The organism is Streptomyces sp. NPDC005761, from assembly GCF_040630635.1.
GTDB lineage: Bacteria > Actinomycetota > Actinomycetes > Streptomycetales > Streptomycetaceae > Streptomyces.
On record NZ_JBEXXX010000012.1, the window covers coordinates 70,441 to 127,051 of the forward strand.

At 72.0% G+C, this 56,611-nt stretch carries 51 protein-coding genes and 1 riboswitch (2 of these 52 running past the window's edge); of the genes, 22 read left to right on the forward strand and 29 right to left on the reverse strand.

Annotated elements, in window-relative coordinates:
- Nucleotides 1-1,775 carry the 5' end (the start) of a cobaltochelatase subunit CobN gene (cobN, locus tag ABZ434_RS14415; RefSeq protein WP_359135410.1) on the reverse strand. Its footprint begins 1,825 nt before the window's first position, so 1,775 of the gene's 3,600 nt are visible here — the first part of the coding sequence; its start codon is at nucleotides 1,773-1,775; its stop codon lies off the left edge, out of view.
- Nucleotides 1,776-1,845: 70 nt separating this feature from the next.
- Nucleotides 1,846-1,998, reverse strand: a riboswitch (cobalamin riboswitch).
- A gap of 46 nt (nucleotides 1,999-2,044) precedes the next feature.
- Here cobN and cobG point away from each other — a divergent pair.
- The 3 genes from cobG to ABZ434_RS14430 all read left to right on the forward strand — a co-directional run bounded on the left by cobG (nucleotide 2,045) and on the right by ABZ434_RS14430 (nucleotide 5,561).
- Nucleotides 2,045-3,364: a precorrin-3B synthase gene (gene cobG, locus ABZ434_RS14420; protein WP_359135412.1), complete on the forward strand. Its 1,320-nt coding sequence runs from the start codon at nucleotides 2,045-2,047 to the stop codon at nucleotides 3,362-3,364.
- A gap of 62 nt (nucleotides 3,365-3,426) precedes the next feature.
- A complete protein-coding gene (locus ABZ434_RS14425) occupies nucleotides 3,427-4,053 on the forward strand; it encodes a precorrin-8X methylmutase (protein WP_359135414.1) in 627 nt (208 codons plus the stop codon).
- Between the two features lie 2 nt (nucleotides 4,054-4,055).
- A complete protein-coding gene (locus ABZ434_RS14430) occupies nucleotides 4,056-5,561 on the forward strand; it encodes a precorrin-2 C(20)-methyltransferase (RefSeq protein ID WP_359135416.1) in 1,506 nt (501 codons plus the stop codon).
- Here ABZ434_RS14430 and ABZ434_RS14435 read toward each other — a convergent pair.
- Nucleotides 5,546-6,322, reverse strand: a complete 777-nt coding sequence (locus tag ABZ434_RS14435) for a cobalt-precorrin-6A reductase (protein WP_359135418.1) — start codon at nucleotides 6,320-6,322, stop codon at nucleotides 5,546-5,548. The genes ABZ434_RS14430 and ABZ434_RS14435 overlap by 16 nt on opposite strands.
- A gap of 11 nt (nucleotides 6,323-6,333) precedes the next feature.
- Here ABZ434_RS14435 and ABZ434_RS14440 point away from each other — a divergent pair, with 11 nt between their 5' ends.
- Nucleotides 6,334-7,470, forward strand: coding sequence for a cobalt-precorrin-5B (C(1))-methyltransferase (locus tag ABZ434_RS14440; protein ID WP_359135420.1), 1,137 nt, complete (start codon nucleotides 6,334-6,336; stop codon nucleotides 7,468-7,470).
- A gap of 6 nt (nucleotides 7,471-7,476) precedes the next feature.
- Here the strand turns inward: ABZ434_RS14440 and cobM are convergent, their stop codons facing one another.
- Together cobM and cbiE are read right to left on the reverse strand one after the other, a co-directional pair.
- Complete coding sequence (gene cobM / locus ABZ434_RS14445) at nucleotides 7,477-8,226, reverse strand: precorrin-4 C(11)-methyltransferase (protein ID WP_359135422.1); 750 nt, start codon at nucleotides 8,224-8,226, stop codon at nucleotides 7,477-7,479.
- Complete coding sequence (gene cbiE / locus ABZ434_RS14450) at nucleotides 8,223-9,524, reverse strand: precorrin-6y C5,15-methyltransferase (decarboxylating) subunit CbiE (protein WP_359135424.1); 1,302 nt, start codon at nucleotides 9,522-9,524, stop codon at nucleotides 8,223-8,225. The genes cobM and cbiE overlap by 4 nt, the downstream gene beginning before the upstream one ends.
- Before the next feature lie 255 nt (nucleotides 9,525-9,779).
- On the opposite strand from cbiE, the gene ABZ434_RS14455 reads away from it, so the two are divergent.
- On the forward strand, nucleotides 9,780-10,289 hold the full coding sequence (locus ABZ434_RS14455; protein ID WP_359135426.1) for a SigE family RNA polymerase sigma factor: 510 nt from the start codon (nucleotides 9,780-9,782) through the stop codon (nucleotides 10,287-10,289).
- 62 nt (nucleotides 10,290-10,351) lie between these two features.
- On the forward strand, nucleotides 10,352-11,623 hold the full coding sequence (locus ABZ434_RS14460) for a hypothetical protein (RefSeq protein ID WP_359135428.1): 1,272 nt from the start codon (nucleotides 10,352-10,354) through the stop codon (nucleotides 11,621-11,623).
- 210 nt (nucleotides 11,624-11,833) lie between these two features.
- Here ABZ434_RS14460 and ABZ434_RS14465 read toward each other — a convergent pair whose 3' ends face one another.
- Nucleotides 11,834-12,256: a MarR family transcriptional regulator gene (locus tag ABZ434_RS14465; protein WP_359135430.1), complete on the reverse strand. Its 423-nt coding sequence runs from the start codon at nucleotides 12,254-12,256 to the stop codon at nucleotides 11,834-11,836.
- A gap of 162 nt (nucleotides 12,257-12,418) precedes the next feature.
- Here ABZ434_RS14465 and eno point away from each other — a divergent pair, with 162 nt between their 5' ends.
- Both eno and ABZ434_RS14475 read left to right on the forward strand, forming a co-directional pair.
- On the forward strand, nucleotides 12,419-13,726 hold the full coding sequence (eno, locus tag ABZ434_RS14470) for a phosphopyruvate hydratase (protein ID WP_359135432.1): 1,308 nt from the start codon (nucleotides 12,419-12,421) through the stop codon (nucleotides 13,724-13,726).
- Nucleotides 13,727-13,880: 154 nt separating this feature from the next.
- Nucleotides 13,881-14,192, forward strand: a complete 312-nt coding sequence (locus ABZ434_RS14475) for a helix-turn-helix transcriptional regulator (RefSeq protein WP_359135434.1) — start codon at nucleotides 13,881-13,883, stop codon at nucleotides 14,190-14,192.
- 11 nt (nucleotides 14,193-14,203) lie between these two features.
- Here ABZ434_RS14475 and ABZ434_RS14480 read toward each other — a convergent pair whose 3' ends face one another.
- The 3 genes from ABZ434_RS14480 to ABZ434_RS14490 form a co-directional block, all read right to left on the reverse strand.
- Nucleotides 14,204-14,980 (reverse strand): polysaccharide deacetylase family protein, encoded by a 777-nt coding sequence (locus ABZ434_RS14480; protein WP_359135436.1) that lies wholly within the window; start codon nucleotides 14,978-14,980, stop codon nucleotides 14,204-14,206.
- A 538-nt stretch (nucleotides 14,981-15,518) separates the two neighbouring features.
- Entirely contained in the window at nucleotides 15,519-16,805 is a 1,287-nt protein-coding gene (locus tag ABZ434_RS14485) for a peptidase (RefSeq protein ID WP_359135438.1), read from the reverse strand.
- A gap of 477 nt (nucleotides 16,806-17,282) precedes the next feature.
- The gene (locus ABZ434_RS14490; RefSeq protein ID WP_359135440.1) at nucleotides 17,283-18,239 is read right to left on the reverse strand and encodes an SMP-30/gluconolactonase/LRE family protein; all 957 of its coding nucleotides are present in this window, start codon (nucleotides 18,237-18,239) and stop codon (nucleotides 17,283-17,285) included.
- Nucleotides 18,240-18,340: 101 nt separating this feature from the next.
- On the opposite strand from ABZ434_RS14490, the gene ABZ434_RS14495 reads away from it, so the two are divergent.
- The 3 genes from ABZ434_RS14495 (at nucleotide 18,341) to ABZ434_RS14505 (ending at nucleotide 20,871) form a co-directional block, all read left to right on the forward strand.
- Complete coding sequence (locus ABZ434_RS14495) at nucleotides 18,341-18,796, forward strand: Lrp/AsnC family transcriptional regulator (RefSeq protein WP_359135442.1); 456 nt, start codon at nucleotides 18,341-18,343, stop codon at nucleotides 18,794-18,796.
- 414 nt (nucleotides 18,797-19,210) lie between these two features.
- Entirely contained in the window at nucleotides 19,211-20,536 is a 1,326-nt protein-coding gene (locus ABZ434_RS14500; protein ID WP_359135444.1) for an ammonium transporter, read from the forward strand.
- Entirely contained in the window at nucleotides 20,533-20,871 is a 339-nt protein-coding gene (locus ABZ434_RS14505) for a P-II family nitrogen regulator (protein ID WP_359135446.1), read from the forward strand. The genes ABZ434_RS14500 and ABZ434_RS14505 overlap by 4 nt, the downstream gene beginning before the upstream one ends.
- Before the next feature lie 29 nt (nucleotides 20,872-20,900).
- On the opposite strand, the gene ABZ434_RS14510 is transcribed toward ABZ434_RS14505, so the two are convergent.
- Together ABZ434_RS14510 and ABZ434_RS14515 are read right to left on the reverse strand one after the other, a co-directional pair.
- Nucleotides 20,901-22,244, reverse strand: coding sequence for an SGNH/GDSL hydrolase family protein (locus ABZ434_RS14510; RefSeq protein ID WP_359135447.1), 1,344 nt, complete (start codon nucleotides 22,242-22,244; stop codon nucleotides 20,901-20,903).
- Nucleotides 22,245-22,283: 39 nt separating this feature from the next.
- On the reverse strand, nucleotides 22,284-23,045 hold the full coding sequence (locus tag ABZ434_RS14515; RefSeq protein ID WP_359135449.1) for a polysaccharide deacetylase family protein: 762 nt from the start codon (nucleotides 23,043-23,045) through the stop codon (nucleotides 22,284-22,286).
- 357 nt (nucleotides 23,046-23,402) lie between these two features.
- Between ABZ434_RS14515 and ABZ434_RS14520 the strand changes: the two genes are divergently transcribed.
- Nucleotides 23,403-24,371 (forward strand): alpha/beta hydrolase, encoded by a 969-nt coding sequence (locus ABZ434_RS14520; protein WP_359135451.1) that lies wholly within the window; start codon nucleotides 23,403-23,405, stop codon nucleotides 24,369-24,371.
- Between the two features lie 96 nt (nucleotides 24,372-24,467).
- Here the strand turns inward: ABZ434_RS14520 and ABZ434_RS14525 are convergent, their stop codons facing one another.
- Entirely contained in the window at nucleotides 24,468-25,634 is a 1,167-nt protein-coding gene (locus ABZ434_RS14525) for a helix-turn-helix domain-containing protein (RefSeq protein ID WP_359135453.1), read from the reverse strand.
- A gap of 27 nt (nucleotides 25,635-25,661) precedes the next feature.
- Here ABZ434_RS14525 and ABZ434_RS14530 point away from each other — a divergent pair, with 27 nt between their 5' ends.
- Entirely contained in the window at nucleotides 25,662-27,014 is a 1,353-nt protein-coding gene (locus ABZ434_RS14530) for a PHB depolymerase family esterase (protein ID WP_359135455.1), read from the forward strand.
- Between the two features lie 57 nt (nucleotides 27,015-27,071).
- On the opposite strand, the gene ABZ434_RS14535 is transcribed toward ABZ434_RS14530, so the two are convergent.
- From ABZ434_RS14535 to ABZ434_RS14565, 7 genes are all read right to left on the reverse strand, one after another.
- A complete protein-coding gene (locus ABZ434_RS14535; RefSeq protein ID WP_359135457.1) occupies nucleotides 27,072-27,806 on the reverse strand; it encodes a dienelactone hydrolase family protein in 735 nt (244 codons plus the stop codon).
- A gap of 286 nt (nucleotides 27,807-28,092) precedes the next feature.
- Nucleotides 28,093-28,743 (reverse strand): response regulator transcription factor, encoded by a 651-nt coding sequence (locus ABZ434_RS14540; RefSeq protein ID WP_359135459.1) that lies wholly within the window; start codon nucleotides 28,741-28,743, stop codon nucleotides 28,093-28,095.
- 1 nt (nucleotide 28,744) lies between these two features.
- Nucleotides 28,745-29,932 carry a sensor histidine kinase gene (locus ABZ434_RS14545; protein WP_359135461.1) on the reverse strand — a complete coding sequence of 396 codons (1,188 nt, stop codon included), beginning with the start codon at nucleotides 29,930-29,932 and terminating at the stop codon, nucleotides 28,745-28,747.
- 5 nt (nucleotides 29,933-29,937) lie between these two features.
- Nucleotides 29,938-32,157, reverse strand: coding sequence for an MMPL family transporter (locus tag ABZ434_RS14550; RefSeq protein ID WP_359135462.1), 2,220 nt, complete (start codon nucleotides 32,155-32,157; stop codon nucleotides 29,938-29,940).
- Nucleotides 32,158-32,278: 121 nt separating this feature from the next.
- Nucleotides 32,279-32,872 carry a GNAT family protein gene (locus tag ABZ434_RS14555; protein ID WP_359135464.1) on the reverse strand — a complete coding sequence of 198 codons (594 nt, stop codon included), beginning with the start codon at nucleotides 32,870-32,872 and terminating at the stop codon, nucleotides 32,279-32,281.
- Between the two features lie 46 nt (nucleotides 32,873-32,918).
- Nucleotides 32,919-33,695 carry a peptidoglycan recognition protein gene (locus tag ABZ434_RS14560; RefSeq protein ID WP_359135466.1) on the reverse strand — a complete coding sequence of 259 codons (777 nt, stop codon included), beginning with the start codon at nucleotides 33,693-33,695 and terminating at the stop codon, nucleotides 32,919-32,921.
- Nucleotides 33,696-33,820: 125 nt separating this feature from the next.
- Entirely contained in the window at nucleotides 33,821-35,368 is a 1,548-nt protein-coding gene (locus ABZ434_RS14565; RefSeq protein WP_359135589.1) for a hypothetical protein, read from the reverse strand.
- Between the two features lie 307 nt (nucleotides 35,369-35,675).
- Here ABZ434_RS14565 and crcB (ABZ434_RS14570) point away from each other — a divergent pair, with 307 nt between their 5' ends.
- The 3 genes from crcB (ABZ434_RS14570) to crcB (ABZ434_RS14580) are packed head-to-tail and all read left to right on the forward strand — an operon-like array spanning nucleotide 35,676 to nucleotide 36,813.
- Entirely contained in the window at nucleotides 35,676-36,092 is a 417-nt protein-coding gene (gene crcB / locus ABZ434_RS14570) for a fluoride efflux transporter CrcB (RefSeq protein ID WP_359135468.1), read from the forward strand.
- Nucleotides 36,089-36,442 (forward strand): DUF190 domain-containing protein, encoded by a 354-nt coding sequence (locus ABZ434_RS14575; protein WP_359135469.1) that lies wholly within the window; start codon nucleotides 36,089-36,091, stop codon nucleotides 36,440-36,442. Before crcB (ABZ434_RS14570) ends, ABZ434_RS14575 begins: the two co-directional genes overlap by 4 nt.
- Entirely contained in the window at nucleotides 36,439-36,813 is a 375-nt protein-coding gene (gene crcB, locus ABZ434_RS14580; RefSeq protein ID WP_359135471.1) for a fluoride efflux transporter CrcB, read from the forward strand. The genes ABZ434_RS14575 and crcB (ABZ434_RS14580) overlap by 4 nt, the downstream gene beginning before the upstream one ends.
- A gap of 64 nt (nucleotides 36,814-36,877) precedes the next feature.
- Here crcB (ABZ434_RS14580) and ABZ434_RS14585 read toward each other — a convergent pair whose 3' ends face one another.
- From ABZ434_RS14585 to ABZ434_RS14625, 9 genes are all read right to left on the reverse strand, one after another.
- Nucleotides 36,878-37,189 carry an SCO5918 family protein gene (locus tag ABZ434_RS14585; protein ID WP_359135473.1) on the reverse strand — a complete coding sequence of 104 codons (312 nt, stop codon included), beginning with the start codon at nucleotides 37,187-37,189 and terminating at the stop codon, nucleotides 36,878-36,880.
- A gap of 51 nt (nucleotides 37,190-37,240) precedes the next feature.
- Nucleotides 37,241-38,824 carry a DEAD/DEAH box helicase gene (locus ABZ434_RS14590; RefSeq protein WP_359135475.1) on the reverse strand — a complete coding sequence of 528 codons (1,584 nt, stop codon included), beginning with the start codon at nucleotides 38,822-38,824 and terminating at the stop codon, nucleotides 37,241-37,243.
- A gap of 423 nt (nucleotides 38,825-39,247) precedes the next feature.
- Complete coding sequence (locus ABZ434_RS14595) at nucleotides 39,248-39,451, reverse strand: cold-shock protein (protein ID WP_015609674.1); 204 nt, start codon at nucleotides 39,449-39,451, stop codon at nucleotides 39,248-39,250.
- A gap of 351 nt (nucleotides 39,452-39,802) precedes the next feature.
- Nucleotides 39,803-42,832, reverse strand: coding sequence for a glycoside hydrolase family 38 C-terminal domain-containing protein (locus ABZ434_RS14600; protein ID WP_359135477.1), 3,030 nt, complete (start codon nucleotides 42,830-42,832; stop codon nucleotides 39,803-39,805).
- Nucleotides 42,833-42,873: 41 nt separating this feature from the next.
- Nucleotides 42,874-44,943 carry an endo-beta-N-acetylglucosaminidase gene (locus tag ABZ434_RS14605; protein ID WP_359135479.1) on the reverse strand — a complete coding sequence of 690 codons (2,070 nt, stop codon included), beginning with the start codon at nucleotides 44,941-44,943 and terminating at the stop codon, nucleotides 42,874-42,876.
- 67 nt (nucleotides 44,944-45,010) lie between these two features.
- The gene (locus ABZ434_RS14610) at nucleotides 45,011-46,264 is read right to left on the reverse strand and encodes a glycosyl hydrolase (RefSeq protein WP_359135481.1); all 1,254 of its coding nucleotides are present in this window, start codon (nucleotides 46,262-46,264) and stop codon (nucleotides 45,011-45,013) included.
- A gap of 47 nt (nucleotides 46,265-46,311) precedes the next feature.
- On the reverse strand, nucleotides 46,312-47,172 hold the full coding sequence (locus ABZ434_RS14615) for a carbohydrate ABC transporter permease (protein ID WP_359135483.1): 861 nt from the start codon (nucleotides 47,170-47,172) through the stop codon (nucleotides 46,312-46,314).
- On the reverse strand, nucleotides 47,169-48,038 hold the full coding sequence (locus ABZ434_RS14620; RefSeq protein WP_359135591.1) for a sugar ABC transporter permease: 870 nt from the start codon (nucleotides 48,036-48,038) through the stop codon (nucleotides 47,169-47,171). The genes ABZ434_RS14615 and ABZ434_RS14620 overlap by 4 nt, the downstream gene beginning before the upstream one ends.
- Nucleotides 48,039-48,381: 343 nt before the next feature.
- A complete protein-coding gene (locus tag ABZ434_RS14625; protein ID WP_359135485.1) occupies nucleotides 48,382-49,668 on the reverse strand; it encodes a sugar ABC transporter substrate-binding protein in 1,287 nt (428 codons plus the stop codon).
- Between the two features lie 411 nt (nucleotides 49,669-50,079).
- On the opposite strand from ABZ434_RS14625, the gene ABZ434_RS14630 reads away from it, so the two are divergent.
- Complete coding sequence (locus tag ABZ434_RS14630; RefSeq protein WP_359135487.1) at nucleotides 50,080-51,102, forward strand: LacI family DNA-binding transcriptional regulator; 1,023 nt, start codon at nucleotides 50,080-50,082, stop codon at nucleotides 51,100-51,102.
- A gap of 243 nt (nucleotides 51,103-51,345) precedes the next feature.
- Here ABZ434_RS14630 and ABZ434_RS14635 read toward each other — a convergent pair whose 3' ends face one another.
- Nucleotides 51,346-51,684 (reverse strand): MerR family transcriptional regulator, encoded by a 339-nt coding sequence (locus ABZ434_RS14635; RefSeq protein WP_328894983.1) that lies wholly within the window; start codon nucleotides 51,682-51,684, stop codon nucleotides 51,346-51,348.
- A 615-nt stretch (nucleotides 51,685-52,299) separates the two neighbouring features.
- Between ABZ434_RS14635 and ABZ434_RS14640 the strand changes: the two genes are divergently transcribed.
- The 5 genes from ABZ434_RS14640 to ABZ434_RS14660 are packed head-to-tail and all read left to right on the forward strand — an operon-like array spanning nucleotide 52,300 to nucleotide 56,127.
- Nucleotides 52,300-52,746 (forward strand): hypothetical protein, encoded by a 447-nt coding sequence (locus ABZ434_RS14640; RefSeq protein WP_359135491.1) that lies wholly within the window; start codon nucleotides 52,300-52,302, stop codon nucleotides 52,744-52,746.
- Nucleotides 52,747-52,750: 4 nt separating this feature from the next.
- Nucleotides 52,751-53,311, forward strand: coding sequence for a toxin (locus ABZ434_RS14645; RefSeq protein WP_359135493.1), 561 nt, complete (start codon nucleotides 52,751-52,753; stop codon nucleotides 53,309-53,311).
- 49 nt (nucleotides 53,312-53,360) lie between these two features.
- Nucleotides 53,361-54,635: an MAB_1171c family putative transporter gene (locus ABZ434_RS14650; RefSeq protein WP_359135495.1), complete on the forward strand. Its 1,275-nt coding sequence runs from the start codon at nucleotides 53,361-53,363 to the stop codon at nucleotides 54,633-54,635.
- Nucleotides 54,632-55,225: a hypothetical protein gene (locus ABZ434_RS14655; protein WP_359135497.1), complete on the forward strand. Its 594-nt coding sequence runs from the start codon at nucleotides 54,632-54,634 to the stop codon at nucleotides 55,223-55,225. The genes ABZ434_RS14650 and ABZ434_RS14655 overlap by 4 nt, the downstream gene beginning before the upstream one ends.
- A 53-nt stretch (nucleotides 55,226-55,278) precedes the next feature.
- Complete coding sequence (locus tag ABZ434_RS14660; protein WP_359135499.1) at nucleotides 55,279-56,127, forward strand: GNAT family N-acetyltransferase; 849 nt, start codon at nucleotides 55,279-55,281, stop codon at nucleotides 56,125-56,127.
- 20 nt (nucleotides 56,128-56,147) lie between these two features.
- On the opposite strand, the gene ABZ434_RS14665 is transcribed toward ABZ434_RS14660, so the two are convergent.
- Nucleotides 56,148-56,611, reverse strand: the 3' portion of a protein-coding gene (locus ABZ434_RS14665; protein ID WP_359135501.1) for a SpoIIE family protein phosphatase. It continues 1,255 nt past the right edge of the window; the window shows 464 of its 1,719 coding nt (coding positions 1,256-1,719); the start codon falls outside the window, past its right edge; the stop codon is at nucleotides 56,148-56,150.

The following is a 56,611-nucleotide window of genomic DNA, read 5'->3' on the forward strand; positions in this document are numbered from 1 at the left end:
ATGTCGCCGTAGCTGTCGGCGCGGGCCATCGGCGGGACGAGGTGGTCCACCAGTGTGGCGTGCACGCGGCGCTTGGCCTGGGTCCCCTCCCCCGGGTCGTTGACCAGGAACGGGTAGACGAGGGGGAGGTCTCCGAGCGCCGCGTCGGGACCGCAGGCGGCCGACAGGCCGGCGTTCTTGCCGGGCAGCCACTCCAGGTTGCCGTGCTTGCCCAGGTGGATCATCGCGTCGGCGCCGAAGCCGCCGTCCTCCGCGGCGGCGGCGATCCAGCGGTAGGCGGCCAGGTAGTGGTGCGAGGGCGGCAGATCGGGGTCGTGGTAGATCGCGATCGGGTTCTCGCCGAAGCCGCGCGGCGGCTGGATGAGGATGAGCAGGTTGCCGCGGCGCAGGGCCGCGAGGACGATGTCGCCCTCCGGGTTGCGCGAGCGGTCCAGGAACATCTCGCCGGGAGCGGGCCCCCAGTGCCGCTCGACGGCCTCGCGGAGTGCGGCCGGCAGCGTCGCGTACCAGCGCCGGTAGTCGGCCGCCGGGATACGGACCGGATTGCGGGCCAGCTGCTCCTCGGTGAGCCACTCCTGGTCGTGGCCGCCCGCCTCGATCAGCGCGTAGATCAGCTCGTCGCCGTCGCCGGAGGCCAGGCCGGGCACCTCCTCCGTACCGAAGTCGTACCCCTCGGACCGGAGTCGGCGCAGCAGGGCCACGGCGCTCGCCGGGGTGTCGAGTCCGACCGCGTTGCCGATCCGGGAGTGCTTGGTCGGGTAGGCGGACAGGACGAGCGCGAGGCGCTTGTTCTGGTTCGGGATGTGGCGGAGCCGGGCGTGCCGTACGGCGATTCCGGCGACGCGGGCCGCCCTCTCGGTGTCGGCGACATACGCCGGGAGGCCGTCCTCGTCGATCTCCTTGAAGGAGAACGGGACGGTGATCAGGCGGCCGTCGAACTCGGGCACGGCGATCTGGCTCGCCGCGTCCAGGGGTGAGACGCCCTCGTCGTTGCCCTCCCAGTCGGTGTGGGAGCTGGTGAGGCAGAGCGCCTGAAGGACCGGTACGTCGAGGCCGGTGAGGGCGCCGGCGTCCCAGGACTCGTCGTCGCCGCCTGCCGACGCCTCGGCGGGCCGGGTGCCGCCCGCCGCCAGGACGGTCGTCACGATCGAGTCGGCGGCCCGCAGTGCGTCGATGAGTTCGGGCTCGGGGGTGCGCAGGGAGGCGACGTACAGCGGCAGGACGCGGGCCCCCTCGGCCTCCACGGCCCGGCACAGGGTCTCGATGAACGCGGTGTTGCCGCTCATGTGGTGCGCGCGGTAGTAGAGCACCGCGACGGTGGGCCCGCCCTCCGCGTCGCGGGGCGTGCGCTCCAGCGGGCCCCAGGAGGGTGCGGGCGCGGGCGGTTCGAAGCCGTGACCGGTGAGCAGGACGGTGTCGGACAGGAACCGGGCGAGCTGCTCCAGGTTGGCCGGGCCGCCGTGGGCCAGGTAGGCGTGGGCCTCGGCGGCGATCCCGATGGGGACGGTGGAGGCGGCCATCAGCTGGGCGTCGGGAGCCTGCTCACCGGTGAGGACCACGACCGGCCGCCCGGTGGCGAGGACTTGGTCGAGACCGTCCTGCCAGGCGCGGACGCCGCCGAGAAGCCGTACGACGACCAGGTCGGCACCGTCCAGGAGCTGCGGAAGGTCCTGGAGCGGGAGCCGGGAGGGGTTTGCGTAGCGGTAGGCGACCGGGCCGTCGGAGGCGCGGGCGCTGAGCAGGTCGGTGTCGGACGTCGACAGGAGCAGGATCATGCGGCGTCTGGCCTTCCTCGGGGTGTCCACGCCCCGGGCGGTGTCGTAACGGATCCCCCTGCTCGACCGGCGCCGAGAGTGCGGGGAAGGGAGTTCCTGACTCGCCCGGCCGGTGGGACCAAGCTCACAGTGGCGGGACCGCGCCGGAATCTCACCGGGCTTCCTCCCTTGTCGCCGTGTGGGGCGACGACGTGCCGGATGGCCCGTCACTAGGCATAGTAAGGGTCCCTTGCCAACTGTGGGTCATACGGACTGAAGAGATGGTCGGTATGCTCGCCGCCATGCCCCGACCAGCCACTACGCCTGCGCCGCCCGGAGACGCGTCAGCCCGGGCCCGTGGCGACGCCTGCCCCGGGACGTTGCGCCTCCACCGGGCGGATGACGGGGCTCTGGCGCGCATCCGCGTCCCGGGGGGTGTACTGACCGCGGACCAGGCGGATGTGCTGCGGGAGTTGGCCGGCCGGCTGGGCGACGGTGAGCTGCATCTCACCTCCCGCGGCAATGTGCAGCTACGCGGTCTGGGACAGGAGCACGGGGGCGAACTCGCCTACCGGCTCAGGGAGTCGGGGCTGCTGCCCTCCGAACGGCACGAGCGGATCCGTAACGTCGTCGCCTCGCCGCTGTCCGGGCTCGACGGCCGCGGGGAGCGGGACGTCCGCCCGTGGCTGTCCGCGCTGGACACGTTGTTGTGCGCGAGTGACGCGGCGGCCGGTCTGTCCGGCAGGTTCCTGTTCGCGCTCGACGACGGACGCGGTGACGTGGACGCGCTCGGCGCTGACGTGACCCTCCGGGCACGGAGCGAGGGGAACGCGCTTCTGCGTATCGGCGCGGAGGAGACCGTGCTGCGGATTCCGGGCGCCGGGGCGCCGCAGGCCGCACTCGTCGCGGCCGAGGCCTTCCTGGACGCCTCGCCCGCTTCCGGTGCCTGGCGGGTGGCTGATCTGCCGACGGGTGCCGGCCCCCTGGTCGACGAGGTCGAACGGCGGTTGCGGGCGGCCGGAGTGCGTACCACGCGCACCGTCGCCCCGGTGGCGCCACAGGGTTCCACGGCTCCGGCCACCGGCGCGGTGAGCGGCCCCCGGGACGTGGTCGCGCTGTCGGCCGGCCTGCCGCTCGGGCGCATCGGCGCAGAGCCGTGGCAGATGCTGACGGACATCGCCCGGCACTGCGGTGACGGCGAACTGCGGCTGACCCCGTGGCGCGGCATCGTCGTTCCGGGGGCGGAGCGGGAGCGGGCCACGGAGCTGCTGGACTCGCTGGGTGAGGCCGGCCTGATCGTCGGGCCCCACTCCCCGTGGACCGGCGTGGGGGCGTGCATCGGGCGCCCCGGCTGCGCGAAGTCCCTGGCCGATGTGCGGTCCCAGGCGGCGGCCGCCCTGGGGCCGGTGGGAGCACTGCCGGTGTACTGGTCGGGGTGCGAACGCCGGTGCGGTCATCCGCAGGGCGAGTGGATCGACGTCGTCGCCACCCCGGACGGCCACGAGGTCGCCCACGTACGGGACGGCCGCAAGGACGCCCCGGTGCGCATCACCGACAGCCCGCCCGCTCTCGCCGCCGCGGTATCGGCGGCCCGCCGCGGTATCGGCTGAAAACCCCTGCCCACCCCACGACACCTGACCGTTCCACGCCCGATGAAGAGAGCGAAAGCACTGTGCACCAGTACGAGAAGGACGGACCGGCCATCTATCGCCAGTCCTTCGCCACCATCCGCGCGGAAGCGGATCTGGCCGGCCTCCCCGCGGACGTGAGCCAGGTCGCCGTCCGGATGATCCACGCGTGCGGCATGGTCGACCTCGTACGCGATCTCGCCTTCACCCCGGACGTGGTGGCCCGCGCCCGCAAGGCGCTGCGGGCAGGCGCCCCCATCCTGTGCGATGTGGCCATGGTCGCCAGCGGTGTCACCCGCAAGCGGCTGCCCGCGGACAACGAGGTCGTGTGCACCCTGTCCGATCCGGCGGTGCCCGGGCTCGCGGCGGAGCTGGGCACCACCCGCAGCGCCGCTGCCCTGGAGCTGTGGCGCGACCGGCTGGACGGGGCGGTCGTCGCCGTCGGCAACGCACCCACCGCGCTGTTCCGGCTGCTCGAAATGATCGAGGCGGGCGCGCCGCGCCCCGCCGCCGTCATCGGCGTTCCGGTCGGCTTCGTCGGCGCCGCCGAGTCCAAGGACGCCCTGGCCGCCCATCCGTCCGGGCTCGACCACCTGATCGTGCGCGGCCGTCGCGGCGGCAGCGCCATCGCGGCCGCCGCCGTCAACGCGATCGCCAGCGAGGAAGAGTAACCGTGAGCGAGCAGACGACGGGCCGGCTGTACGGAGTCGGGCTCGGCCCCGGCGACCCCGCCCTGATGACCCTACGAGCGGTGGAGATCATCGCCGGCGCAGACGTGATCGCCTATCACAGCGCCCGGCACGGACGGTCCATCGCGCGGTCCATCGCGGCGAAGCACATCCGCGCCGACCACATCGAAGAGGCACTGGTCTACCCCGTCACGACGGAGACCACGGACCACCCGGGCGGCTACCGGGGCGCGATGGAGGACTTCTACACCGAGGCGGCGGCCCGGCTGGCGGTCCACCTCGACGCCGGCCGCACGGTCGCCGTACTGGCCGAGGGCGATCCCCTCTTCTACGGCTCGTACATGCACATGCACAAGCGGCTGGCCGACCGCTACCCCACCGAAGTGATTCCCGGGGTCACCTCCGTCAGCGCCGCGGCCGCCCGGCTCGGTACTCCCCTCGCCGAGGGCGAGGAGGTGCTGACGATCCTGCCCGGCACCCTTCCGGAGGAGGAGTTGACGGCCCGTCTGGCCTCCACCGACGCGGCCGTGGTCATGAAACTGGGCCGTACCTTCCCCGCGGTGCGCCGGGCGTTCGAGGCGTCCGGGCGGCTGCCCGAGGCCCGCTACGTCGAGCGCGCCACGATGGCCGGGGAGCGCCTGGGCGACCTCGCCGACACCGACGCCGCATCCGTGCCGTACTTCGCGGTCGCCGTCCTGCCCAGCCGGATCGACGCGCCGCGTCCCGCACGCACCCCGGGCAACGGTGAGGTCGTCGTGGTCGGCACGGGCCCGGCCGGCCCGCTGTGGCTCACGCCCGAGACGCGCGGTGCCCTGGCCGCGGCCGACGACGTGGTCGGCTACACCACCTATCTGGAGCGGGTGCCGGTCCGCCCGGGGCAGGTGCGGCACGGCTCCGACAACAAGGTCGAGTCGGAGCGGGCCGAGTTCGCCCTGGACCTGGCCCGGCGCGGCCGGCGGGTGGCCGTGGTGTCCGGCGGCGACCCGGGGGTGTTCGCCATGGCGACGGCCGTCCTGGAAGTGGCGTGCCTGCCGGAGTACGCGGACGTACCGGTACGGGTGCTGCCGGGTGTGACGGCCGCCAACGCGGCAGCCGCCCGTGCGGGAGCGCCGCTGGGCCACGACTACGCCACGCTCTCGCTCTCCGACCGGCTCAAGCCGTGGGAGGTGATCGCGGAACGGCTGCGGGCGGCCGCCTCGGCGGACCTGGTGCTCGCGCTGTACAACCCCGGCTCGCGCACCCGGACCTGGCAGGTCGGCAAGGCGCGCGACCTCCTCCTGGAGCACCGATCACCGGACACCCCCGTCGTCCTCGGCCGGGACGTCGGCGGCGCTGCCGAGAGCGTGCGCACCGTGCGCCTGGGCGACCTCGACCCGGCCGAGGTCGACATGCGCACGATCCTGATCGTGGGGTCCTCCCGGACCCGCTGGGAGCAGCGGGGCGACGGCCGGCAGATCGTGTGGACGCCGCGCCGCTATCCGGAGGGCTGATCGCCGAGGGCGGGCCGGCCACCGTGTTCCCGCAGCCAGGCGACGGCCGGCTCCGGTGCGCCGGCCACCGCGACGCCTTCGGGGACCGGTGGCCGGCGCACCACGACCACCGGGATCCGGGCCTCGCGGGCCGCGGCGAGCTTGGGGGCGGTGGCGGCACCGCCGCTGTCCTTGGTGACGAGGACGTCGACGCGATGGCGGCGGATCAGCTCGCGTTCCCCGTCGAGGGTGAACGGGCCCCGGTCGAGGAGGACCTCCATCCGCGCAGGGTGCGGAGGCTCGGGGGCGTCCACCGACCGCATCAGGAACCACAGGTCGTCCAGGTCAGCGAAGGCGGCGAGCCCCATGCGCCCCGTCGTGAGGAAGACGCGCCGCCCCAGTGCGGGCAGCGCCTCGGCCGCCTCGGCCAGGGAGCCCACGGAGAGCCAGTCGTCGCCGTCGCCGGGCATCCAGCCGGGCCGGCGCAGCATGAGCAGGGGAACATGGGCGGCAGCGGCCGCAGCGGCCGCGTGGAAACTGATCGTCCCGGCGAAAGGATGGGTGGCGTCGATGAGCGCGTCCACCTGGTGCGTACGCAGCCATGCCGTGAGCCCGTCGGCTCCGCCGAAGCCTCCGACACGGACCTCTCCCGGGGGCAGTCTCGGACTGGCTACCCGGCCGGCGAGCGAGCTGGTCACCCTGGTCCCGGCGGGAAGTTCCGCCAGGAGCAGCTCGGCGAGACGACGGGCCTCCGTCGTCCCGCCCAGAATCAGAACGTGCATCGGATCCATCCATGAGTGAGGCGGAGGGCGGGCGCGGCGCCCAACTCAAACACACCGGTCTGCGACCCGGCTGGACCACCGGTGCCTGCGCCACCGCGGCAGCCACCGCCGCGTACACGGCGCTGCTGAGCGGCGACTTCCCAGACCCGGTCACCATCACCCTTCCCCGGGGCCAGACCCCGGCCTTCGCCCTGGCGGTGGAGGAGCTGGCCGAAGGGCTGGCGATGGCCGGAGTGGTGAAGGACGCGGGCGACGATCCCGACGTCACGCACGGAGCTCTCGTACGCGCCACCGTGCGGGCGCTGCCGCCGGGCTCGGGCGTGGTGTTCAGAGCGGGACCCGGCGTGGGCACCGTGACCCTGCCCGGGCTGCCGCTCGACGTCGGCGAGCCGGCGGTCAACCCCGTGCCGCGCGGGATGATCCGCGAACACATCGCCCGGGTCGCGGCGGCTCACCGCGGCACGGGTGACGTGGAAGTCACTCTTTCCGTGGACCACGGCGAGGAGATCGCACGCTCCACGTGGAATCCTCGTCTGGGCATCCTGGGCGGCCTGTCGATCCTGGGCACGACCGGCATCGTGGTGCCCTACTCCTGCTCCGCGTGGATCGACTCGATCCGCCGGGGCGTGGACGTGGCCCGTGCGGCCGGACACACCCATGTGGCGGGCTGCACGGGTTCGACCTCGGAGAAGACCGTGGTGGCCGAGTACGGACTGCCCGAGATCGCCCTGCTGGACATGGGCGACTTCGCGGGCGCGGTACTCAAGTACGTACGCCGTCATCCCGTGGAGCGCCTCACCATCTGCGGGGGCTTCGCCAAACTGTCGAAGCTCGCCGCCGGACATCTCGACCTCCACTCCGGCCGCTCCCAGGTCGACAAGGCCTTCCTTGCCGAACTGGCCCGGCGTGGCGGCGCGGACGACGCCCTGGCCACCGAGGTGGCGGCCGCCAACACGGGCCTTGGTGCCCTCCAGTTGTGCCAGGCCCGCGGTGTCCCGCTGGGTGACCTGGTGGCTGTCGCCGCACGGGACGAGGCGCTGAGGGTCCTGCGGGGCGCACCGGTCGCCGTCGACGTCGTCTGCATCGACCGGGCGGGCACCGTCGTCGGGCGCAGCAGCGTGCGCGGAGGCACCGCCCGGCCGGTGTGACGTCGGTCAGCAGGCGTGCCGCTCGCGTCCGGGCGAGTACAGGTGGCTGTCACGGAACTGCTCGGCGCCCAGCGTGCGGCCCACCATGATGACGGCGGTACGGATCACACCCGCCGCCTTCACCTGCTCCGCGATGCCGTCGAGGGAGCCGCGCAGGATGACCTCGTCGGGGCGGGAGGCCAGCGCCACGACGGCCGCCGGGCAGTCGGCGCCGTAGTGGGGCAGCAACTCCTCGACGACACGGTCGACGTACTGGGCGGCGAGATGCAGGACGATCAGCGCCCCGCTGCGCCCCAGCGTCGCCAGGTCCTCGCCCTCGGGCATCGCCGTCGCGCGGTTGGCCACCCGGGTGAGGATGACGGTCTGGCCGACCGTGGGCACGGTCAGCTCGCGCTTGAGCGCCGCCGCCGCTGCGGCGAAGGCGGGCACTCCCGGGATCACTTCGTAGGGCACGCCCGCCTCGTCGAGGCGCCGCATCTGTTCGTTGACCGCGCTGAACACCGAGGGATCGCCCGAGTGCAGTCGCGCCACGTCGTGACCCGCACGGTGCGCGTCCGTCAGCTCGGCGGTGATCTGGTCGATGTCGAGCTGCGCGGTGTCCACCAGACGCGCATCCGCGGGGCATTCGGCGAGGAGCTCGCGGGGCACCAGACTGCCCGCGTACAGGCACACTCCGCAGGCGGCGAGCGTGCGCGCACCGCGCACCGTGATCAGGTCGGCCGCACCCGGACCTGCGCCGATGAAGTACACGGTCATCTGTTGTCTCCTGAGGGTTCTGCGGGGGCTTCGACCGGGCTCTCCCCGGCGGGGGCGGCCGAGGGTTTGCGTACGGACCACTGGGTGACGGGCATCGCCTGGCGCCAGCCGGTGAATCCACCGACCGGCACGGCGTGTGCGACTGCGAGGCGGACCAGGTCACCGCCGTGGCGTCGGCAGCGCTCGGCGAGCAGCGCCTCGGACTCCAGGGTGACCGTGTTGGCGACCAGCCTGCCGCCGGCCGGCAGCGCTTCCCAGCAGGCGTCCAGCAGGCCGGGCACCGTGAGGCCGCCGCCGATGAACACGGCGTCGGGCGCGGGCAGTCCGGTCAGGCAGTCGGGGGCCGGTCCGTTGACCACACGCAGAGCGGGCACACCGAGCCGTTCGGCGTTGTCGGTGATCCGCTGCGCCCGTACGGGATCGCGTTCCACGGTGACCGCCCGGCAGGAGGGGTGCGTACGCATCCACTCGATCGCCACCGACCCCGAACCGCCGCCCACGTCCCACAGGAGCTCGCCGGGGGCGGGAGCGAGCACGCCGAGGGTGGCGGCCCGGACGTGGCGCTTCGTGAGCTGGCCGTCGTGTGCGTACGCCTGATCGGGCAGGCCGGGGACGGCGCCGAGACGCAGGGTGCCGGGGGCGCCCAGACAGTCGATCGCGATGACGTTGAGGGGGTCTCCCGGCGGTTGCTCCCAGGTGTCGGCCGTCCCCTCCGCACACGCTTCGCCCTCTCCGCCGAGCTGCTCCAGCACCCGCATCCGGCTCGGCCCGAAGCCGCGGTCCCGCAGCAGCGCGGCGACCGCTGCGGGTGTGGTGGCGTCCGCGCTCAGGACCAGCAGCCGGCGGCCTTCGTGCAGGGCCGCCGCCAGCCGCGCCGCCGGGCGGCCGACCAGGGTGACGACCTCGGTGTCCTCCAGCGGCCAGCCGACGCGGGCGCAGGCGTAGGAGACGGACGACGGATGCGGCAGGACGCGCAGCCCTCCGGGGCTCAGCACCTCGGTGAGGGCCCGGCCGATGCCGTAGAACATCGGGTCGCCGCTGGCCAGGACGGCAACGCGGCTTCCCGCGTGCGCTGCGAGCAGACCGGGGACCGCGGGCCGCAGCGGCGTGGGCCACGGCACGCGGCGCCCCGCGCACTGCGGGGGGAGCAGATCCAGCTGCCGTCCGCCGCCGATCAGGACCTGCGCACCGATGAGTTCCGAACGGGCCGCGTCGGGCAGCCCCGCCCATCCGTCGGCTCCGATTCCCACCACGGTCACTGCAGGTGGAACGGGGTGCGTGGCGTGTTCGGGGGTCACGGACAGTACCTCGGGTCTTGGGGGCTGACGCACCCGAACTCTACTGGCCGGGCTCGGCCGGACACCCGTCAGGTGGGCGCCCCGGACAGGAGAGCTGGACAGCCGGCACCGCCGCACAGCGGCGGACGAGGGCTCCGCGTCTCTCTCCCGCGGCGGCACTGCGGGGAGCGGCACCGGAACGTCTCGCCCGCACGGGGTGAAACATTTCCCGGCGGTCACCGCATCGAAGAGGGTGTAAGCGAAAGGGAGTGGCGGTTGAGGCAGTCCAGGGAGAGTGCGTTCCGTGAGTTCGCGGAGGCACGCATGGGCCATCTGTTCCGTTCGGCGTGCCTGCTGACCGGTGGGGACACGCATCTTGCCGAGGATCTCGTACAGGAAACGCTCGGCAAGATGTACATCATCTGGGGGCGCGTGGGGCGCGTCGGCAATCCGGCGGCGTACGCGCAGACGGTGCTGGTGCGGTGCTACCTCGGCCACCGGCGGCGCAAGTCGACGGGGGAACGGCCGAGCGGTGAACTGCCGGACCGTGCAGGGGAGTCGACGGACGACGCACCCTTGCGGATGACACTCCTCGACGCGCTGCGCGACCTGCCGCCCAAGGACCGGGCGGTGATCGTGCTGCGTTACTGGGAGGACCGGTCGGTGACGGAGACCGCGGACGCGCTGCACGTCAGCTCGGCGGCCGTACGCACCCGCAGCACTCGTGCGCTCGCCCGGCTGCGTGAGCGACTCGGCGGCAGCATCGGCGAGCTGGCCGTGCGCTGAGCTCCCTCTTCTACTTCTTTCCTGTTCCTCTTTCCACAGGTGTGGGGACGGTGGTGATCGGCATGCAAGAAAACGATGCTCCGAAGGACCGGGACTCCTTCGAGGACGAGCTCGGCGCGGCAATGAAGCGGGCCGGGGAGGAATTCCCCGTGGCGGGACGCCCGCTCGTGGACGGCGGGGTCGCTCGCGGCCGACGCCGGACGGTGCTGCGCCGCAGCGCCGCGGTGACCGGGAGCGTGGCGGCACTGGCCGTGATCGGACTCGGTGGGTCGCTCCTCACCGGCGGCAGCGGCGCCTCGCAGGACGGCGGCAAGGGCGCGGCGGGCGCGCAGTCGACGAGCAACGCCGGCAAGCTCAAGGAGACGCCCGCGGAACTCCCCCCCGAGCAGCAGGTGTTCAGGACCCTCGCGGCTCTGCTGCCGGAAGGGCACGTGAGCGAGCAGCCCGGCACGGGCGGCCAGGAGGGCCCGCGCCCGCCGGCTGCTTCCGTCGTGTACGACGACGGCCACGGGAAGGCCGCTGTGTCGGTGGCCCTGAGCCGGCAGAACCCCGACGAGGAGGTGAACGAGAACGATTCCCCCTGCCCGGACAAGAACGTGACCGCGTTCGAGGCCTGCTCCGCGACGATGCTGAAGGACGGCTCGCACCTCGTGCTGTTCAAGGGCTGGGAGTACCCGGACCGCCGCGAGGAGACCAGGTGGTGGTACGCGGACCTGCTGACGCCCGAGGGCTACCGGATCTCGGTGTCCGAGTGGAACGCGCCCGCGGAGAAGGGCGCTCCGGTCAGCCGTTCCGTCCCTCCGCTGTCGCTGGACCGGATGAAGGCACTGGTCCGGGCCGAGGAGTGGCGCCCGATCGCCGCATCCCTCCCCGAGCCCGACCGGCCCGCTCCGGAGCAGCCGGCCCCGCAGGGCATGAGCGGTGAGGTGATCCTGGACAAGCTGACCGGGCAGCTTCCCGGACGCCTCACGGTGAAGGCCTCCGGGAAGCAGGAGACGGAGTACGCGTACGTCGTGGTGGACGACGGCCGGGGCAAGAGCTTCGTGCAGATCAACGTCCAGCCCGACATGTCCGGCGTCGCGGGTGACCTCGTCGGATCCGACGCCGAGGTCCTGGCGGACGGCACGAGGGTCACCACACGTCAGGGGCCCGGCGAGAAGGGCGGTGCGGGCGTGACGATGAGGCAGGTCGACACGCTCCGCCCCGACGGCTTCCGCGTGGTGATCTCCGCGTTCAACGCGGCGAACCAGAACGAGGCCGCCACGCGGGAGAACCCCGCCCTGACCCTTGCCGAGCTGAAGAAGATCGCCACGAGCAAGGTCTGGCGGAGCTAGCGCCTCCCGTTCGGATCATGCCGGGCTCTCGGAGGCCGGCATGATCCGGACACAACGCAGCGGGCGGCCCACCGGCCTCGACGGCCGGTGGGCCGCCCGCGTTGCGGCGCCGTACGGTGGCGCGGTCAGGCGGTCACGCCGTCAGCATGCGCTCCGTGCCTCGTAGCGTTCGACCGTCCGGATGCCGGCGGCGGCGGCATTCCCGCGCCTCTAGCGTGCGGCGAGCCGCTCCAGCAGAGCGGCACTCCGGGCCAGCAGCGCCCGTTCCTCATCGGTGAGTTCGGCCTCGATGGCCTGCGCGAGCCAGCCGACCCTGCGGCCTCGTTCCGCTTCGAGCGCGGCCCGCCCCGCGTCCGTCAGCTCGACCAGCGACTTACGGCCGTCCGTGGGGTGCGCGCGGCGCGTGATCAGGGTCTGTTCCATGAGCAGCCCCACCGCCCGGGCCATCGACTGGGGGCGCACGCGCTGGTCGGTGGCGAGGTCACTGGTGGTCATGGCGCCGTCGCGGTCCAGTACGCCGAGCACGGCCACCTGCCCCAGCGGGATGCGGTCCTCGTGCGTGACGCGGCGGGTGAGCTTGCCCATCGCGGTGCGCAGTTCGGCGGCGACGGCGGCGGCTTCCGGGGTGGGCATAGGGCACTTTACCCCGTTGGTCAGCAAAGCTGCGCGACTGACCTGTTCAGCAATGCTGTACAGCCAAACTGAGCAGCATTGCTGTAGTGTTCAGGGAGTCGGGCCCAGCGCCAGCGTCGTCGCAGCCGGGGCCACGGCACACGACAACGGCAAGGAACTCCCATGTCCGCACAAACAGCCGGACCCGCCGACGCCGCCATCCGGGCCGTCACCGCCCGCCGCATCATCGACAGCCGGGGCAACCCCACGGTCGAGGTCGACGTCGTACTGTCGGACGGCTCCCTGGGCCGCGCGGCCGTCCCCTCCGGCGCCTCCACCGGCGCCCGGGAGGCCGTGGAACTGCGCGACTCGGACCCCACGCGCTGGCACGGCAAGGGCGTCGACCGCGCGGTGGCCCACGTCAACGGGGAGATCGCGGCCGCCGTGCGCGGCCGGGACGCGGCGGACCAGGCGGGCCTCGACGCCGCGCTGGTCGCCCTCGACGGCACCGCCACGAAGTCCCGCCTCGGGGCCAACGCGATCCTCGGTGTCTCCCTCGCCGCCGCGAAGGCCGCCGCGGCTGCCCACGGCCTGCCCCTCTACCGCTACCTCGGCGGCGGCGACGCCCACCTCCTGCCGCTGCCGATGATGAACATCGTCAACGGCGGCGCCCACGCCGACAATCCGCTGGACTTCCAGGAGTTCATGATCGCTCCCGTGGGCGCGGAAACCTTCGCCGAAGCCGTACGCATGGGCAGCGAGGTCTTCCACACCCTGCGCCGCGATCTGCTGGCGGCCGGGCATTCCACGGGCGTCGGCGACGAGGGCGGCTTCGCGCCCGCGCTGCGTACCGCCGAGGAAGCACTCGACTTCGTGATGGCCGCCATCGAGCGCACCGGATACCGCCCCGGCACGGACATCGGCCTGCTCATGGACCCGGCGTCGTCGGAGTTCTTCCGCGACGGGGTGTACGACTACACGGGCGAGGGGGTGCGCAGGACCCCGTCCGAGAACGTCGACTACCTGGCCACGCTCATCGACGCGTACCCGCTCGTCTCCATCGAGGACCCGATGGCGGAGAACGACCTGGACGGCTGGCGCGAGCTGACCGCCCGCGTCGGCGACCGCTGCCAGCTCGTCGGCGACGACGTCTTCTGCACCAACGAGACGCTGCTGCGCGAGGGCATCCGCACCGGCGTCGGCAACTCGGTCCTGGTCAAGGTCAACCAGATCGGGACGCTGACCGAGGCCCTGACCGCCGTGGGCACGGCTCACGAAGCGGGCTGGACGGCCGTCATGTCGCACCGCTCGGGCGAGACGGAGGACACCACCATCGCGGACCTGGCGGTGGCGACCGGCTGCGGTCAGATCAAGACCGGCTCGCTCTCCCGCTCCGACCGCACGGCAAAGTACAACCAGCTGATCCGCATCGAGGAGGAGTTGGGGGACTCGGCACGCTACGCGGGCCGCGCCGCCCTTCGCCGGGCGTGACCGGACGGCCGCCGAGGGCACCGGCTGCTCGGCAGACCCACACCTGAGGCACCACCTTCGGAAAGCTCAGCTCCGGACCGGGGACGACGGCCGCCACGCGGATATCGTTCCCGGTCCGGGGTCGCGACCGGGACAGCCTGGCCTGCTGCCGCTCGTGGAGCTCCTCGGCGTCTCCCCGTACCGGCTGAGCCGCTCCTTCACCCGGGAGCTGGGGGTATCGCCGACCCGGTACCGCAACCGGGTCCGTATCGGCGTGGCCCTCGACCGGCTGGACGCGGGCGAGGAGAGCCTCGCCGTCCTCGCCGCCGGCCTGGGCTTCTCCGACCGGGCCCACTTCTGCCGGACGGTGCGCCAGTACGTCGGCCACACGCCGACAGCACTGCGGCGGCTCCTCGCCCCGCGCCCGGACCGGCGGCTCCTCGCCCCGCGGCTGGACCGACGGGGCCTCACCCAGCGCCCGGACTGACGAACCCGCCCTCAGCGGACGGGGAATCCGAAGGCGTACCCCTGCTCCCTCAGCCAGGGCAGGACCTCGCGCAGCGCGGCCAGGGTCTGGGACCGGTCGCCTCCCGCGTCGTGGAAGAGGACGGTCGGCCCGTCGGAGATCTCGCTCTTGACGGTGGCGACCATGGTCTCCACGCCGGGCCGCTCGAAGTCCTTGGTATCGACGTTCCAGCCCAGTGGCCGCATCCCGCGGGACGCGGCGAGCTGCCGGCTGTACGGGGTGAACGCGCCGCCCGGAGCCCGGTAGTACTGCGGCCGGACACCGCCGGACGCCTTGGTGATCATGCGTTCGGCATCCAGGATCTGCTGGGACTGGTAGGCCTCGGACTTGGTGTCCATGGCGGTGTCGTGCGAGACCGTGTGGTTGCACAGCCGGTGCCCGCCCGCGACGACCTCCTTGACCAGGTTCGGGTACGCCTGGGCCTGCGTGCCCACCATGCAGAACGTGGCCTTCACGTTGCTGTCCTTGAGGAGTTGCAGCACCTGCGGCGTCCAGTTCGGGTCCGGCCCGTCGTCGATGGTGATGTTGACGCCCTTGGCACCGCGGTCCGAGGCGTGCGCGATGTCCGCCGCCACCTTGGTCACTTGGTCCTGCGGCTTGGCCTCGGGCGACGAGACACTGGCGCCGGGCCCCGCGGCCACGGTGCCGGCTTGCGCGGTCCACACCGAGGTGGCCGCAGCCAGAGCGGTCACCCCGAGCGCCGCTCCGAGAAGTCGGACATGCCATGCCCTTCCCTTGTGCTTCGCCATGTCCGCCCGCCCCTTTTGCCGTCTCCACCGATGCCGTGCACCCATGAAGACATGCGAAAGGCTGCTCTGGCTGCCTCTGTTACCGATCGCAGACGATTCCGCAGGGGACCGGCGACAATCCGCAGGCCGACCCCGTGTTCGCCCCTGCACCTGAACTCGGCACGCGACGGAAAGGGGTGCAGGTTCGGCGCGGGATGTCGACGGAGGCCGCATGGAGCGGGAACGGGATGTCGGCGTCCTCGGCCGAGACGAGTACCGAGATCCCGGGTGCCTCGGCCCAGCCCGAAGCCGCCGCCTCCGGGACCGCGCCGCTCGACGGCACGGAGGAGGAGGCCGGCCGGCGTCCTTCACCATGCCCGCCGGCGCATGCCAGGAGATCGCCGGCTACAAGGCCGTCCCCGCACCCTTCGCCGCCCGTACCAGGATCGGCGGGGCTGGAACACGTACGACGCCGTCCTCCGACAAGAGGTCCCGGCGCCCACGGCCGAAGGGCTCACCGGTCATGTGCCGCTGAGCCCTTCGGTGTTCCGCTCCTGGGTCAGAGGTGCGAGCCCGCCTTGCGACGGCGTACGACGAACATCGCACCCGCGCCGACCGCCACCGCCGTGCCGCTGGCGAGGGCGAGTTGCGACGTCACTGAGGACGCGCCCGTCGCGGCGAGGGTGCCGGTCGCCGGGCGGGCCGACGGGCCGGTCTGCGTGTTGATGTCGGAGGTGTCCGGCCGGGTCCTGCCGGGCTTGGCGTCGTCGACCTTGCCGGGCTTGCTGCCGGCGGCGGCGATCAGGAACTCGTAGCCCTCGAGGTCCGGGTTCCCGCCGCAGGTGCCGTCGTCGTTGACGTAGTCACCGGCGACGAAGGTGACGCCGTTGCCCGCGGGGGCCGAGGCGTCGATGGTGAGACGCATCTTGACGTCGACGTGGGCGCCGGCCTTCAGCGGGCTGATGGCGTCCATGTAGTGCTTGTTGTCGACGGTCTTCCACGCCGAGGACGAGCCGGGCGACCACTGCACGCGCACCAGGTCGTCGATGCCGTCGAGGCCGCTCTCGTCGGTCGCGTGGACGTAGGCGAACGGAAGCACCTCGTCCATCGTCTCGTCGGTGCCGTTCTTCACCCGGAGGTTGAAGTCGACCTTCGTCCCGGCGACGACGGTGGTCGGCAGTCCCGTGATGACCGTGGTCAGCCGGGGCTCGGGGACGGGGACGCACTCCTCGTTCTCCTCGCCCTCCTCGGCCTCCTTCTTCGCCTCGGCCAGTGCCTCGTCGGCCGCGGTCTTGTCGGCGAGCGCCTTCTTGGTGGCCTGCTGCGCCTGGCCGATCGCCCGCGCTGCGGCGACCCGGGCGTCGTCGTGCGCGTCCTCGGCCTCCACCACCAAGGCGTCGGCAGCGGTCTTGGCCTCACCGGCGGTTGCGGCGGCACCTTCCGCCTCGGTGAGGGCAGTCTCCGCGGCGGTCCGCTCCTCCTCGGTGGCCGACTCCGCGAGGGTGTCGAGCGCCTCCTGTGCGTCGACGACCGCCTGATCGGCTTCGGTCTTCGCGGTGGCGGCGTCGGCTGCCGCGGCCTTGGCTGCCACGACCGCCATGAACAGGGGGTCGGTGTCGGAGTCGAGCGCGATCAGCACCTCGCGTGCGGCCTTCTCGGCCGCCACGGCGTTGTCGTACGCCACCTGAGCCGCGGCGGCGGCCAGTTCCAGCTCCGCGATGGACGGCTTCTGCTGCGTCTGCGCCGTCGGCTCGGCGTCGGCGAAGGCGGGGGTGACCGACAGCAGAAGGACGGGCGTCGTCACCGCTGCGGCAACAGCTGTGGCAAGAATCCGGCGAATCGTCACAAGGGCCCTTCGGGATACGGAAGACAGGAAGGAAGGGGTCGCAGCGGAAATGAGGCACGCACAGGCGACTTGAGGTGATCGTATGGCCAGGTCAGCGGTCCGTCATCACCATTTCTTCACCTGCGCCGACCGATGTCGGAGCACCCGGACGGACACACGAGTCGAAAGGGTGCAGTTGCTTTCACCGCCCGCACTTTCACCGTGAGGAACGCCACACGATCCCGGCCCCGCCGCCCCGCGCGCACCGCGCTCGGGATGTGACCCTGCTCCACCGCCCCGCGCGGCAACATCGCCGTCACGCCGCAGTTGGCCTCTGCGCGCCTGGAGGAAGTCGGCGAGTTGCCCCGTGCCCCTTCATGCCACCGAGTATGCGTACCTCCGGCGTTCCCTGCCTCACCCTGCCGGGGTACGGACCGGCCGGGTGGCGCAGCGCCGGGTGGGGCGGACGGCGTGCCGGAGGCCGCACATCCGGATCGCTCAGGACCTCGGGTCCAGCCACGGCCTGCGGCCGGGTCCGGTCGGGTGCGTCCCCGTCACGCCCATGACCACGGAGTAGAGACTGGTCTCGGCGGCGATGAAAAGCCGGTTGCGCTTCGCACCGCCCCAGGAGATGTTGGCCACCGGCTCCGGGACGTCGAGGCGGCCGATCAGTGTGCCGTCCGGGTCGTAGCAGTGCACCCCGTCGTTCATGGCGGCAGCCCACAGGCGGCCGCCATCGTCGAAGCGGAGGTTGTCGAAGCGGGCCGCCTCGCGCGCCCCGGCAGCGGCGAAGACCTCGCCGTCCGACAGGGTGCCGTCATCCCGTACGTCGAAGACACGGATGAAGCCGGCCCGGGTGTCGGAGACGTACAGCCGCCGCTCGTCCGCGGAGAAGACCAGCCCGTTCGGTGCGCCGAAACAGTCGGCGACCAGGCGGACTTCACCGGTGGACGGGTCGATGCGGTAGACGTTGTTGGCGCCGATCTCGCTCTGTGCCCGGTAGCCCTCGTAGTCGCTGGTGATGCCGAAGTCCGGGTCGGAGAACCAGATCGAGCCGTCGGACTTCACCGCCGCGTCGTTGGGACTGTTCAGCCGCTTGCCCTGCCACTGGTCGGCCAGCACCGTCACCGTGCCGTCGTGCTCGGTCCGCGTCACCCGCCGGTTGCCCTGCTCACAGCTGATGAGCCGGCCCTCACGGTCGAGCGTGTTGCCGTTCGGGTGGCCGGCGGAGCGCCTGAACACGCTGACCGCGCCGGTCTCCTCGTCCCAGCGCAGCAGCCGGTCGTTCGGGATGTCGCTCCACACCAACTGCCGCCAGGCAGGCACGTAGACGGGCCCCTCGGCCCAACGGCAGCCGGTGTACAGGACTTCGAGCCCGTCATCGCCGTTCGTGCACCGCCCGGTACGGAACCGGTCGTCGAAGGTCTCGTACAGCTCAGGGCGCTCGGTGGTCATGGACAGCCATCCCTTCCGACAGAAGCCGAACGAATTTCGGCTCCACCGGAAGATTGTCGGATGAGATATGGTCACCACAAGCGAAAACCGAATGGAGAGTTGTGGATCACATCGACCGCACCCTGTTGGAACAACTGCAGCAGGACGCGACACAGTCCTACGCGGCACTGGGGCGGGCAGTGGGCCTCTCCACCGGCGCGGCACACGAACGGGTCCGCAAACTACGGGAGCAGGGCGCGATCCGGCGGACCACGGCCGACGTGGACCCGGTGGCGCTGGGATACGGCGTGCTGGCGTACGTGACCGTCGACTCCACCCGCTGGATGGGCGATACGGCCCAGGAGTTCGCGGCGGTCCCCGAGATCGTGGAGGCCCACATCGTCGCCGGCAACGCCTCGGTGCTGGTGAAGGTCAGGACCGCCACCACCGAACAGCTCCAGGACGTCCTGCGCCGGATCCACGCGATCGACGGAGTCAACGGAACCCGGGCCACGATCGTGCTGGAGTCACTCTTCGAACGCCCCGCCTCCCCGCACGGTACCGGGCCGGGGCAGTAGCGGACCGAAGGCGGGCAATGCGGCGGATCGCCTCACCGAGGTCGGCGATCAGCTCCTGGCGGGCGGCGGGCGGCAGTGCCGATGTCTCTCGTCCGACTGCCGCCACGTACTCGCGCGTCACCGTTTCATGGGTCTTCACGGTGGCGCCCTCCCGTTTGCGCACCGAGCCCCTTGCCCGGATGCCGAGGTGGTCGACCGCCTGCCGGAATCCCGGCCGGACAGCGGTGAACCGGGCGAGGGCGGCACGACCGGCTCGGACGGTCGGGGCCACGCAGCGGCCGTCCGCGGCCGTGAGATTTCGGCAACTCCCGCGCAATGAAATGCGGCGGAAACATCCAGGTCCCTCCGACGAAACGCGCACCGGTCACGCTCTCTGACGCCCGCACCGCACGCGCCCCGAGGAGGGACTCCCCCGTGACCCCCGTGACCGTGGCCGCAGCCGGCATCGACACAGGTGACACCGCCTGGCTGCTCGCCGCCACCGCACTCGTTCTGCTGATGACACCCGGGCTCGCGCTCTTCTACGGCGGCATGGTCCGTACGAAGAACGTACTCAACATGCTGATGATGAGCTTCGTCTCGATCGCCCTGGTCACCGTCGTCTGGCTCCTCGCCGGATACTCGCTGGCCTTCGGTGACGACGCGTTCGGCGGCCTCGTCGGAGATCTGCGGCACGTCGGCATGGCCGGCATCGGGCCCGACAGCGTCACCGGCAGCGTGCCGACCCTGCTGTTCACCACGTTCCAGCTGACGTTCGCGATCATCACCGCGGCGCTGATCAGCGGCGCGATCGCCGACCGTACGAAGTTCGCCGCGTGGCTCGTCCTCGTGCCGGTGTGGACGCTGCTCGTCTACGCCCCCGTCGCCCACTGGGTGTGGGGTCCCGGCGGCTGGATCAAGGACGCGCTGGGCGCCCTCGACTTCGCCGGCGGGCTGGTCGTGGAGATCGCGTCCGGGGCGTCCGGGCTGGCGCTCGCGCTCGTCGTGGGGCCGCGCATCGGGTTCAGGAAGGACGCGATGCGCCCGCACAACCTGCCCATGGTGATGCTCGGCGCCGGACTGCTCTGGTTCGGCTGGCTCGGGTTCAACGGCGGTTCCGCCCTCGGGGCCAACGGTCTGGCGGCCGCCTCGGTCCTCAACACCCTGGTCGCCGGCTGCACCGGGCTGCTCGGCTGGCTCTTCGTCGAGCAGAAGCGCGACGGCCACCCCACCACCTTCGGCGCCGCCTCCGGCGCGGTCGCCGGGCTGGTCGCGATCACCCCCGCCTGCGGCACCGTGGGCATCCTCGGCGGCGCGGCGGTCGGTCTGACGGCGGGCGTCGTCTGCTCGTACGCGGTCGCCTGGAAGTTCCGCTTCGGCTACGACGACTCGCTGGACGTCGTCGGCGTGCACTTCGTCGGCGGCATCGTCGGCACGCTGCTCATCGGCCTGTTCGCGACCGCTGCCATGACCGGTGGCGCGGAGGGGCTGCTGTACGGGGGCGGGTTCGGACAGCTCGCCCGGCAGGCCGTCGCCGTACTGGCCGTGGCGTCCTACACCTTCCTCATGACGTACGGGATCGGCAAGGCCGTCGACCGGTTCATGGGCCTGCGGGCGTCGGCGGACGAGGAGCTCACCGGCCTGGACCAGACACTGCATGCGGAGAGCGCCTACGATCACGGCGCCCTGGGTCACGGCGCTCCGCAGGCCGTGACCGCCCGGCCGACGCCGCTCACCGAGAACAGGAACTCCGCCCCATGAAGCTCATCACCGCCGTCGTCAGACCGCACCGTCTCGACGAGGTGAAGACCGCGCTGCGCGAACTCGGAGTGCACGGCCTCACCGTCACCGAAGCCAGCGGCTACGGGCGGCAGCACGGCCACACCGAGGTGTACCGGGGCGCCGAGTACCGGGTCGACCTGGTCCCCAAGGTCCGGATCGAGGTCGTCGTCGAGGACGCGGAAGCCGAACCGGCCGTCGACGCGATCGTGCGCGCCGCCCGCACCGACCGGATCGGCGACGGCAAGGTGTGGACGCAGCCGGTCGAAACGGTGGTGCGGGTCCGCACGGGCGAGCGGGGCCCGGACGCGCTGTAGTCGCTCCATCGAGCGTGCGGAGGCGGCCCTCAGCGCAGGAAGTTCAACGGCACCGCCTTCGCCATCGCCTCGGCGCCGGCGTCGTTCGGGTGGAGATGGTCGCCGCTGTCGTAACGGGCCAGGAGGCGCTGCGGGTCGGACGGATCACGCAGCGCCTTGTCGAAGTCGATGACGCCGTCGTACTCGCCGCTGGTCCTCAGCCAGCGGTTGAAGGTGGTGCGGGCGGCCTCGTTCCCGGGGCTGTAGAAGCCGAGGGTGTCGCCCTTGAACGGCAGGATCGTGCCTCCGTACGCCTTCAGCCCTCGCTCATGGGCCCGGGCGATCAGCTGGCGGTGTGCGTCGATGAGGTCGGCCGCGGAGACCCGTTCCGATTCCGGGGCCACCGTGCCGGGGTGGCCCAGGTCGTTCACGCCGAGGAGCACGACGAGATGGCCCGCTCCCGGCTGGGCGGCGACGTCGCGGTCGAAGCGGCGCAGGGCGCTCTGCCCGAAGTAGGCCGCGAAGTTCTCGGCGTCGGAGCCTGCGGGCGGATTCGGGTCGTGCAGCAGGCGGTTGCCGCTGATGCCCTCGTTGAGCACGCCTCGCGCGTCCGGCCCGTAGGCCGTGCGCAGGCGCCGGGCCAGGAAGTCGGGCCAGCGGTGATCGGCCCCCGGTTCGGTGTTCGCCCCGTCGGTGATGGAGTCGCCGAGGGTGACGACGGCCGACGCGCCCTGCGCCGGACCCGTGGTCACGCTCACGCCGGTCAGGAAGTACCAGCGGTCGTTCGTGGTGGTCGCTTCGATGTCGGTGTGCCCGGTGACGTTGCCGGCTGCGACATAGTTCTGCCGGAGGGCGAACGCGTGAAGCGTGGAGCCTGCCGTGCGCTCGGGCAGATGGATGCTCACCACGAGGTCGGACCCCGCGGGCACCCGCAGGGCGACCGGGTCACTGAGCAGGGGTGCGCCCGCCGGGATCGTCACCGAGGCGCGGCCGCCGAAGGTGAGCGGGCGGTCGGTGCGCGGGTCGATGCGCGACGCCGGGCCGCCGGTGGCCGGGCGGGCGACCCGGGCCTCGCCGATGACCAGCGGCCGGTCGCCGAACTCGTTCGACAGCCGGATGCGCAGCCGGTCGCCACCGATGCTGACGTGCACGGTCTGGCGCAGGGTCTGGTCCTCGAACGCCGTGGTGTCCGAAGCCGGCGTCTGCGTGGGCGTCGTGGCCCACGTCCCGGTCCAGGAGGGAGCGGGGGGCGCCGGGTGGTGGGCGGCCGCGGGCGCCGGCTGCGTCGCGGCGGTGGTCGGCTGTGCCGTGGCCAGCAGCAGGGCCCCGGTCAGCAGTGCCACGAGCCGGCCGCCGGTGCGGCGGGTCCGCAGCCGTACGAGGTGTTCTCTCATGCGGGACTCCTGTAAGGGTGAGGGGCGGGGCGCTTCGTCTCATGCACGGCGGGCCGGGCGCTCGAAGCGCCAGCCCCGGGACCTGAGTTCGGGCACGATGCGGTCGACGGCGGCCACCGTCTGGCTGCGGTCGCCTCCGCCGTCGTGCAGCAGGACCACGGAGCCGGGCGTGATCCCCTCCTCGATGCGGCGGACCAGTTCGTCCGTGCCCGGCGGCTCCCAGTCCCCGATCGCCAGCCGCCAGCCCAGCGGCTGCATCCCCAGGCTGTGTGCCACGTCCGGGCTCTGCCCCCAGCTTCCGTACGGTGCGCGGAAGTAGGGGATCCGTACGCCGGGAGCGGCTCGATGGATCTCGGCGTTGGTCCGCGCCAGGTCGGCCCGGATCTGCTCCGGCGACCAGGAGGACAGGTCCTCGTGACGCATGGTGTGGTTGCACAGCGTGTGGCCGCCCGCGACGATCGCGCGCACCAGCTCCGGGTGCTCCTTGACGTGTTCCCCCCACAGGCAGAACACCGCCTTGACGTGGTGCCTGCGCAGCACTTTCAGCAGCTGCGGGGTGTCGGTGGGATTCGGCCCGTCGTCGAAGGTCAGGGCGAGCGATCTGCCCCCGTGCCGGGTGGAGTCGACGATGCCGGTACCGGCCTGCTCGGCCTGCGCGGCACCCGTGGCCGTCAGCGCGCCCAGGCACAGCCCGCCGGTGAGCAGCAGGGGTGCCATACGGCGGGCCAGGCCCCGACTGCGGCGGGTACGCGGCGCCTCACCGGAGGCAGCGGTGGCTGTGGTGCTGTTGCTGGTGGTCAATGCCGGCCCCAATTCCGTGTGCCGACGGCTCGGCCCGTCCGGACCCAGGGGCCCGTGCGCCTCGTCGTCGTGCCGAAAGTTTCGGATGCGCTCGCGATCGAGCTGGGCGAACGTAGAGAGCGGTCCCCGCCGCCGTCAAGAGGGCCTCCACCTTCCGCTCTCACCATGTATGTGCAGGTGAGACGCCATTTCTCTCCGCTCACCGGCCTCGACACCGGCCGAAAAGGCGGCGGAAAACGCCACGCTGTCGGGCATCGGCACCCGTTCTCCCGACGTACGTCTGATGACCTGCGGCAACGCACCGTGGGAACGTCGCCTCACCACCCCACGGGACTTGTCCGGGACCGGAGGAGAAACATGCGTTCGTCGCACACTTTCGATCCCGAACTCGCCGCAGCGCTCGCGATGATGCCCGAGGTCGACATCACCGATCTGCCCGCCGCCCGAGCCGCACAGGCCCGGCAACTGGCGGCGGCCCTCGCCCTGTCGGACAGCTCCGGAGTCGACGTGGGCGAGCTCCTCGTCCCGGGCCCGCCCGGTGCCCCGGACGTGATGCTGCGCGTGTACCGGCCCCGGTGCCGCCCACGAGGGACGGACCCGCTGCCGGTCGTCTACGGCATCCACGGCGGCGGCTTCGTCCTCGGGTCACCGGACGTCGACCACGACTGGAACCTCCTGCTCTGCCGGGAGTTGGAGGTGCTCGTCGTGTCCGTCGACTACCGGCTCGCGCCCGAGCACCCCTTCCCGGCCGCCCTGGAGGACTGTTACGCGGGGCTGTGCGCGCTGACCGAACACGCCGCCGCTCTGGGTGTCCGGGCCGATCGCATCGCCCTGTGGGGGGACAGCGCCGGCGCCGGTCTGGCCGCCGCGCTGACGCTGCTCTGCCGGGACCGCGGCGGGCCCGCGGTCTGCTTCCAGCACCTGTGCAGCCCCGCACTCGACGACCGGCTGGAGACGCCGAGCGCCCGGTTGTTCACCGATACACCGGTGTGGAACCGGCACAACGCGCGCCTCAGCTGGGACGCCTATCTGGGGTCGGACGTACGGGCCACTGCCGCGGTCCCCGCTTACGCCGCCCCCGCACGGGCGACGGCCGGCGCCCTGACCGGGCTCCCGCCCGCGTACATCTCGGTCATGGAGTTCGATCCCCTGCGAGACGAGGGTGTCGACTACGCCCATGCCCTGACGAGCGCCTCCGTACCCACCCGGATCCGCATGCTCCCGGGGACCTTTCACGGAGCGTGGGCCGTGGAGCATGCCGCCGTCATACGGAACGCCACCGATGAGGCGATCGACGTGCTGGGTACGGCACTCGGACGGCGGTGACGTGATGGCGAGGGGCGTACGGGCGGAGGGAGTGCGGGCGAGGGGCGTACGGGCGAAGGGTGTACGGGCGAAGGGTGTGCGGGCGGCGGGCCGCCGTCAGACCCCGGTGGGGTCGTCCTCTTCCTCGTTCTCCGACAATCGCAGCGCGTACAGGGCTAGTTGGGCGCGGAATCGGTCCTGCGGATCGCGCAGGCTCCAGCCGAACTCCTTCTCCACGCGCGCCAGCCGGGCCGCCACTGAGCTGTGGTGCAGGTGGAGTCCGGCCGCCGCCTGCCGCAGCGTGCCCGTCCGGCAGAACGCGGCCAGGGCCGCCAGGAGGCCGTCACCCTGCCCGGCCCGCTCGCCGCAGGCCAGAGTGCCGAGCCGCCGTACGTCCTCCTGGGCCCGCAACCGCTCGGCCGGGATGTCCGCCAGGAGGACGACCGGCCCGAGCTCCCCGTGGTCGGCCACCGCGTCCTGCGGGGTGCCCGCCACCGCGAACCGCAGGGCGGCCCGTGCCTGCGCCCAGGAGGTCCGCGCGTCCAGCGGGCCCGTCCCGCCGCCGACACCCACCCGGACCCCCTGCGCGGGCCGACGGGCCGCACCCCGCTCCCGGTCGCGCGCCCTCAGTGCCTCCCGCAACTCCGCCGCCGCCCCGCCCCCGCCCGTACGCTGCACGAGCACCGCCCCCAGCGCCCCGACCCGGGCCACCCGGACCGTGCCCCGCAGCGCCCCTCGCCCCAGCAGTGCCACCGCCTCGACCCCGGCGTCCGCCCCGGGCCGCCCGGCCACCGCGACCACCCCCAGCTCCGCCTCCGGATCAAGGCCCAGCAGCCGCAGCGCGCGGGCCCGGTCCGGTGCGTCCTCCCGGCCGGACAGCACCAGTTCGACCAGGGCCGGATCAGCCGCACGGAGCGCCTGGGGCTGCCAGGGCCGGCCGGCCAGCACCCTCGCGGTGATGGCCATCCACTCCAGGACGAGCTCGTCGAACGGACCCTGGGCGCCCGTTCGTTCCAGCCACACGCCGCCCGTCGGCTCCAGGCCCACCCGCCCCGACACGGACCCGGGCGCTCCGGCCAGGGCCCTCCCGTCGGGCCCGAAACGTGCCGAGCGGCCGTCGGGGAGTTCGAGCCCCGCCGCACACCCGGCAAGACCCGCGGTGGACCGCGCCAGGGACACCGGGTCCGGACCGCTGCCGAGCAGCGCCTCGAAGTGGGCGATCACGCGCACGGCGGTGGCGGCGTCCGCGTCCAGCGCCGACAGCCGCAGCAGCAAACCCTTCACATCGGGCAGTCTAGGAAGGACAGGGACATGACCAACAGATCCACGACCGACGGATCCACCACCGAACGCTCCACGTACGCCGCGGATCCCGGAAGGCGGCCGGCACGAGCACTGCTCACCGCACTGCTCGGCTGTGTTCTACCTCTCCTGTCCGTACTCCTGTTGGCGGTGGCGCCTCCCGCCTCCGCCGCCTCCCTGACGGAGGTGACGGACTTCGGCAGCAATCCCAGCGGGCTGCGCATGCACCTGTACGTGCCGGCCGGTGCGGGCGAACGGCCCGCCGTCCTGGTGGCGGTGCACTACTGCACCGGGTCGGGTCCGGCCTTCTACTCCGGTACGGAGTTCGCCTCGCTCGCCGACCGGTACGGGTTCATCGTCATCTACCCCTCGGCGACCCGGAGCGGCAACTGCTTCGACGTCTCCTCCCCGCAGGCCCTGCGACGGGACGGCGGCAGCGACCCTGTAGGCATCAGGTCCATGGTGGGCTACGTCCAGCAGCACTACGGCTCCGACCCCGGCCGGGTCTTCGTCGCCGGAGCCTCCTCGGGCGCGATGATGACCAACGTCCTGCTGGGCAACTACCCGGATGTGTTCAAGGCGGGCGCCGCCTTCATGGGCGTACCGCATTCGTGCTTCGCCACCACCGACGGTTCGGGGTGGAACAGCGCCTGCGCCAACGGAACGGTGGACCGGACCCCGCAGCAGTGGGGCGGCCTGGTCCGGGCCGCGTACCCCGGCTACAGCGGTGCCCGGCCCCGGATGCAGCTCTGGCACGGCACGGAGGACGCCACGCTGCGGTACCCGAACCTCAACGAAGAGATCGACCAGTGGACCGACGTGCTGGGCGTGAGCCGGACACCCGCCTCCACCGACAGCCCGCAGTCCGGCTGGACCCGTACGCGCTACGGCAGCAGCGGTGCTCAGGCGCCGGTGGAGGCGATCAGCGTCCAGGGCGTGGGCCACAGCCTGCCGGCCTCCGGCATGGCGGCCCGGGCCATCGCCTTCTTCGGCCTGGACTCCTCCACGCCTACCGACCCGGGCCCCGGCACCGACCCCACCCCGGCGAACTGCAGGGTGGCGTACACCACCAGCGCCTGGAACACCGGACTGACCGCGACGATCACCCTCACCAACACCGGCACCACTCCCCTGACCGGCTGGTCCCTGGCCTTCACGTTGCCGACGGGCCAGACCATCACCTCCGGCTGGGGCGCCACCTACAGCCCGGCCGGCGGTGCGGTGACCGCCACGGGCCTCGCGTACAACGCGACGCTCGCGCCGGGGGCCGCCGTGCAGATCGGCTTCCAGGCGAACCACACGGGCAACACCGGGAAGCCGTCCGCGTTCACCGTCGGCGGGGCGGCCTGCGGCACGGGCTGACCGAGCACACCTGTCCCTGGGGCCGTCCGCACCGGTGCCGGTGTCCGGGCCGGATCCTCAACTCCTGCTCAGGGCACCACCGAGGAGAGGCAGCAGGCGGTCCCAGTGATGCTGCAGGGCACGGGCGTCGAAGGCGTCCGTGTCGGACATGGTGAAGCCGTGGGCGGTGCCGGGGTAGATCTCGGAGGTGTAGCCCACCCCCGCGGTGTCCAGGGCCTGGTTGATCCCGTCGAGGGCATCCGGCGTCAAGTCGCCCTCGGCGTGGCCGAAATGGACCTCGGCGGTCAGCTTCGCGAGGCTGTCGGTCCCGTCGGCGCCCACGGGTCCGTGGAACGCGGCGACGGCGGCCACCCGCCCGGGGTGGGCCACGGCGGTGCGCGTCGCCAGCAGACCGCCGATGCAGTAGCCGGTCACGGCGACCGGTCCGGCACCCGCCTCGGGCCGGGAAGCGAGAAAGCCGAGGTAGGCGTCGGCATCGCGCAGGGTGCGTTCCGCGGTGTGTGCCTCGATCAAGGGCATCAGCTGGGCGAAGACCGCGGGCCGGTCCTCCTCCCCGATGTGCTCGGGCAGCTCGATCACCGGTGTGGGGCCGTTCCGGTAGAAGATGTTGGGGACGAGCACGTAGTACCCGTGTCGGGCCAGTTCGCAGGCCATGTCCCGCAGTACGGGCCGGATACCGAAGCCGTCCGGGTACATCAGCACCCCCGGGTGCCGCTCACCGTCGTCGGGAAAGGCGGCGAAGGCGTCGGCCCGGCCGTCCTCGGTGGGGATGTGCAGCGTCTCGGTGCGCATGATCTTCTCCTGTGGTGGTTGACGGGTCGGGCCTGATCAACACGGCAGGAGGAGGGGCCCGGCCGGCCGCGCCGGGTCCTCGACCGGACGACGGGGCGCAACCGGCCCGTGCGGACCGCAAGGGCCCGTCGGGCCGCCGATCCGTGTGGAGCGCGCCGCCGTCCCGGTGGTCATCGCCGCGCACCCCGGCCGGGCCGGCCCTCCCCGGTCCCGCGTGACTCCCGGCACCGTCCAGCTGCGCGGACCTGGCGCGGACGGTACGGACCCCCGGTCCGCCCCGCAATCGTCAACGCCCCCGCAGCAGACCGGCGTCCAGCGCGACCACCACCGCACGCGTGCGGTCGTTGACGTCGAGCTTGGCGAAGATCCGCAGCAGGTGGGTCTTCACCGTGGCCTCGCCGATGAACAGCCGGCGGCCGATCTCCACGTTGGACAGGCCGTCCGCGACCGCCCGGAGCACCTCGGACTCGCGGGCGGTCAGGGTGACGGGTGCGGGCCGCCGCATCCTGGCCACCAGACGCTGCGCCACCCGCGGGGCGAGGACCGTCTCGCCCCGTGACGCGGAGTGGATCGCCTCCACCAGCTGCTCGCGGGTGGCGTCCTTGAGGAGGTAGCCGGTCGCGCCCGCCTCGACGCCCCGCTCGATGTCCGAGTCGGTGTCGTACGTCGTCAGGATCAGTACCCGGGTGGGGGCGTCGCCCGCGACGATCTCCAGGGTGGCGCCCACCCCGTCCAGGACCGGCATCCGCAGGTCCAGAAGCGCCACATCGGGGCGCAGTTGCCCGACCAGACGCACCGCCTCGCGGCCGTCGCCCGCCTCGCCGACGATCTCGACGGTGGGTTCCGAGGACAGCAGCGCGACCAGTCCGGCGCGCATCACCGTGTGGTCGTCGGCCAGGATGATCCGCAGGGGTGGGGTGGTCGTCTCTGCCGTCATGTCACTCCTGACCGTCGAGGGCGAGCGGGATGGTGGCGAGGATCCGGGTGCCGTCGCCGAGGGAGCTGGTGACGGTCAGGCCGCCGCCGAACTCGGCCAGCCGTTTGCGCATACCGTCCAGACCGAAGCCGTGGGAGTCCTCGACGACGAACCCGCGTCCGTCGTCGGTGATCTCCAGCTCGACGGCGCCGGGCCCGTGCGCCAGGACCACGCCGACGGTCGTCGCGGACGCGTGCTTGCGGACGTTGGCCAGCGACTCCTGGGTGCAGCGCAGCAGGGCGATCCTGGTCGGCTGGTCGCACGCGATGTCGGCGAGGTCCGCCGTGACGTCGAGTCCGGTGTCCTCGGTGAAGCGGTCCAGGGTCCGGCGCAGCGTCGCGGAGACGGATCCGGGGGCCACTCCGCTGCTGGGGGCGGCGCCGACCAGGACCCGGGCCTCGGCGAGGTTCTCCCGGGCCGTCTGCTCGATGGACTGGAGCTGCCGGCCGCTGCGGTGGACGTCAACGGACAGCTGCGACCTGGCAGCCTCGGCGAGCACGATGATGGAGGCGAAGCCCTGGGCGAGGGTGTCGTGGATCTCCCGTGCCAGCCGTTCACGTTCCTCCGCCGCGCCCTGGCGCTGGTAGGCCTCGGCCAGTTCCCGCTGGGTGCTCTTCAACTCGGCGCGCAGGGCGGCTCGTTCGTCGCGCTGGGCCAGGGCGCGGGGCGTCAGCAGCGCCATCACGACGGCGACCGCCCAGACGCCGAGGGAGGAGAGGCTGTTGCCGAGGAACGCATCCGCCTGACCGCCTTCACGGAGGCTGCCGCCGATCGTGATCCCCAGGGCGCCGAGGCCGGTGAAGAGGATCGCGCCCCGGGGGCTGTCGGCGAAGACGATGAACTGCGTGAGCATCACCGTGTAGAAGACCCCGTAGCCGTCGCCCAGGTACGACAGGCCGCCGAGCACGGCAACGAGCAGACAGAGATAGGCGTACGGCCCCCGGACCCGGGCACCGGGCCGGATCCGGACCAGCGTGTAGCAGAGGGCGAGTACGGCCGTCAGCGCGAGGATCCCGGTCTTACGGTCGGCCGGGGTATCGCCCACGACCGTGATCAGGACGACCAGGGCGAGGAGGGCCCAGGACAGGCCCTCCCACCCGTGGAGCACCCAGATCCAGACCGGGTCGCCGCGCTGAGGCCGTTGAAGCATGCCCGTCAGACTACGTGGGGGAGCGGCCGGCCGGCCTGGGCGGACGGGTCCTCGGGCGACGTGCGGCGGGAACGTCGCAGGGGCCGCCAGGCGCGCTCGCCGAGGAGGAGCAGGGCCGACGGCAGGATCATCATCCGGATGACCACGGCGTCCAGCAGGACGGCCACCGCGAGGCAGAAGCCCATCTGCTTCATCTCGGTGAGGTGCAGGAAGACGAAGGCCGCGAAGATCGTGACCATGACCAGCGCCGCGCTCGTCACCACCTTGGCCGAGCGGGCGATGCCGTCGACCACGGCCTCGCGGGCCGGCATGCCGTGGTCCATGGCCTCCTTGATCCGGCTGACGACGAAGACCTGGTAGTCCATCGAGAGGCCGAAGAGGAGCACGAAGAGGAAGAGCGGCACCCTGGAGGCGATGGCGCCCAGCGAGTCGAAGTCCAGCAGCCCCTCCGCCCAGGTGCCCTGGAAGACGAGGACGAGTGCGCCCAGCGCGGCTGCTGCGGACAGCAGGTTCAGTACGACCCCGAGCAGGCCGACGACGACCGAGCGGAACACCACCGCCGTGGTCAGGAAGGTGAGCAGCAGGAGGAATCCGATCACCAGCGGCAGCTTGCTCCGCTCGTGGTGCACATAGTCCTGCCCTCGGGCCACGTCGCCGCTGACCGCCACGTCCACCGCCGTCAACTCGCCCAACGTCTGAGGGATGTAGCGGTCGCGCAGGTGGTTGAGCGACGCGATCGCCTCGTCTGCGGGCGCCGGGTGCGGCACCGCCAGTTCCAGCACGCTGATCCGGCCGTCGGCGGAGGTGCGCACCACGGGGTCCCCGGTACGGGCGAAGAGCTGGTCCCCCTGAGCGGTCCGGCCGAGCTCGGCCAGCGCCCTCCTGACCTCGGGGGCCCGCTCCGCGGTGCTGCGGGCCACCACCTCGTGCTTGACCAGGAGTTCGGGGTACGCCGCCGTCAGCCGGTCGTAGACCTGCATGGCCGGGATGTCGCGGGAGAAGGTGTCCTTGCCCGGGTCGACGAGCCTGAGGCCCAGCGCGGGCGCCGCCACGGCGAGCATCACCAGGACCGATACGCCGAGGGTGATCGCGGGGTGGCGCTGCGCGGGGCGCATGAGCGCGCCGAAGACGCGGCCGTTCTCGGGCTTCGCCGCCTTCGTACGGGCCGGCACACCGCGCTTCGCCAGGCGGGCGGCCTTCCTCCCGGCACGGCGTTCGGCGCGGTGGCCGAGCTTCACGAGCAGGGCGGGCAGCACGGTGAGCGAGCTGAGCACGGCCACGGCCACCACGAGGACGGTGCCGGTCGCGAGCGAGGAGAAGATGACGTCGGTGGCCAGGTAGAGGGTGGCGGTGCAGACGATCACCGCGAGTCCGGAGACCACCACGGCCCGGCCCGCGGTCGCCGCGGCGAGTTCCACGAGGGCCTCGGAGCTGAGCCGGCCGGCCGCGCGCGCCCGCTCCTCGCGCTCGCGCTTGAGGTAGAAGAGCGTGTAGTCGACGCCGACCGCGAGTCCCATGAGCAGGATCATGTTGGTCCCGACGCCGGGGTCGGGCATCAGGTGCGAGGCCAGCATGGCCAGACCCATCGTCGCGGCGATCGAGGAGAGCGCCAGGAGCAGCGGCACGCCGGCCATGACCACCGAGCCGAACACGACCAGCAGGATGACGAGTGTCACCGGCAGGGAGAGCCGCTCGGACAGTGCGAGGTCGTCGCCGCGCTGGTCGTTGACGCCCTTGCTGATGGCGGGCGAGCCGGTCTCCTCCACGATCAGCTCCGGGTGGGCGGCGGCCACCTGCGCGGTCCTGTCGAGGAGCGGGACGACGTTCTTCCTGGCGTCGAGCTCGGCGCCCTTCATGACCACGGTCACCCGCAGGGCCGTGCCGTCCTTCGAGCGGACGGGCGGCGCCACACTGTCCACCTCGGACAGGGCGTCCATGCGGTCCGTGAGCTCGCGGGCCGCTGCGGCGGCCTGTCGCGTGTCCAGGGGGCCGGACCTGGCCCGGATCAGGACGTGTTCGGTGGGCCGGCGCTGGAGGCCGCCGTCGGTGGCCATCGACTCGGCGCGCCCCGCCTCGCCGACCCAGAAGTCCTTGGTGGTGGCGGGGTTGTTGCCGGCGGTGATGCCCGCGCCGAGGCACAGCAGCACGAAGACGAACCAGCCGACGATCGCGCGCCAGGGATGCCGGGCGCTCCAACGGGCCATACGTACGGGTCGCATTCTCATGCGTCCATGCTGGTTCGCGGGGCCCCTCGCCCGGCAGCCTCGACCGGTGGAACCCCGTGTCCACCGACCGGTGGACACGGGCCCGGGGGCCTGCCCCCGGAGCGACCCCGGCCGGGCCGGGTCAGAGGCGGGCTTCCAGACGGGCCTTCGCCTCGGGCCATTCGTCGGCGAGCAGCGAGAAGTAGACCGTGTCGCGCCAGGTGCCGTCGGGGCGACGGCGATGGCGGCGCAGCACCCCCTCGCGCCGGGCTCCGAGCCGCGTGATCGCCTGCTGGGAACGGACGTTGAGGTGGTCGGTCTTCAACTGCACGCGCCCCATACCGAGTTCGTCGAAGGCGTGGCCGATCAGGAGCAGCTTCGTCTCGGTGTTCACCGCCGAGCGCCAGTGGGCGCGGCCGTACCACGTAGAGCCGATCTCCAGCCGTTCGTGGGCCGTGTCGATGTCCATGTACGTGGTCCAGCCGACCGCCCGGCCGCTCGCGCGGTGAACGACGGCGAACGGGACGTACATCCCTCGCCGCGCGTCCGCCAGCAGGGCCGCGAGCTTCTCGCCGAGCTCCTCCGCGCTGTGCGGGGTCGGCCCGCCCTGCCAGCGCCAGACCTCGTCGTCGCCACCACCGGCGGCGAAGAGGTCGTCGAGATGGTCCGGGGACAGCGGTTCGACGCTGACGTGACGGCCGGTCAGGGTCACGGGGAGCGGGGTCGTGGCAGGCATGCCGGAATGCTAACCCATTTCGAACTAGGCATAAATCAGGTATGCACTAGTGCGAAGTCCGGTCAGGGCTCTCCGCGTCCTCCGTGCCCGTCCGTGCCTGGCGGAGCGCCGCCGCAGCGGCCCGGATCGCGGGCAGTTCCGCGTACAGCGCCTCGCCGGGACAGTTGGTCTGGTACGCGTCGCGGTGGCCCGAGATGACGTGGAGCACGGCCGCCTTGCCCTTCGCGTACCTGCTGGCGTCGTTCGTCGAGACCAGGCGCACCGTGCCGCGCGGATCGGACCCGGGCCGCAGCTTCCACGCGGCCACCTCGGCGAGCGCCCGGACGACGGCCCTGGGCACCTCGGCCCCTCGCCCGTAGTTGCCGAGCACGGCTATGCCCACGCTGTCGGCGTTGAAGCCGGTGGTGTGCGCACCGCGGACCTGGCGCGTGATGCCGCCGGCCCGGCCCTCGTAGATCGTGCCGCACCGGTCGACGAGGAAGTTGTAGCCGATGTCGTCCCAGCCGTTGCCCTTGATATGGGCCTCCTCGACCGCCCGCAGCATGCGCGGCACCTCGGCACAGTCGTAGGTGTTGGACTCCCCCGTGTGATGGATGAAGACCGCCCGCACGGCACCCGTGTAGACCGCGTGCTCCCGCACCATGCCCTCGTCCGCGTGCCAGGCCGCCCGGGTGACGATCGTCGGCTGCGGCACTCCGCGCAGCCGCTCCTGCACCGGGGCCTTCGGCGGAGGCAGCGCGAAGCGCACCGGGGCGTCCCGCAGAACCAGGAGGGAGAGCGGGAGGACCGCGGCGGCCGGCCAGAGTCGGTGACGGAGCCACATGGGACCACCCTGCGGCCTGTGTGTCCGACGCGCAGATACGGTGGCCGATCGGGTGAAACCGCTGGTCCGCCCGGCGCGCCGGGCAAGGGCGGCAGCCCCGCCGGGTGCCGGGGCCCGTACGCGGGTCAGCAGCCCCCGCCGCGCGGCAGCCGGTACGCGGAGTCCAGACGGTACGTGCCGCCCTCCGGCACGGTCAGCCTCGTCCACTCACCGTCCTGCCGCAGACAGCCCCCGGCGGCCCCCTCGACACCCCGCACCCGCAGCCACGGCGAGTGGGCGACACGGACGGTCACCGATCCCGCCCGCGGCATCCGCACCACCAGCTCGGCGTCGTCGCCGCGCACGACCTCGGCGGGGGCCTCCACCAGCGGCCTCGCGTCCCGCACCCGGTAGATCGTCCACCCGTCGTCCTGCCACACCCGCTCCAGCCAGGGCTGCCCCGCCCTGACCAGCGCCGCCTCGGCCTCGGCGGGCCCGTCGGGCTGCCCGTGGTGCAGCACCACATAGCCCACGGCCCACCGGTCCAGCCATGCCCGGTAGTCGTCGGGGGCCAGCGCGGCGCCGTAGAACAGCCGGCCGCGTTCGACGTCGAGCTGGCGGTTCCAGCCGCGTGCCATGTTGACGTGCGGGGCGAGTGCGGCCGCCTCCCGGTGGTTGCGGGCCGGGACGACCTCCACGCGGCCGAGACCGGCGTCGAGGCGGCGCAGCTCACCGGTCACCCCCTCGGTGCGGGACGCCCAGGACGGCACCTGGGTGGACACCTGGAGGTCGTCCACCGTCTTGTCGGCCAGCCAGTTGACGGACAGCACGAGGGCCACCGCCATCATGGCGGTCCGCGCCCACGCCCTCTCCCGGACAAGGGCGCGGACCGCCATGAACAGCACCGGCACGGCGACGAGACCGAGCAGACGCTCCACGTTCGTACCGATCGGGGAGGCGATGAGGTAGGTGAGGAGCACGCCGACGGCGTACACCACGGCGCCGTACCGCAGCAGCCGCCATTCCCGCTCCACCGGCGCCGCGACCGCGAGCACGGCGCAGACGACGACGGGCATCCACAGCCTGTTGGCCTGCATGGGCTGTTCGCCCTCGAACGGGAAGAGCACCGTGGTGGCGCCCACGACGGCGAAGAACGGCACCGTCAGCACGGCCCCTTTCCGCCACTGCCGGTCCAGGAGGTACGCCGCCCCCACCACCACGAGGAACAATCCCGCGACCGGGCTGGCCATCGTCGCCACCGCCCCGGCCACCGAGGCGGTCACCGAACGGTGGGCGTACAGGCAGGCGACGAGCCCGACGGCGACACCGAGCGCGAAGGTCGTACGCCCCGACGCGACGTTGCACCACAGGGCGAGCGCGGCAAGGACCGCGGGAGGGACGGCATGCGGCACGCCCCTGCGCACGAAGAGCAGGGCGATGAGCCAGGTACCCGCGATCCCGGCGGCCACGGACACCGTCCGCACACCGAGGAAAGCCATCAAGTACGAGGAGAAGACGCTGTAGTTGGCGGTGTGCATCCCTCCGTACCAGGAGAGGTTGTAGGCCGCGCCCGGATAGCGGGCGGTGAAGCCCGACCAGGCCAGCTGCGCGGCGAGATCACCGCCGCCGGTGGCCAGGACCGCCGCCCACACGACGTAGAGCGGAATCACGACGCCCACGGCGACGAGTGGCACACGGTACCGGCGCCACCACGGCACCCGGCCTTCCGGCTCGCGCTCCCCGCGCTCCCCGCCCCGCTGCCGGGGGATGTGGCGGCTCCGCTCGACATCCCCTACTGCTGTCCGCAACTCCCCGTCGGCATACACCCGGCAACCCTAGGACACCGCTCCCCACGGGACACGGGCGATATCCTGAGGAGAGCGGAGGCCGGCGACGGCCCGCCGCACGGCGGTGGGGCCCGCCGCACCCGAACCGCGGCCGGTGCCTGCCTGCGTATGTGCGAGCCCGCGTCCGGCGGGCGCGCAGGCAGGCAGGAGACATGTGTCCACGAAGTCCGGAAACCCGCAGACCGCCGTGGTCACGGTGGTCGCGCTCGGCGGCGCGACAGGCGCGTCCGCCCGCTACGGGGCCGCGCTCCTGTGGCCCACCGCGACGGGCGGATTCCCGTGGACGACCCTCGTGGTGAACGTCGTCGGCTGCGCGGTGATCGGCGTGTTCATGGTGGTGATCAGCGAGGCGTGGGCCGCCCACCGCCTGGTGCGGCCGTTCTTCGGCACCGGGGTACTGGGCGGGTTCACCACCTTCTCCACCTATGCCGTGGACATCGAACGCCTCGTCGACGGCGGCCGGGCCCGTACCGGTCTGGCCTATCTGGCACTGACGCTGCTCGCGGCACTCGCGGCGGTGTGGAGCGCGGTGTGGCTGACGCGCCGCGCACTCGCGTGGAGGCAGGCATGACGACGCCGAGCACAGCACCGGGCCTGCGGCTGACCGTCCTGGTCGGCGAGTCCGACACCTGGCACCACCGCCCGGTCTTCACGGAGATCGTGCACCGGGCGCACGCGGCGCGACTGGCGGGGGCCAGTGTGTTCCGGGGGATCGAGGGCTTCGGCGCCTCCTCGGTGATCCACACCCAGCGTCTGCTGTCGCTCAGCGAGGATCTGCCGGTCGCCGTGGTGATCGTGGACACGGAGGAGAGGATCCGCGCGTTCCTGCCCCTGATCGCGGAGCTCACCGGCGAAGGGCCCCTCACGCTGGACGCCTGCGAGATCGTCCTGCCGGAGCGGGATCGCGGGGGGCGCCCGTGAACTGGCTGCTGGTGATCATCGGCGCGGCCGTCGGTGCCCCGCTGCGCTATCTGACCGACCGCGCGGTGCAGGCCAGGCACGCCACCGTCTTCCCCTGGGGGACCTTCACGGTGAACGTGAGCGGCTGTCTGGTGCTGGGGCTGCTCACGGGCGCGGTGGCGGCCGGCGCCGCGTCCTCGCACCTGCAGCTGCTGCTCGGGACGGGGCTCTGCGGGGCGCTGACCACGTACTCGACGTTCAGTTACGAGACGCTGCGGCTGGCCGAGGACGGGGCGCGGTTCTATGCGGCGGCCAATGCGGTGGCGAGCGTGGTCGCGGGTCTGGGCGCGGCCTTCGCCGGCGTCACGCTCGCCGAGGCGCTCTGGACCTGACACGGCACACGCCGAGGCCCGGCTTCCCCGTGGGGAAGCCGGGCCTCGGCGTACGACAGGCGGCTCAGGCGTCCTGGCCGGGCGTCCCCAGCGCGGCCGACGCCGCTTCCAGGGGGCTGAGCACCACGGGCGCGGCGGGGGCCGGGACGGGCCGGCAGGTGAAGCCGAGACGCGAGAGCGCCCTGGTCACCTCACCCGCCGAGAAGTCGCGGCGGTCCTGCCGGGTGATGATCTCGCCCACCTGCTTGACGGGGTACACACGACGGCTGATGATCACCGATTCCCCGGTGACGGGTTCGGGCTTGATGCCCTTCATCGATTCCTCGACCTCGTGCTTGAACAGGTCGAAAGGGAAACGGGCGATGACGCAGCGCATAGTGCCTCAACTGGGTCGGGTAGCGGAACCGGGCGGGAACGCGGGTGTCGGTCAGGCGGCGCGGTCGCCGGAGGCGTGGCGCGGCGCGCCACTGCCCCGCGACTGGGAGGACGCCGAGGGCGACGACGAGCGGCGGGCCTGGGCCGGCCGACTGCGCCGGCCGCGGGAGGAGGTACCGCCCTTGGCGCGCTCGGAGGGCGGCGAGGTGATGGTGACGGGGATGCCCGAGGGCGCCTGCGCACCGGTGATCCGGCTGAGCTCGGCCTCGCCGGAGCGGACCTCGGCGATCTGCGGGGTGATTCCGGCGTCGGCCATCAGACGCGTCATCTCGCGGCGCTGGTTCGGCAGCACCAGCGTGACGACGCTGCCGGACTCGCCGGCCCGGGCGGTACGGCCGCCACGGTGCAGGTAGTCCTTGTGGTCGCTCGGCGGGTCGACGTTGACGACCAGGTCGAGGTTGTCGACGTGGATGCCGCGGGCCGCGACGTTCGTGGCGACCAGGACCGTGACGTGTCCGGTCTTGAACCGCGTCAGGGTCCGGGTGCGCTGCGGCTGGGACTTCCCACCGTGCAGCGCCGCCGCCCGGACCCCGCTGCTGAGCAGGTGGTCGGTCAGCTTGTCCACGGCGTGCTTGGTGTCGAGGAACATGATCACGCGACCGTCACGGGCGGCGATCTCCGTCGTGGTGGCGTACTTGTCGGCGCCACGGACGTAGAGCACGTGGTGCTCCATCGTCGTGACCGCACCGGCGGCCGGGTCGACCGAGTGGACGACCGGGTCGTGCAGGTAGCGGCGGACCAACAGGTCGACGTTGCGGTCCAGGGTGGCCGAGAACAGCATGCGCTGACCCTCCGGCTGCACCTGGTCGAGCAGCTCGGTGACCTGCGGCATGAAGCCCATGTCGGCCATCTGGTCGGCCTCGTCCAGAACGGTGATGGAGACCCGGTCCAGGTTGCAGTCACCGCGCTCGATCAGGTCCTTGAGCCGGCCGGGCGTGGCGACGACGACCTCGGAGCCGCCGCGCAGCGCCGCGGACTGCCTGCCGATCGACATGCCGCCGACGACGGTGGCGAGGCGCAGCTTGAGCGAGCGGGCGTACGGGGTGAGCGCGTCGGTGACCTGCTGCGCGAGCTCGCGGGTGGGGACGAGGACCAGGGCCAGCGGGCGGCGGGCCTCGGCGCGCCGTCCCTCGATACGGGCCAGCAGGGCCAGACCGAAGGCGAGCGTCTTGCCGGAGCCGGTGCGGCCGCGGCCGAGCACGTCACGGCCGGCGAGCGAGTTCGGCAGCGTGGCCGCCTGGATCGGGAACGGCACGGTGACGCCCTGGCCGGCGAGCGCGGCCAGCAGCGGCGCGGGCATGTCCAGGTCGGCGAAGGCCTCGACGGCGGGCAGAGCCGGGGTGATGGTCTTCGGCAGGGCGAACTCACCCTGCTTGGCGGCGGGGCGGCGGCCGTAGCCGCCACCGGAGCGCTGGGCCGGGGCGCCGAAGCGTCCCTGGCCGCCGCCCTGGCGGGCCGGGGCCTGCGAGCGGAAGCCGCCGCCACCCGAACGGGAACCGCCGGAACCGGTGGCTCCACCGCTGCGGGTGGTGCGGGAAAAACGGTCATTGGAACGAGCGGGGCGATCGCGGTTCATACGGAACCTTTCCTCGATATGGCGCGTATCGAGGAATTCATTGCGGCGACGAGCGGCACAAGAATCGCAAGAACGGGCCGTTGGCATACGTGAACGAAGCCCGGCGGCCGGTCTTGAGCCGATACGGGCCCGGCAGAGCCGGGTCCGGCGCTTCGCAATGACGGACGAGCCGGCCCGGGACACGGGCCTGCGGGTCTCGTCACGGGGCTCCGGCGGACCGGTGGTCCGGGAGCCATGGCGGATCGTCCGCCGCACGGTGAAGAGCGTGGGTCCTGTGTGCTTCCCCGGCGGCACGTGGCGGTGGTACCGGCACGGCATGCACGGGGGCGGACCCGGGAAAAGCAACGAGCTGGGGCCCGCACCCAAGGTGCGGGCCCCAGCTGTGGATGCTCACTCAGCGCATGAGCGCCGGTGTCATCGGATTCACGCGGGGGTGATGTTCTCCGCCTGCGGGCCCTTCTGGCCCTGCGTGACGTCGAAGTTCACCTTCTGGCCCTCCTGCAGCTCACGGAAGCCGCTGGCGGCGATGTTCGAGTAGTGGGCGAAGACGTCAGCGCCGCCACCATCCTGCTCGATGAAGCCGAAGCCCTTTTCCGCGTTGAACCACTTGACGGTGCCAGTAGCCATGTTTATCTCCTTCTGGGGCAGAGCCCGGGGACTCGCACTGTGCCAGTCCCGCGTCGCCGCGATGATTACCCCATCCGGATAATGAGCCGGAAAATACAAAAGCGCACCCACCAGCCCATTTAGCTGAGGAGAGCACTTGGAGTCTTTGGGAACCACAACTGCAACTGAGATCTACAGTAGCACAATGAATGCGAGCAGGCGCGGCAAGTAATTACACTCCGCCCGGCGCGTCATAAACCTTCACCGGGCATTGCATAAAATTCTATGCTTGCGGCTATAGATATTCGTCGCTCCGTGCTACAGCGCCCGGGACCCTCCCTCCGGCCCGGGGCCGGAGGGAGGGCCGGCGGGTCAGCCGCGCGCGAACCTGAGCGTCACCAGCTCGAACGGCCGGAGGGTCAACTCCAGCCCGCTGTCCCGGAGTTCCGGGACCACCGCGTCGGCCGACGGCCGCTCCAGCAGATCGCACACCGCGACACCGCCGGCCTCGAACCCGGTGGCGAGCCGGACCCTGGCGCGTCCGCCCGTGGACTCGTAGAGGCGCACGACGAGGTCGCCGCTCGCGTCGTCCGCCAGCTTGACCGCGCTCACGACGACGGCGTCGTTGTCGACGGCCACCAGGGGGGCCACCTCCCGGTCGCCGGTGACCCGGCGCTCCGGCAGGTTGATGCGGAAGCCCTCGCGGACCGCGTCACCGATCGCCGCGCCGGGGACGAGCGCGTGCCGGAAGCGGTGCACGCCCTGGTCGGTCTCCGGGTCGGGGAAGCGGGGGGCGCGCAGCAGCGAGACCCGCACGGTGGTGGTCGTACCGGCGTCGGCGTCGCGGACCGTACGGGTCACGTCGTGGCCGTAGGTCGAGTCGTTGACGAGCGCCACGCCCCAGCCGGGCTCCTCCAGGTGGACGAAGCGGTGGTTGCAGGCCTCGAACTTGGCCGCCTCCCAGCTGGTGTTGGTGTGGGTGGCCCGGTAGAAGTGCCCGAACTGCGTCTCGGAGGCGTAGCGCTCGGCGTGGACGTCCAGGGGGAACGCCGCCTTGAGGAACTTCTCCGTCTCGTGCCAGTCGACCTCGGTGTCGATGTCGAGCCGCTTGACGCCCGGCGCGAGGGTCAGCAGCTGGGTGACCCTCGAGTCGCCGAAGCTGCGGACGATCCGTACGCGGGCGGCGCCGCCGTCCTCGACGGGCGTGAGCTCGTCGAGGTCCGTCAGGTCGGTGACGGTGTTGCGGTAGAACGCGTCGACGTCCCACGCGTCCCACATGTTCGGGAAGTCCGGGTGGATCTGCAGCAGGTTCGCGGCCAGGCCCGGCGCGACCGTCTCGCGCTCGGCGCCGATGTCGTACGCCGAGACGACGAGCCCTCGGGCGTCGATCTCCACCCGGAGCAGGCCGTTGTCCAGCACGTACCCGCCGCCCTCGCGCGGGGCGGGGGCCAGGGCGCCGACGGCGGGGACGACCGCCGCCGCACCGGCGCCGACGCCGCCGCGCGCGTGCGGGGCCGCGTTGAAGACGAGGATCTCGCCCGTCGCGGAGTCACCGGCCAGTGCCCGCTGGGCGGCGTCGATGATGCCGTCCAGTTCCTCGGCGACGGCCGCGTAGGTCTTCTCCGCCTCACGGTGCACCCAGGCGATCGACGATCCGGGCAGGATGTCGTGGAACTGGTGCAGCAGCACCGTCTTCCATATCCGGTCCAACTGCTCGTACGGGTAGGCGGAGCCGGTCCGCACCGCGGCGGTGGCGGCCCACAGCTCGGCCTCGCGCAGCAGGTGTTCGCTGCGGCGGTTGCCCTGCTTCGTCTTCGCCTGGCTGGTGAGGGTGGCGCGGTGCAGCTCCAGGTAGAGCTCGCCGACCCAGACCGGAGCGTTCGGGTACTCCGCCTCGGCCTTGGTGAAGAAGTCGGTGGGGGTCTCCCAGGTCACCGTCGCGGAGCCTTCGAGGCTGCGCATCCTCGCGGCCTTGGCGATCATCTCGCGGGTGGTGCCGCCGCCGCCGTCGCCCCAGCCGGTCGGGGCGAGGGAGTGCTGGGCGACGCCCTTGTCCTTGAAGTTCTTCGCCGCGTGGGCGATCTCGCTGCCCTTCATCGAGCAGTTGTAGGTGTCGACGGGCGGGAAGTGCGTGAAGATCCGGGTGCCGTCGATGCCCTCCCACTGGAAGGTGTGGTGCGGGAACTTGTTGGTCTGGCTCCACGAGATCTTCTGCGTGAGCAGCCACTTGGAGCCCGCGGCCTTGATGATCTGCGGCAGGCCGGCCGCGAAGCCGAAGGTGTCGGGCAGCCATGCCTCGTCGTTCTCGATGCCGAACTCGTCGAGGAAGAAGCGCTTGCCGTGCACGAACTGGCGGGCCATCGCCTCGGAGCCGGGCATGTTCGTGTCGGACTCGACCCACATGCCGCCGGACGGCACGAAGCGGCCCTCCGCCACCGCCTTCTTGACCTTCGCGTAGACCTCGGGGCGGTGTTCCTTGATCCAGGCGAACTGCTGGGCCTGCGACATCGCGAAGACGAAGTCGGGCTCGTCCTCCAGCAGCGCGGTCATGTTGGACGTCGTACGGGCGACCTTGCGGACCGTCTCGCGCAGCGGCCACAGCCAGGCGGAGTCGATGTGCGCGTGGCCGACGGCGCTGATCCGGTGCGCGGACGGCTGGGCGGGCGTCGCGAGGACCTCGGTGAGCTGCTCGCGGGCCGCGGCCGCGGTGCCGTTGACGTCCTGGAGGTCGACCGCGTCCAGGGCGCGGCCGATGGCGCGCAGGATGTCCCAGCGCCGGGCGCCGTCGACGGGCAGCTCCTGCATCAGCTCACCCAGCACCTCCAGGTCCTGGACGAGGTTCCACACGTGCTCGTCGAAGAGCGCGAGGTCCATCCGGGCGAGGGTGTACTGCGGTTCGTCGCCCGCGGTCTCCTTGTCACCGAGCTGTGTCGGCAGGAAGGGGTGGTAGTCGAGGATGACCGGGTTGGACGCCGCCTCGATGTGCAGCAGCACCTCCTCGCCGCCGGCCGCCGGAGCGCCCACGCGCACCCACTGGTTGCGCGGGTTGAGGCCCTTCACCGGGGTGCCGTCGGGGCGGTAGACGAGGCCCTCGCACTGGAAGCCCGGCATGTTCTCGTCGAAGCCGAGGTCGAGCAGCGCCTCGACGGTCCGGCCCGCCCAGGCCTCGGGGACCGTACCGGAGACCCGGAACCAGCTGGTGCCCCACGGAGCCCCCCACCGGTCGCCGACCGCTATCGGCTCGGTCGCACCGGCCAGGCCCTCCGCGACCGGGACGGGCTCGCCCGGTGCGTTCCAGACGGCGACGTCCAGCGGGACGGATTCCGGGTATACGGCCGGCCGGATGCGCTCGTCGAGGACGCGCTTCAGACGGGCTTCGACCAGGCTGCGGTCGTCGTGCATGAGGGTGGCTCCGTTGTGTGGTGGGTGCGGGTGGGGGGTGCTTACCAGCGGTGCGCGGTCGAGGCGGCGCGGGATGTCGTGTAGAGCTCGCCAACGGCCCTGACCTCGAAACGAGCGGCTTTTTCGCCCGGTTCCCGCTGGATGTCCGGTACGAAGAAGGCGGTGCCCGGGGTACCGCCCAGGAAGCGCCGGGTGCCGTCGGGGAGGATCCGGTGCAGCTCGTAATGGCGCGGGGATCCGGCCGCCCGCTGCCAGCGCAGGCGCAGGCCGGTGCCTTCGGTGCCGGGCACCGAGCCGGTGACGCGCAGCCGGGCCGGCGCGGACGGGACCTCCACGGCGTCGCGGACGGCCAGGGCGCCGAGCCGCCAGCGCACGGGGCCGGCCGCCGTGAGACGTACCCCCAGCGCGTGGACGGTGCCGGCCAGGGCGTTCAGCCGGAGGGTGGCGGTGGTCCAGCCCGGACCGCCTGCCCGCAGCTCGCCCGCCGGGACATAGGTGTACGCGATCGGGTCGCCGGGCCGGTCGGGCTCGCGCAGCGCCACGGCCAGTTCGACGGTGACCGGGCCGGAGCCCGCGTCGGTCCGGTGGGTGAGTTCGACGACCGTGCGCCGGGAGAGCGGCAGCCTGGTGCCGTAGAGCTCCACGGTGGCCGGGGCGTCGAGGTCGCCGTCGACCAGGAGGCTGCTGCCGCCACGCCAGGCGTCGGCGAAGTCGAAGGCGACGGACGGGGTCCGGCCGTCGGTGCGGACGACCCAGCGGCGGCCGGGCAGCCGGTCCTGGAGCCCGAGGTGGTTCCACTCGGTGTCCGAGACGGCCCGGCCGTTCTCGTACCAGCGCAGACCGTGGCCGGTGTTGAAGCCGGTCGCGAACGGCAGGCGGTCGACGGTGGAGCGGTCGGCCACCGCCGTGGCGGGGGCGCGCCAGCTGTCCGTACGGTCCGGCCGGGCCGGGTCGAGGGACTGTCCGGTCCAGAACCGTTGGTCGGCGGCGTGGAACTGAGCGGGGGTCCGGCCCTCGGGAAGATGGCTACGGGTCCACTCGGGCCGGTAGAAGCCGTACGAGAGGGTGTGCGGCCCGTCGGCGGGGATGATCGCGTCCCAGTCGACGGCCTTGTTCCAGCCGGTCGACTCGACGTCGACGCCCGCCCAAAGGTCGTAGCGGCTCCGGCCTGCCGCCTCGGCGTTCGCGCCGGAAGACGTGAGCGTCCCGGGCGTCCAGCGGAAGTCCACGAACATCGAGTCCGCTTCCTCGAACAGCGCCCTGTTCTCGGTGTTCAGCGCCCCCTGCCAGCCGACCTCGCCCCGCACCGTCATGGCGTCGTACCAGGTGATGCGCAGACCCGCGGCATCGCTGCGCTCCCGCAGATCGGTGACGAAGGCGAGCATCTCGGCACCGAGCGCGGCGTCGCCGCCCCCGGTCTCCGCGTTGATGAACCAGCCGTCGAATCCGTGCGCGACGGCCACTTCCACGAGCTTCGCGGCCAGCGGGAACCGCCCGGCTCCATCACGCTGCACGAGGTCCCGCGTCCATCGCAGATCGCCGCCGTGGTGCACGGGAGGCAGGAACACGGTGCCGAGGACGGGGACGCCGTTGCGGTGCGCCGCGTCGACGACCGGGGCGTTGGGCGCGAGGACCAGGCCCTCCCCCGCCGAACCGCCCCAGAACACGAGTTCGTCGATGTACGCCCAGTGGCTCAGGGCGTAGTGGTCGGCGGTGGCGGAGCCCTGGGACGGGTTGCCCGCGGTGTTCCCGAAGGCGACCAGCGAGGAGATGCGCGCCTGGTCGGTGCGGGCCGTGGTGTTCACCGGGACCGGGGTGAAGCGGCCGGCGAGCGGAACGGTCGCGGTGTTGAACGGCAGGTCGGGGTCGTCCTCGGCCCGCCAGGCCTTCAGGCTGCGCCAGGTGACACCGGCACCGGGGGTGCCGGCGGGCAGTGAGTCGGGGAACCAGTAGGAGGCGAACGGCCGGGACGCGGCCCTCGCCGAGGTGGCGGGCGCGGCCTCGGCGGAGCCGGAGAGGGCCGGGGCCAGGAGGGCGGCGGCCGTTGTGGCGCCGGCGAGGACCACGGTGCGGCGCGTCGGTGCGGCCGGATGCGACCTGGGCTGGTTCATGGTGTGCTCCGTATCGTTCGAGGTGCGATTCGGGTGCTTCACGGGGTGGCGGTGCGCGGGGGCGTGGTCACCGGACCTGGTCCGGTGTGACGACCTCGGTGATGCCACGGGCAGCCAGATGCCCCGCGTCGTCGGCGTTGCTCGCGAGGACGGCGGTGGGACGGGCACCGTCCGCCGTGAGCCTGGCGAAGGCCTCGAAGACGGCACCGCCGGGGGCGCACACCGAGCGGTGGGGCGCGGTCGCGTCGTCGCCGGTGTCGACGACCACGGCCGTCGTCCGGGGAGCGGGACGCCGGGTGCGGCCGCGGTGCTCCTCGACGATCCGGGCGATGGCCCGGCCGGCCGGTTTGACCTGCCGGTCGTTGGTCAACAGGCCCAGGCTGTACTCGAGTTCGGGGAAGTCGGACAGCGAGCGGGACACGTCGTGCGAGCACCACCAGGTAACTCCCCACACGTCCTCGCAGTCCAGGGCGTTGTCGACGGTCGCCTCGGTGAACGCGGCGGCGTGCCCGGCCGGGATCAGCGGGGCGGGGGCGCCGACCTCCTGGAGCCAGACCGGCCGGTGCGCGTCGAGCGCCCAGGCCTTGGAGAGCTCGATCAGGTAGGCGGCGTGGTGCTCGGTGGCCGTACCGGTGCGGCCGTGGCGCTGGGCGGTGCCGTTGAAGACCCAGGAGTGCACGGCGGTGACGGCACCCATCCGCGCCGCGTGCGCGGGCGTGAAGGCGTGGTCGTCCTGGTACCAGGCGGCGTCGTACTCCGCGTGCAGATGGAGCTTGCCGGGCGCCCCCTCCTCGCAGGCGTCGAGCATCCTGGTCAGCCAGGCGCCCGCCTGTTCGGGGGTGATGCGGTCCGGGTCGGGGTGCGGGTCGCCGGAGAACTGGTTGATCTCGTTCCCGAGGGTCATGCCGATGAAGTGGGGGCGGTCGGCGAGGGCGGCGGCGAGGGTGCGCAGGTACTCGGCCTGCCCGGCGATCACGTCGGGGTCGGTGAAGAGGTTGCGCCGGTGCCAGGTCCCGGTCCAGGCGGGCAGGAAGTCGAAGCTCGACAGGTGCCCCTGCAGCCCGTCCACGCTGACGTCCAGGCCGCGTTCGGCGGCGGCGTCGGCGAGCTGGACGAGCTGCTCGACGGCGCGCGGGCGGATCAGGGTGCGGTTGGGCTGGAAGAGCGGCCAGAGCGGGAAGACCCGGATGTGGTCGAGGCCGAGGCCGGCGATCGAGTCCAGATCGGCCCGTACGGAGTCGAGGTCGAAGTCCAGCCAGTGGTGGAACCAGCCTTCGCTGGGCGTGTAGTTGGCGCCGAAACGCAAGGGGGAGGAGCTCATACGGAACACGGTCCTGGTTCTGTGGTGCGGGGGGAGGCGGGGATCGGTCAGCCCTTGACGGCGCCTTCGCCGACACCTCGGAAGAAGAAGCGCTGCAGACCGGCGAACAGCACGATGAGCGGCAGCACGGCGATGATCGTGCCTGCGGCGACGAGCCGTTCGTCGTTCGCGAACGTGCCGTGCAGGTAGTTCAGCCCGATGGTCAGGGTGAAGTTCTCCGGGTCGCTGAGGACGATCAGCGGCCACAGGAAGTCGTCCCACGAGCCCATGAAGGCGAAGATCGCGACGACGGCGAGGGTGCCCTTGACCGAGGGGAGCGCGATCCGCAGGAATCGCTGCCAGACGTTGGCGCCGTCCACGAAGGCCGCCTCCTCCACCTCCTCGGGGAGGTTCAGGAAGGCGTTGCGCATCAGCAGGACGTTCATCGCCCCGATGGATCCGGGCAGCAGCACACCGAGCAGGGTGTTGTTCAGGCCCAGATCCCGCATGGTGGTGAACTGGGCGATGATGATGCCCTCGACGGGTACGAGCATGGCGAGGATGAACGCCAGCGTCGCGGCCCTGCGGCCCCGGTAGCGCAGCCGGGCGAGCGCGTATCCCGCCAGTGCGGCACCCACGCAGTTGGTGACCACGTTGGCGGCCGCGACCTTCAGCGAGTTGAACGCGTAGTCCCACACCGGGATGGTGTCGGCGACCCGCGTGTAGTTGTCCAGGGTCGGATCACTGGGGAAGAACTTCGGCGGGGAGCTGAAGATGTCCTCGTTCGGCCCCTTCAGCGAGGTCGAGAGCTGCCACAGGAACGGTCCCACGGTCAGGACGAGCACTGCGAGCAGCAGCACGTAGCGCAGGACGAGCTGCCAGGCGGGGACGCGGCGCCCCTCGGCATCGGTGGTCTTCAGGAAGCTCACGCGTCCTCCTTGCGGTCGGCGCGGAGCACCAGCAGCATCAGGCCGACGGTGACGACGAAGATGACGACCGAGATGGCGGACGCGTATCCGACCCGCCCGGTCAGCCCGGTTCCCACCCGCTGGACGAGCATCACCAGGGTGGTGTCCTCACCCGCCGGACCACCGGACGGGCCGGCCATCAGATAGACCTCGGAGAAGACCTTGAAGGCCGAGACCGAGGACAGCGCCGCGACCAGCACCATCGTGGAGCGGATGGCGGGGACGGTGACGGTGAAGAAGCGGCGTACGACTCCGGCGCCGTCCACGGAGGCTGCCTCGTGCAGCTCCCGCGGTACGTTCGCCAGCGCGGCCAGGTAGATGATCATGTAGTAGCCGAGGCCCTTCCAGACGGTGACCGTCATCGCGCTCCCCAGCAGCAGCCACTGGTCGCTGAGGAAGCCGACCTTGCCGATGCCCACGGCCTCCAGGAGGGCGTTGATCAGCCCGCGGTCGTCGAGCATCCAGACCCAGATCAGTCCGACGACGACGATGGAGGCGACCACCGGCGTGTAGAAGGCAGAGCGGAAGAAGGAGATGCCCGGGATGTGCCGCTGGACGAGCATCGCCAGCAGCAGCGGCAGGATGACGAGGGCGGGCACGACGCCGAGGACGTACAGCGTGCTGTTGCGCAGCCCGATCCAGAACATCTCGTCGTGCAGCAGCTCCTGGAAGTTCGCCAGGCCGACGAACTTGCCCGGTACCAGGGTGCGCCGGTCCGTGAAGGCGTTGACCAGGGTGCTGAGGAACGGGTAGAGGCTGAAGGCGCCGACCACGATGAGTCCGGGCGCCGCGAACAGCCAGGGGCTGAGGGGCAGATGGCGGCTGATCCGGCCGGCGGGGCGGCGGTCGCCGGGGCGCTTGCGCCGGGCCGCCTCTCCCGCCGCGCCGGGGACCGGCGCACTCGCCGGGGCCCCGGTGCGGGCGGCCCCGGCGCGGGACTTCGCGGGGCTGGGGGTGGGGGAGTTCACCAGGTCCTTTCGTTTGGATCAGGCCGGATCAGGGAGCGGGGTCCGGTGCGTTCGGCCGCAAGGCGGAGGAGGGCGCCCCCGCGGAGCACGGGTGGCCGACGACTACGCCGGAGCGGCCCCCGGCCGAGCGATGCCGAGACCTCGGAGAAGGGCGTGCCGGCCCGGCAGCCCGGCATGATCGAGACACGGGGGCCCAGGGGGCTCAGCTCTGCTGCAACAGCCGGTCGCAGGCCTTGACAGCGTTGTCAAGTGCTTCCTTGGGGCTCTGCTTTCCCTGGAGCGCCTTGGCGATCTGGTTGCGCAGCTCGGTCTTCATCTGCTCGCTGAACAGCACCGGCGTGTAGTTGACCGCCGTCTTCAAGGACTTCGCGGCGGCGACCCGTACGCGGGTCACATCCGTGCCGTCCTCCTTCGTGAAGTACGGGTCGTCGAGGGATCCGGCGGTGCTCGGGAAGATGGCGACCTGCTTGGCGAAGTCCATCTGCCGGGTCGCGTCGGTCACGTAGTGGGCGAAGGCGACGGCTGCGGGCTTCTGCTGGGTCTGCGCGTTCACCATGAGGCCCATGACGTACATGTTGGCCTTGCCGGTGCTGCTGACCTGGTCGGTGATCCCGATGTTCTTGTAGAGGCTCGGGGCCTGCTTCTTGAAGTTGGCCAGGTCCAGCGCACTGCCGGGGTTCATCGCCACGGACTCGGTGAGGAACTTGTGGCCGGAGGACTCGGGTGTCGCGGTCAGCGCCTGCGCGTCGAGCGCCTTGGCGTCGTACAACTCCTTGTAGTGCGTGAGGAGTTGCACGCCCTTCGCGTCGTTGAAGGCGAAGCCCGTGCCTTCCTTGTTCATCAGCTGTCCGCCGTAGCGGCCGAAGTCCTCGATGGTGGGGACGTTGGCGAGCGTGGCGACCTTGCCCTTGCTCTGCTCGGCCAGCTTCAGGCCGTCGGCGAAGACCTGGTCATAGGTGGTCGGCGGCTTCTGCGGGTCGAGTCCGGCGTCCTTGAGCAGGCGCTTGTTGTAGAACATCGGCCCGGTGTTGAGGTACCAGGGGAAGGCGTACGTCCCGTCGGTGCCCGGTATCTGATGAGCCTTCCAGGCGCCGTCCAGGTACTCCTTGCGGTACTGCGGCGCCGCCTTGTCGAGGTCGAGCGCGATGCCCGCCTTGGCCAGCGGGGCCACCAGGTCCGGCGACACGTTGACGACGTCCGGCAGGGTCCCGCCGGCCGCGTCCGCGCTGATCTTGTCCGCGTAGCCCTCGCCCGGCCGGTCCACCCACTTGACCTCGGTACCCGGGTACTTCTTCTCGAAGTCCGCGATGACGCCGTTGAAGTAGTCCTTGAAGTTCGCCTGCAGGTTCCAGGTCTGGAAGGTGATCTTGCCTTCGACCTTGCCGGAGGCGTCGGACGAGCCCGATCCGGACTCACCGCCGCACGCACTCAACGGCAGGACGGTTGCGAGGACGGCGGCAGTGACGACTGCCCTGCGGGAGATGCGCACGGTGAACGGCTCCTTTGCTCGGACCAGGCGTGCGGACGGCGGACCGAGGGGTGCCGGCCCCCTCGACTCCGTTCGCCCCGCAGACCCTGCAATGCCACTCGATGAAAGTCAATACATTCATCGGAAATTAGCATCGCTCAACACCATCTGTGCAGGTCAGAGCAGTGTCGGAGTACATTCAGGATCCTGGACTAATGCGCTTTAGGTGCTCCCGACTCAAGCGCATTAGTTGTTGCGCCACATCACTCGACCAATGGTCCGGGAACGCCTACGATGCCCCCGGGGGCGAGCGGAGCCGACGTCCGACGAGCGCCACAGGGAACGCAGGGAAAGAGGCACCGGGTGACACCGAAGCGGCCGCCGGCCGGGGATACTCCGACGGCCAGACGCGCTCCCGCGCGCCGGCCGACCATGAAGGACATCGCCCAGCGGGCCGGGGTCTCGGAGAGCGCGGTCTCCTTCGCGCTCAACGACCGCCCCGGCGTCTCGGAGATCACCCGCGACCGAGTCCGGCGCGTGGCCGAGCAGTTGGGCTGGCGCCCGAGCACCGCGGCCCGCGCACTGTCGGGCGAGGGGTCGGCCACCGTCGGGCTCGTCGTGGCACGGCCTGCGGCCAACCTGGGCGTGGACTCGTTCTTCCTGCAGCTGATCTCCGGCATCCAGGAGGTCCTGGCCGAGCGCCAACTCGGCCTGCTCTTCCAGGTGGTGGAGGACGTGACTGCCGAGTGTGCCGTCTACCGCCGCTGGTGGGCCGAGCACCGGGTCGACGGGGTACTCGTCGTCGACCCCCGCACCGACGACCCCCGCGTCCCCCTCCTGGACGAACTGGGCCTGCACGGCGTCGTCATCGGGGCCCTCCCCGGCAGCGACACCGGCCCCCACCCGGGACTCTCACAGGTGCGCGCCGACGACGCGGGCGCCATGGCGGCCATCGTCGGCCGGCTGCACGAACTGGGTCACCGGCGCATCGTGCACATCGCCGGTCTGCCCTCGCTCGCGCACACCGACCGGCGCATCCGCTCCCTGCGCGTCGAGGCCGGCCGGCACGGCCTGACCGAGGCCCACTCGGTGACCACGGACTACTCCGACACCGAGGGCGCGGCCGTGACCCGCCGGGTACTGGAGCGGCCCCACCCGCCGACCGCCCTCATCTACGACAACGACGTGATGGCCGCGGCCGGGGTGGCGGTCACGGCGGGCCTCGGCCTCCGGGTGCCGGGCGACCTGTCGGTGGTCTCGTGGGAGGACTCGGCGTTGTGCCGGCTCACCGCACCGTGGCTCACCGCGCTCTCCAGGGACACGGTCGCGTTCGGCCGGCTCGCGGCGCGGGAACTGACCGCGCTGCTGGACGGCGGCGCGGCGCGCACCGTGCAGGTGCCGCTGCCCCGGCTGATCGAGCGAGGCAGCACGGCGCTCGCACACGAGAGGTCCTAGGGCGTGTTTCGAAAGTCCCGCCTGTCCGGCGACGCCTGGCACGCACGCTCGCCGCGTTGTCGGGATCACCCCTATACGCCCAGTATCGGGGCGACCCTCCGCCTTGCGATCGCACGCACCAGACGCCGCCGGACCCGCCCTCCGGGCGGACGGCGCTACTTTCGAAACACGCCCTAGATCTTCCGCTCCGGATCAGGCCGTGTCCGCGAGGGCGCCCTGATCCGGACGAGGGGCCCTGGGGCCTCAGGCCGTGTCCCGCCCGGGGGTGGGCCGGCGCAGCTCCTCGTTCAGCCGGAGCGCCTCTTCGAGCTGGTCCTCCAGGATCACGATGCGGCAGGCGGCCTCGACCGGCGTTCCACCGTCGACGAGCTCACGGGCACGGGCCGCGATGCGCAGCTGGTAGCGGGAGTAGCGACGGTGGCCGCCCTCCGAGCGCAGGGGGGTGATCAGGCGCGCCTCACCGATCGCGCGGAGGAATCCGGGCGTGGCGCCGATCATCTCCGCGGCGCGACCCATGGTGTACGCCGGGTAGTCGTCGTCATCGAGACGGTCAGTGGCATGCGGAGGGGTCTCGGGGGGCATGTGCACCTGCCGCGTATCGCTGACTTCGTTGACCGAAAGAGAAACTCTTGTTGTGCGAGCCATCGTCTCTAGCATAGTCGCGACAGATTTCCCGGGCCGGACGGGGGAACTAATCTGGTGCGCCCCGGCCCCGGCGCCCGCCCGGCCCGGCGCGGAGCCCGTCACCCGGCCCCGTCCCGGCGCCGCCCTCCGGAAGGACGGGGCGCGGCCGTGCCAAGAACACTGACCGGCTGGTCAGTTGATGACTGCCTGACCAGGAGCCATAATGCACACGTAGCCCTTCACGCATCCCCCGTCGTGAAGGGCTACACCCATGTGCGCGCCCGGCCCTCACGTACGGGGCGGGTCCGCGCAGGCTTTTTCACGGGCAAGGGACTCCCCTCGTGGTCCCCTGCCCGTGTTTTTTCGAGTTAACAGTGACGTAGAGTGTTTGCGCAAGCCCGTTCCGGACACCGGAGCGAGATGCTCCAGTTCATCCCTTTACGGTGTGCCACCTGGGCTCCCGGTCCGCGGACACCGCGTCGGGGTTCGTTACAGTACGAGCCCGTTGACCGAATCGAGCACCGCGCGGAGCCGGACAGACGCCCGGGCGGCGGACGTGAACGTGGGGGCCGGATGGACAACGGCGAGGAACGCGCGCCGGAGCTGCGAACGCTGCGGCAGAAGGTCGAGTACATGGTCGAGAAGACCTTCCCCGGCCGCAAGATCTCGGGACGGGTCTTCGCCGACCTGGTCAAGGAGCGCGGCGGATCCCTCTCCCACAGCTACTTCTCCAACATCCTGGCCGGCAAGGTGACCCAGCCGTCCGAGGACATCCTCAAGGCGCTCGGCCTCGGCTTCGGCGTGGACTGGCGCTTCTTCAAGGAGGAGTCCGAGGTCGTCGACGACGTCGTCGCGGGGCTGCAGTTCCTGGCGAAGCGGCGTACCGGCGAGATCAGCGGGCTGGCCGGGCGGGGGCTGGACGAGGACGGACTGCCGCCGGAACTGCTGCGGTTCGCGCTCGCCCTGCTCCAGGACGCGAAGGACCGGCAGCCACCGCCCGACGGCGAACCACGGAGTTAGCGCGGTGTCCATGCGAGAACTGCGGAAGGAGTGCGAGGCCGGTCTTGCCGGGCTCCCGCTCCCCTCCCCCTTCACCGTCGAGGGGCTGGTGGCGAACATGGAGGCGGCCCGCGGCCGCACCATCGTGCTGCACGAGATGCCCGACCGGCTGGCCCGCGTCAACGCTGCCTGCGGGTTGCGGCTGAAGACCGGCGGGACCAGCTTCGTGCTCTACCGCCGCCGCCCCACCGCGTACCAGACCCAGCACGTGATCCTGCACGAGCTGTGCCACGAGTGGTTCGACCACGGAACCTCGCTGGACGCCGAGCAGTTGCACCGGCTGCTGCCCGTCTTCGACACCTCCCTGATCGCCAGGGTCGTCGGCCCGGAGGCGCTGGTCAGCCCGGACGCCGTGCAGGCCCGCGCCCAGTACGACACCCATGACGAACGCATGGCCGAATTGGGTGCCTCCCTCATCCCCCGCATGGCGAGGGACGTGCCGAGCGATGACATGGTGGGGCGGCTCGCCAACTCGCTCTCGCGCCCGGTGGCCCACCGGCGCGGCGGGCTGTTCCGCCGCAGGTAGCGTCACCCCCCTCGATCACTCGTCCCCCCACACCTCAAGGACTACTGCCGTGACCCCGCTCGACGTCGCCGGCTATCTGATAGCCGGCCTGATGACAGCCGTCGCCGTGTGGCGCATGCCGGCCGCCCTGTGGGGCGACGAGGAGGACCGGCGCCGCCGTGCCCTGTGGGGCTGTTACGCGGGGTTCGCCGCCGCGCTGTGGACCAAGACCCGAGCCGTCCGCATCGGGCTCAACGACAGCCCGGTCACCGACCTCTCGGTGCTGATCAAGCACTACACGGCGACCGTCGCGATTCTGGCCATTCTCAGCTACATCGTCGCGATCTACGGCCAGTACGCCGACGCCGGTGACGTCCCGCGCCACGTACGGTTCGCGCGGATGATCCAGCAGGTCGCGGCGAAGGCGTCCGTCGCCACGCTCGTCCTGCTGACCGTGCTGTTCTTCACCGTCGTCGACCGGTCCACGCCGTCGGACCGGTTCGTCGCCGACCACGCGGGTCAGTGGGGCGCGACGCTCTACATGAGCGTGTTCTACCTCTACCTCGGTGCCGCCTCCGCCGTCTGCGCCTACCAGTGGGCGCTCGCCACCGCGAGCGCCGAGCGGCGTCATCTGCGGGTGGGCCTGGGGATGATGACGTTCGCCATGTTCATCGGCGTCGGCTACACGGTCAGCCGGACGCTCTTCCTCTGGATCAGCGTCGTCGACCGGCCCGACGAGGCCTTCGCCCTCAAGTTCGACGAGATCACCGAGGCCTCGCAGGTGGCGCTGTTCGCCTTCTTCGCGATCGGCGCCTCCATCCCCGCGCTGAGCAACGTCCGCCGCCGGGCGAAGCTCTGGCGCGCCCAGGTCAAGCTGCACGCCCTCTGGTACGAGCTGATGGCGGCCTTTCCCGACCAGCCCTTCGACCCCCCGGCCCCGCTGCTGCGCGAGCTGACCCGCTTCGGCACCCCGGCCGATCTGCGGGTCGACCGCTGGTCGGCGGACATCGCCGACGCGGTGGAGAAGCTGCGCCATTACGTCCCCGACGCACTGCTGCCGGCCGCCGAGGCCGCCGCCGCGGACAGGGGCACCGGACGGGACGGGTCCGGGCCGCTGGCCGACGCCTACTGGATCAAGGCGGCGCTAGCGGCCCGGAGCGCCGGAGCACCCGCGGGCGAAGCGGCCGCGGTCGGCACCCAGCACGCGACCGACCAGGACGGCGAGGTCGCCTGGCTGGTCCGGGTGGCGGCGGCGTACCGCACGGTCACGCCGGAGCGGACCCGGCAGGTCCTCGAATCCTCCGCAGCGGCCGCAGCGGTCACGGAGCAGGAGCAGCAGGCATGAGCACGAGCACCGCCCACGAGCCCGGCACCTCCACCGCGCGCACCGTGACCGACGTCTTCCAGCCCCGCAACCTCCTGCTGGCCGGCATGCTCGCCATCGGGCTGGCGGCGGCGGGCCACTGGACGGGGCTGCTCTGGGGATTCCTCGGCGCCCTGTGCGCCGGACTCGTCCCGGCCGGCTACATCGAGTGGGAGCGCGGGCGCGGTACCTGGGGCGACCGCCATGTCGTCGACCGGACCAAGCGGGCCCCGATCTTCCTCGTCATCCTGGGCTCCATCGGGGTCGGTTCGGCGGTCATGGTGCTGGGCGGCGCCCCCTCCGGCATCCTGACCGCGATGCTCGGTCTGTGGGTGATGACCGTCGTCCTGCTGGCCGTCAACACGGTGTGGAAGATCTCTGTGGACGCCTCGGTCGCCTCGGCCGTGGTCGCACTGCTCGCCACGGTGCACTCGCCGTGGTGGCTCCTGGGGTACGTGATGACGGCGGCCGTGTGCTGGTCGCGGGTGGCACTCGGCTATCACACGGTGGGTCAGGTGACCGCCGGTGCGGTGCTGGGCGCGGTGACGGCGGGCGCGTTCCTGCTGGGGTGATCCGAGGGCCCCGCGTCGTTGAACGGCCGGCGTGCGGGGTCCAAGGTGGATCCGTGCCGACATTCGAGATCACCACAGCAAGCGCGGACGACATCAGGATGATGGCGGACTGGGCCCATGCCGAGGGCTGGAACCCCGGCCTGACCGACGGTCAGGCGTTCTTCGCCGCCGATCCGTGCGGCTTCCTGATCGGCCGCCTGGACGGGGTGCCCGCCTCCTGTGTCTCCGTGGTCCGCTACGGCTCCGGCTTCGGCTTCCTGGGCTTCTACCTGACCCGTCCGGAACTGCGCGGACAGGGATACGGGAGCCGGCTCTGGGCCGCCGGGACGACGCGGCTGGCCGGGCGGAACACCGGGCTGGACGGCGTGGTCGAGCAGCAGCCGAACTACCGGAAGTCCGGCTTCCGTCCGGCCTGGACGAACCTGCGGTACGAGGGGCTCGTCCCGGTCGATGTCGCGCCGCCGCCCGGAGTCGCCCTGGTGGACGCCCGTACGCTGCCCTTCGGCCAGGTCACCGCGTACGACCGCCGGTTCTTCCCGGAGCGGCGGGACAGTTTTCTCGCGGCCTGGACGACGGCGCCCGGACGCACCGCGCTGGTCGCACTGTCCGAGGGCGAGGTGCGGGGGCTCGCCGTGGTGCGCGCCTGCCGTACGTCCTCGCGCATCGGCCCGCTGTACGCGGCGACGCCGGACATCGCCCGTGCCCTGGTGAGCGCTCTCGCGGCCACCGATCCGTCCGCGCCCGTCGCCGTGGACGTCCCCGACGTGAATCCGGCGGCGGTACGGCTGGCCCAGGAGCTGGGCCTCACCCCGTCGTTCGAGACGGCCCGCATGTACACCGGCCCGGCGCCGGACGTCGATCACACCGGGCTGTACGGCATCACCAGCCTCGAGCTGGGGTGAGCGCCGGACGGGCCCCGGGCTCAGCCCTCCGTACGGCCGCCGCCCGGGGCCTCCCGGGACCGTGAGGCCATGACCGCGATGTCGTCCTCGGCACCCGGGCCGAACCGGTCGAGCACCGCGTCCAGCAGCTCCTCCAGATCGCCGCTCTCCGGCAGGGCCAGCTCCTTGAGCCGGCCGACGGACACGTCGATGTCCTCACCGCGCCGCTCCACCAGTCCGTCGGTGTACATGAACAGCACCGTGCCCGGACCGCATCCCACCCGCGTCGTCCGGTAGCCGCCCAGTCCGGTGCCGAGCGGCGGGCCCACCGCCACATCGCCCAGCCAGGTGCCGGCCGGCCCGGGGTCGATGAGCACCGGCGGCAGATGGCCCGCGCTCGACACCTCGCACACACCCCCGGCCCGGTCGACCACGGCGAGCAGACAGGTCGCGGCCCGGTCCAGCCCGGACCGTTCGACCATCCGGTCGAGCTGCTCCAGGATGC

Coding starts and splice junctions, on each gene's coding strand:
- cobG (WP_359135412.1), top strand. CDS start 2,045: ATGCTCGCCGCCATGCCCCGACCAGCCACTACGCCTGCGCCGCCCGGA.
- ABZ434_RS14435 (WP_359135418.1), bottom strand. CDS start 6,322: ATGCACGTTCTGATTCTGGGCGGGACGACGGAGGCCCGTCGTCTCGCC.
- ABZ434_RS14440 (WP_359135420.1), top strand. CDS start 6,334: ATGAGTGAGGCGGAGGGCGGGCGCGGCGCCCAACTCAAACACACCGGT.
- cobM (WP_359135422.1), bottom strand. CDS start 8,226: ATGACCGTGTACTTCATCGGCGCAGGTCCGGGTGCGGCCGACCTGATC.
- ABZ434_RS14460 (WP_359135428.1), top strand. CDS start 10,352: ATGCAAGAAAACGATGCTCCGAAGGACCGGGACTCCTTCGAGGACGAG.
- ABZ434_RS14465 (WP_359135430.1), bottom strand. CDS start 12,256: ATGCCCACCCCGGAAGCCGCCGCCGTCGCCGCCGAACTGCGCACCGCG.
- eno (WP_359135432.1), top strand. CDS start 12,419: ATGTCCGCACAAACAGCCGGACCCGCCGACGCCGCCATCCGGGCCGTC.
- ABZ434_RS14480 (WP_359135436.1), bottom strand. CDS start 14,980: ATGGCGAAGCACAAGGGAAGGGCATGGCATGTCCGACTTCTCGGAGCG.
- ABZ434_RS14490 (WP_359135440.1), bottom strand. CDS start 18,239: ATGACCACCGAGCGCCCTGAGCTGTACGAGACCTTCGACGACCGGTTC.
- ABZ434_RS14505 (WP_359135446.1), top strand. CDS start 20,533: ATGAAGCTCATCACCGCCGTCGTCAGACCGCACCGTCTCGACGAGGTG.
- ABZ434_RS14510 (WP_359135447.1), bottom strand. CDS start 22,244: ATGAGAGAACACCTCGTACGGCTGCGGACCCGCCGCACCGGCGGCCGG.
- ABZ434_RS14520 (WP_359135451.1), top strand. CDS start 23,403: ATGCGTTCGTCGCACACTTTCGATCCCGAACTCGCCGCAGCGCTCGCG.
- ABZ434_RS14530 (WP_359135455.1), top strand. CDS start 25,662: ATGACCAACAGATCCACGACCGACGGATCCACCACCGAACGCTCCACG.
- ABZ434_RS14535 (WP_359135457.1), bottom strand. CDS start 27,806: ATGCGCACCGAGACGCTGCACATCCCCACCGAGGACGGCCGGGCCGAC.
- ABZ434_RS14540 (WP_359135459.1), bottom strand. CDS start 28,743: ATGACGGCAGAGACGACCACCCCACCCCTGCGGATCATCCTGGCCGAC.
- ABZ434_RS14545 (WP_359135461.1), bottom strand. CDS start 29,932: ATGCTTCAACGGCCTCAGCGCGGCGACCCGGTCTGGATCTGGGTGCTC.
- ABZ434_RS14550 (WP_359135462.1), bottom strand. CDS start 32,157: ATGAGAATGCGACCCGTACGTATGGCCCGTTGGAGCGCCCGGCATCCC.
- ABZ434_RS14555 (WP_359135464.1), bottom strand. CDS start 32,872: ATGCCTGCCACGACCCCGCTCCCCGTGACCCTGACCGGCCGTCACGTC.
- ABZ434_RS14560 (WP_359135466.1), bottom strand. CDS start 33,695: ATGTGGCTCCGTCACCGACTCTGGCCGGCCGCCGCGGTCCTCCCGCTC.
- ABZ434_RS14575 (WP_359135469.1), top strand. CDS start 36,089: ATGACGACGCCGAGCACAGCACCGGGCCTGCGGCTGACCGTCCTGGTC.
- ABZ434_RS14585 (WP_359135473.1), bottom strand. CDS start 37,189: ATGCGCTGCGTCATCGCCCGTTTCCCTTTCGACCTGTTCAAGCACGAG.
- ABZ434_RS14590 (WP_359135475.1), bottom strand. CDS start 38,824: ATGAACCGCGATCGCCCCGCTCGTTCCAATGACCGTTTTTCCCGCACC.
- ABZ434_RS14595 (WP_015609674.1), bottom strand. CDS start 39,451: ATGGCTACTGGCACCGTCAAGTGGTTCAACGCGGAAAAGGGCTTCGGC.
- ABZ434_RS14600 (WP_359135477.1), bottom strand. CDS start 42,832: ATGCACGACGACCGCAGCCTGGTCGAAGCCCGTCTGAAGCGCGTCCTC.
- ABZ434_RS14605 (WP_359135479.1), bottom strand. CDS start 44,943: ATGAACCAGCCCAGGTCGCATCCGGCCGCACCGACGCGCCGCACCGTG.
- ABZ434_RS14610 (WP_359135481.1), bottom strand. CDS start 46,264: ATGAGCTCCTCCCCCTTGCGTTTCGGCGCCAACTACACGCCCAGCGAA.
- ABZ434_RS14630 (WP_359135487.1), top strand. CDS start 50,080: ATGAAGGACATCGCCCAGCGGGCCGGGGTCTCGGAGAGCGCGGTCTCC.
- ABZ434_RS14635 (WP_328894983.1), bottom strand. CDS start 51,684: ATGCCCCCCGAGACCCCTCCGCATGCCACTGACCGTCTCGATGACGAC.
- ABZ434_RS14640 (WP_359135491.1), top strand. CDS start 52,300: ATGGACAACGGCGAGGAACGCGCGCCGGAGCTGCGAACGCTGCGGCAG.
- ABZ434_RS14655 (WP_359135497.1), top strand. CDS start 54,632: ATGAGCACGAGCACCGCCCACGAGCCCGGCACCTCCACCGCGCGCACC.